Source organism: Pseudomonas sp. LW8 (assembly GCF_041956865.1).
Taxonomy (GTDB): domain Bacteria; phylum Pseudomonadota; class Gammaproteobacteria; order Pseudomonadales; family Pseudomonadaceae; genus Aquipseudomonas; species Aquipseudomonas siliginis.
Genome location: NZ_CP168138.1, coordinates 1366672 through 1422658 on the forward strand (window position 1 = coordinate 1366672; position 55987 = coordinate 1422658).

Sequence of the window (55987 nt, forward strand, 5' to 3'; positions counted from 1 at the left end):
CCGCTCTCTTTTTCCGGCAGGAGCGGTTTCATGATTGCGGGCAGTATGGTGGCACTGGTCACTCCCATGGATGCACAAGGGCGTCTTGACTGGGACAGCCTCAGCAAACTCGTGGACTTCCACCTCAAGAACGGCACCCATGCCATCGTCGCCGTCGGTACTACCGGCGAGTCGGCCACCCTTGATGTAGAAGAGCACATCGCCGTCATCAAAGCCGTGGTCAAACAGGTTGCCGGGCGCATTCCGGTCATCGCCGGCACCGGCGCCAATTCGACCCGCGAAGCCGTCGAGCTGACCCGCAACGCCAAGGCTGCCGGCGCCGATGCCTGCCTGCTGGTGGTTCCTTATTACAACAAGCCGACCCAGGAAGGCCTGTACCAGCACTTCAAGCACATCGCTGAAGCGGTCGACATTCCGCAGATTCTCTACAACGTTCCCGGCCGCACCTCCTGCGACATGCAGGCCGAGACGGTGATTCGCCTGTCCACCGTGCCGAACATCATCGGCATCAAGGAGGCCACCGGCGACCTCAAGCGCGCCAAAGCGATCATCGATGGCGTGAGCAAGGATTTCATCGTGCTGTCCGGCGATGATCCGACTGCTGTCGAGCTGATCCTGCTGGGCGGCAAAGGCAACATCTCGGTCACCGCCAACGTCGCCCCGCGCGAAATGGCTGACCTGTGCGAGGCCGCGCTGAAGGGCGACGCCGATACCGCACGCGCAATCAACGAAAAACTGATGCCGCTGCACAAGGACCTGTTCATCGAAGCCAACCCGATTCCGGTGAAGTGGGCTTTGGTCGAAATGGGCCTGATGCACGAAGGCATCCGCCTGCCACTGACCTGGCTGAGCACCCCTTGTCATGAAACGCTGCGCTCGGCCCTGCGCCAGTGCAACGTCCTGGTTTAATTGAGGAAGTACAACGCATGAAGCGAATGGCCGGACTTTCCGCACTTGCCTTGATTATCTCCAGCACCAGTGGCTGCGGATGGGTCTGGGGGCCGGAAGGTTATTTCCGCGACCGTGGAAGCGATTACCTGCAAGCGCAACAGACTGCACCGATGCAATTGCCACCGGATGTGAGCACTGCCAAACGTCTAGATCCGCTGTTGCCGATCCCGCGCAACGTGGCCGATGACACCGCGACGGGCGAATACGTCGTGCCGCGTCCTCAGCCGCTGTCGGCGGTTGCCGATGCCACTGATTACTCGCTGCAGAAGAGCGGTGATTCGCGTTGGGTCGTAGCCCAGCATCCACCGGCCGAAGTCTGGCCAGTGGCGCTGCAGTTCTTCCAGGACAACGGTTTCCGTCTGGATGAACAGCGTCCGCAGACCGGCGAGTTCACCACTACCTGGCAGCACTCCGACGAGCTGTCCGCTTCGATGGCCAAGCGCCTGAGTGCGGCCGGTATCGCCAGCGACAGCGAAACCCGTGTGCGCGTACGTATCGAGCCGGGCGTGCAGCGCAACACCAGTGAAATCTACGTAGTCAGCGCCGAGCGTCCTGCCAGCAGCACGGCCGACGTGGCCTTCACCAACCGTTCGGTCAACACTGGCCTGGACGCTGCGCTGGTCGACGACATGCTCGCGAGCATGAGTCGCACCTCCGAGAAGGGCGGCTCGGTGTCGATGCTGGCCTCGCGTGATTTCGACGCGCCGAGCCGTGTCAGCCTGAACGAAGACGGCAGCGGCAACCCGGTGTTGAACGTCGGTACCGATCTGGACCGCGCCTGGTCGAGCGTCGGCCGTGCGCTGGAACAGGGCGAATGGCGCGTTGAAGACATCAACCGCAGCCTGGGCCTGTACTACATCAACCTGGCCGAAAAAGCCGAGAAGAAAGACGACAAGCCTGGCTTTTTCAGCAGCCTGTTCGGCAGTGCGCCGAGCAAGGAAGAAGTCGAAGCCCGCGCCGAGCGTTATCAGGTTCGCCTGAGCAAGGTGGGCGAGAACATCCAGGTCACCGTAGAAAAGAACATCAACACCGTCGCGCCGGCCGATGTCGCGCGTAAAGTGTTGAGCGTGATTCAGGACAACCTGGGCTGATCCGATATGCGTTTTGCCGTTCTCGGCAGCGGTAGCCAAGGGAACGGCACGCTGATCGCCAGTGCTGATACGTACGTGCTGGTGGATTGTGGTTTTTCCCTGCGGGAAACCGAAAGACGTCTGTTGCGCCTGGGTGTGCACCCGGCGCAACTGAGCGCGATACTCGTGACCCACGAACATGCCGACCACGTGCATGGCGTGGGTTTGCTGTCTCGGCGCTACAATCTGCCGGTCTACCTCAGTCGCGGCACACTGCGCGGGATGCGCAAACCGCTGGAACCGGCAGGCTTTCTCGCCGGCGGCGAGCAACTGCAGATCGGCGCACTGAACGTCGGGGTCATTGCCGTGGCCCATGACGCGCAGGAGCCGACCCAGTACGTCTTCAGCGATCAGGAACAGCGGCGCTTCGGCCTGCTGACCGACCTGGGATCGTTCTGCGAGCGGGTGCTGGATGGCTATCGGGACCTCGATGCATTGATGATCGAGTCCAACCATTGCCGCGACATGCTGGCCCGTGGTCACTACCCGTACTTTCTCAAGCAGCGGGTGGGCGGCGAACGCGGACATCTGAACAACCATCAGGCGGCATTCCTGGTGGCCGAGTTGGGCTGGCAGGGCTTGCAACACCTGGTCCTGGCCCATCTGAGCAGCAAGAACAACCTGCCGCAGCTGGCCCGGCAATGTTTTGTCGACACTCTCGGGTGCGACCCGGACTGGCTGCAACTGGCCGATCAAGATTCAGGGCTCGACTGGCGCCACATCGCCTAGCCCACCTACTTAGCAAGCGGAGCCCATCATGGAAAAACGTGAAGAACTCTACCGCGGCAAAGCCAAATCGGTTTACAAGACCGACGACGCTGACCGCTTGATCCTGCTGTTTCGCAACGACACTTCGGCGTTCGACGGCAAGCGCATCGAACAGCTCGATCGCAAAGGTATGGTGAACAACAAGTTCAACGCCTTCATCATGCAGAAACTCGAAGCGGCCGGCGTGCCGACCCAGTTCGACAAACTGCTGGGCGACAACGAGTGCCTGGTGAAGAAGCTCGACATGATCCCGGTCGAATGCGTCGTGCGTAACTACGCCGCCGGCAGCCTGGTCAAGCGTCTGGGCGTCGAGGAGGGCATGAAGCTCAACCCGTACACCTTCGAACTGTTCTTGAAGGACGACGCCAAGGGCGACCCGTTCATCAACGAATCCCACGTTGTGGCATTCGGTTGGGGCACCGCCGAGCAACTGGCGCGCATGAAGGAACTGTCGCTCAAGGTCAACGAAGTCCTGAGCAAACTGTTCGACGACGCCGGCCTGCTGCTGGTCGACTTCAAGCTTGAATTCGGCGTGTTCAGCGACGGCTCCATCGTCCTCGGCGACGAGTTCAGCCCGGACGGCTGCCGTCTGTGGGACAAGGACACCAAGAAGAAGATGGACAAGGACCGCTTCCGCCAGGGCCTTGGTGACGTCATCGAAGCCTACGAAGAAGTCGCCGCTCGTCTGGGCGTACCGCTTTAATCGACGCAAGCATCTGATAGCACGGAAAAAATTTCGTTTGGGGGGGTTCGCAACCAACGAAAGTGTTGTTATGATGCGCGCCGTTGGAGAGATGCCAGAGTGGCCGAATGGGACGGATTCGAAATCCGTTGTACCTTCACCGGTACCTAGGGTTCGAATCCCTATCTCTCCGCCATTATTGAACAAGACAAAGCCCCCGTAATCATTGCTGATTGCGGGGGCTTTTTCGTTTCTGGCGTTTTGTTCGCAATGCTTTTCGGGTACAACCTGCCGACTGCATAAAGGAACAGCTCGATGAGTGAAGTTCAGCCGTTGGCGGGTGATGATGACGTTAGGCCGCAGAGCGTGAGTTTGCGCGAGGCGTTCTGGTTCTGGTTGAAGCTGGGCTTTATCAGTTTCGGCGGGCCGGCCGGGCAGATTTCGATCATGCACCAGGAACTGGTCGAGCGCCGACGCTGGATTTCCGAGCGGCGTTTTCTGCATGCCTTGAACTATTGCATGTTGCTGCCCGGGCCGGAGGCGCAGCAGCTGGCGACCTACATTGGCTGGCTGATGCATCGAAGCTGGGGCGGGATTGTGGCCGGGGCGTTGTTCGTGTTGCCTTCGCTGTTCATCCTGATTTTCCTGTCGTGGCTCTATATCGCCTTCGGTGAGGTGCCGGTAGTGGCCGGGCTGTTTTACGGGATCAAGCCTGCGGTGACGGCCATCGTCGTGCAGGCGGCCCATCGGATCGGGTCGCGGGCGCTGAAGAACAATTGGCTGTGGGCAATTGCGGCGGGATCGTTTACGGCGATTTTTGCGTTCAATGTGCCGTTTCCGCTGATCGTGCTGGGCGCGGCGGTGATTGGCTATTTCGGCGGTCGAACGGCGCCGGAGAAATTCAGGGTCGGCGGGCATAGCGCGGCGAAGAAGTCTTTCGGCGCGGCGTTGATCGATGACGACACGCCAACCCCGGCCCATGCCCGTTTCAGCTGGAAGAAACTGACCTTGATCGCCGTGATCGGTGCCGCGCTGTGGGCATTGCCGATGGGTGTATTGACCGCGCTATTCGGCTGGCAGGGCACGTTGACGCAAATGAGCTGGTTCTTCACCAAAGCTGCGCTGCTCACCTTTGGCGGGGCTTATGCGGTGTTGCCATATGTCTATCAAGGTGCGGTCGGTCACTACGGCTGGCTGACCCCGACACAGATGATCGACGGCCTGGCGCTGGGCGAAACCACGCCAGGGCCGCTGATCATGGTGGTGGCGTTCGTCGGTTTTGTCGGCGCTTATGTGACGCAGGTGTTCGGCGCCGATCAGGTGTTCCTCGCCGGAGCGGTCGCCGCCGCGCTGGTGACGTGGTTTACCTTTCTACCCTCATTCCTGTTCATCCTCGCCGGCGGCCCGCTGGTGGAGTCGACGCACGACGAACTCAAATTCACCGCCCCGCTGACCGCCATCACCGCCGCGGTGGTAGGGGTGATTCTCAACCTGGCGTGTTTCTTCGGCTACCACGTGCTCTGGCCGCAGGGTTTCAGCGGCAGCCTGGACTGGACGTCGGCGTTGATTGCGCTTGCGGCGGCCATTGCGCTGTTTCGCTTCAAGCGCGGAGTGATTCAGGTGTTGCTGGGCTGTGCGTTGGTTGGGTTGGTGGTGCATTTGCTGCGTTAGTGGTCGCGGCGCCGGAAATCGAGTCGCGCGCTGGAGGCCTGAAGAACTCAGTCACCTGGAGATCATTGGCTCGATCATCGTCATGCTCAACAAGGGCGCCGACATGCGCTCCAACATCGCAGCTGAAGCACGGGCGAAGATCGTCTATGAGCGCTTGATGGGGCGCGCGCCTGACATCAGGCGGCGCGCCCCGGTTAATCACTGTGAAATCTTGGTGACTTGCAAAGATTTGCGCTCGATCGCTACGGGCTGCAAATGCCCCAAACGGTCGAGGTGATAGCGCTGCAGATCCCGCGCCAGAATCAGTTGGCCGTGATACAGCGCTGCCGCTTCGTTGCGCACATCCTCGATCGACGGGCTCACCGCCGGATTGGCCTGATAGCGCGCGCTGAAATGCGTCAACACCAGATTGCGCACCCCGGCTGATTCGGCAAATCCAGCGACAGCGGCGGCGCTGCTGTGGCCGTAACTGGCACGAGCGCGGTCGATTGCTGCCTGCACGAATGTCGCTTCATGCACGAGCACATCTGCCGATTGCGCCACTTCGGCCAGCAGTGCCGGCCGATCGTTATCGCCGCAGACAATGATGCGTCGATCAGGTCGTGAACTCAGCAGATAGTCGCGAGCGTGCAGCATCCGTCCGTCAACCTCCACGTCCTGACCGTGGGCCAACTGACCCCAGAGCGGGCCGCGTTCGATACCCTCGGCATCCAGGCGCTGCACGTCCAGACGCGGTTCCGGGTCGGACTCGGTGAACACATAACCATGACACGGCACGCGGTGCGACAACTCAACGGTCTGCACCTGAACGTTGACGCTGCGCCACTCTGTAAGCGTTTCCACAGCATGCAGGTTGATCTCGAACGGCAGATACGATTGCGTCACCTCCAGACTCATTTTCAGCCAGGGATGCAGCGCTGTCGGCAGGATAATGTCCAGTGGTCGCGTGCGTCCGGACATGCCGGTGCTCGCCAGCAGACCCGGCAAGCCCAGGCAGTGATCGGCATGCACATGAGTGATGAAAATCGCCCGCAACTCGCTCAGCGACAGCGGCGTGCGCAGCACCTGATGCTGGGTGCCTTCACCGCAATCGATCAGGTACCAGCCCTTGCCGGCAGACGCGATCAGTGCCGTCGCGCTGACGTTGCGCTGGCGGGTCGGCACGCCGGCAGACGTGCCCAGAAACAACAAATCCACGGTGGTTCTCCCTGGCGGATCGGATTTCAGATATTGCGTGCAGTTCTCGGTGAGCTTTCGACAATCAGCGAGGCGATTCGGATCCATCGATGGACTGCGACAATTCATCGGACACCCGCGCTGTCGGCGGCTGGCCTCGGCACTTCGCTCGCTGATGATGGTCACAGCGAAACGGAGTCACTTAGCGGAGGTCAACTTGCCCAGAAAATCCAGGCCGATCGTCGACCGCGCCGATGCGGCGACCCTTTCGCAAGAACGCAAAGATGTGTTTTTCGCGGCGGTGCAGGTCAGCCGCATGGCCATGATTGTCACCGATCCAGCGCAGCCCGACGATCCCATCATTTTTGCCAACAATGCGTTTCTTGAACTCAGCGGCTACGAGCTGGAAGAAGTGCTCGGGCGCAACTGCAGGTTTCTGCAAGGCGAGCAGACTGATCGTGCGGTGTTGCAACGGGTCAAGCAAGCGCTGAAACATCACCACGAAACCTGCGTGGAGGTGCTCAACTATCGCAAGGACGGCTCGTCGTTCTGGAACGAGCTGTTCATCGCGCCGCTATTCAACGAGCGCGGACAACTGGTGTATTTCTTCGCTTCGCAAATGGACGTCAGCCGCCGACGCGACGCCGAGGACGGCCTGCGCTACAGCGAGAACATGGAAGCGCTGGGCCAGTTGACCGGTGGCATTGCCCACGACTTCAACAACCTGCTGCAAGTGATGATCGGCTACATTGAGCTGATCCAGCACACCGCAAAGCGGCCGAGCATTGATCCGCAACGCATCGTGGTAGGCGCCGGTCACGCTCGCGCGGCGGCGGAAAAAGCACGTTTGCTGACCCAGCATCTGCTGGCATTCTCCCGCCGACAACGGCTCGAAGGCCGGGTGATCAATCTCAATGCCTTGCTTGAGCGCTCTACGCTGCCGACGCATGAATCCGCCGATCTGGAACCGCGATTCGAACTGGCCGAGGACTTGTGGAACTGCCGGCTCGACCCGGCGCAGGCCGAGATGGCGCTGAACCATTTGCTCTCCAACGCCTGCGATGCGCTGGTTGACCAGCAGCAACCTGCGATCACCGTGCAGACCCGCAACGTCGATGTACCGGACTCGACGGATCCGCACCAGGGCGGACTGGCGGCGGGGCGTTACGTCTGCATCGCGGTTGCCGATAACGGCGTGGGCATTGCCGCTGACGATCTCGACAAAGTGATGGAGCCGTTTTTCACCACCAAAGAGGAAGGCAATGGTGCCGGCCTCGGTTTGTCGATGGTTTACGGCTTCGTCAAGCAATCCGGCGGTGTGGTCAAAATCGAATCGACGCCGGGACTCGGCACCACGGTGCGCCTGTTCTTCCCGGCGGATGACAGTCAGCTATCGGCATCTGGCTCCGCTGAAGCCGCAGAAAATCTCAAGGGCACGGAGCGCATCCTGATCGTCGAGGATCGCGCCGAAGTCGCTGAACTGGCGCGCTTTGTATTGTCCGAACAGGGTTACCACACCGACCTCGCTGCAGATGCGAGCGAGGCACTGGCCGTGCTGCAGAGTAGCGAATACGACCTGGTATTCACCGATTTGGTCATGCCGGGCGACATGAACGGGCTGGCACTGGCGCGGGAAATCAGCCAACGCTATCCGGCCATGAAGATCCTGCTGACGACCGGGTACTGCGCGGACGAGTCGACGCCCAATGAGCTGGCTGACAATGAGTTCGAATTGATCGCCAAGCCCTACGCGCCGGTGGACCTTTTGCGCAAGCTGCGCTCGATGCTCGGCTGAAAAAACGAACTGACGGCGCACGTTCGGCGTCCATCCTAAAGACTGCATTGAACAACCAGTGAGGGACCCGATCCCTGAGGAGATGTTGGCAGTGAGCGATGACTTGATGATCAATAACGGGCCGATCGACTGAGCGTCAACGAGGACGGTTCATGCAGGAGCAATCTTTGGTGGTGATTAGCGGCGCCAGTGCTGGCGTCGGGCGCGCGGTGGCTCATCGATTTGCCGCTGGGGGCTACCGCATCGGACTGTTGGCGCGTGATCCGGCGGGCCTGGCCGCCACGCAAGAGGAGCTGCAAGCGTATGGCGTTCAGGTTGAAACAGTCAGCGTCGACGTCGCCGATGCGCTCGCCGTGCAGCAGGCCGCCCAGCAACTGGAAACCGCGCTCGGGCCGCTGGCGGTATGGGTTAACGCGGCGATGGTCACGGTGCTTTCGCCGATAGAACAATTGTCTGCCGCCGAGATCGAGCGGGTTACTCAGGTGACCTATCTCGGCACGGTTCATGGCACGTTGGCAGCGCTGTCGTTGATGCGTCCGCGTAACAAAGGATTGATCATTCAGGTCGGCTCGGCGCTGGCCTATCGGGCCATTCCGTTGCAGGCCGCTTACTGCGGGGCAAAATTTGCCGTGCGCGGTTTTACCGACTCGTTGCGCTGTGAGTTGCTGCATGAGCGCAGCCATATTCGCGTGTGCATGGTGCAATTGCCCGCGATCAATACCCCGCAGTTCGACTGGGCGCGCAACAAATTGCCCAAGCGTCCCCAACCTGTGCCACCGATTCACGACCCCGACGTAGCGGCACGGGCGATTTTCAGTGTGGTAAAGCATCCTCCGCGAGAGTTGTGGCTGGGGTGGTCGACGATCAAAGCTATTATTGGGCAGTCGGTCATGCCCGGTCTGCTCGACCGTTTGATGGCGCGAAGTGCATGGTCCGGTCAGCAGACCAATGAGCCTGAAGACAACGAGCACCCGGACAACCTGTTCGAAGCGCAGCCGGATCGGCATCAGATTCGCGGCCGCTTCGTCGGCCGTTCCAGGGATGCAGCGCTGGCCTTGACCTCGACGCAAGTGCTGGCGATATCGGCAGTGATTGCCATATTGGTCGGCGTGGTTCTGTTACAGCTCTGATGCTTTCCTGGTTCGCTCCACTGTCGACGCATCTCTGCGCCCGCTGCTAGAGGCGCTGGGGTGCATGGAAGCAACAAATGCAGCACATGCACCTTTGATGAATGTGGTTTCGCTCAAATCTCCTTGATCGGCGTCTCGCCTTGAACGGCTTTGATCAGATTGATCACGTGCAGGCAATCAGCCTTGTTCACATACGATTCGCCACTGGCCACCGTCTCGTGGTTGCGCGCACGCAGACGCCAGCGCCACTGGCCTTTGCCAGTGCTGGGGGTGCCTCGGGTTTGTCGGTAGATTTCGAAATACATGGGGTTCGCTCCCTGCGATAGAAAGGCGCGCCAACCTGTGTGGCGCATCGACGCAAGCCTAGCGCAGCGGGTTTTTTTGGCTATCGCGGATTTGTTTCCAATCGTTCGCGGATGTTTCTGAAAGACGCTGGCCAGAGCGCGGCGACTGCCCGGCGAATTGGCCGATATGACGCCGTGTCCTGCTTGCACGTGCGTGCCGGCTGCTGCTTAATACGGCACGGCTCATGGCCTCGAAAGACTTTCGATGACCGACAAACTATAAAAAGAGCACTCCTTTGACTGAGCACGGAACGCAACAGGCCGGGCAGGTGACGTTGTCGCTGGTGATCCCCGTTTTCAACGAGGCCGACAGCCTCGACAGCTTTCTTTCGCGCATCGACGACGTCTTTCAGACGCAGGCACTGATCGATCTTGAACTGGTCTTCATCAACGATGGCAGCACCGACACCACCCTTGAGCGCTTGCTTGAACGGCAGCGGCAAGACTCGCGTCTGCGCATCGTCGATCTAAGCCGCAACTTCGGCAAGGAAGCGGCGTTGTCGGCCGGTCTGCAAATGGCCACCGGGAAGATCGTGGTACCGATCGACGCCGATCTGCAGGACCCGCCGGAAGTCATTTTGCAGATGATCGAGCGCTGGCGCGAAGGTTACGAAGTGGTGCTGGGGCATCGTGTCAGCCGCCGCAGCGACACGTGGGCCAAATCGACCTCGGCCCACTGGTTCTATCGCCTGCACAACCGCATCGCCGAACAGCCGTTGCCGGAGAACGTTGGCGACTTCCGCTTGATGGACCGCTGCGTGGTCGATGCCTTGCTGACCCTGCCCGAGTCGCGCCGCTTCATGAAAGGTCTGTTCGCCTGGGTCGGTTTCCGCACCACTCATGTCGACTACGAACGCCCCGAGCGCGTGGCCGGGCAAAGCAAGTTCAATGGCTGGCGGCTGTGGAACTTCGCCCTCGAAGGCATCACCAGTTTCAGCACCGAGCCGCTGCGGGTCTGGACTTACCTGGGGGCAACGGTTTCGCTGGTGTCGTTTGCGTTCGCCATGTTCATTGTCCTGCGCACACTGATCCACGGTGTCGACTTGCCCGGTTATGCCTCGCTGATGGTCGCAGTCACGTTCCTTGGCGGTCTGCAATTGATCGGCATTGGCGTACTCGGCGAATACCTTGGCCGCACCTATATCGAATCCAAACGCCGGCCGGTTTTTCTGGTGCGTCGCGTTTACGACCCCAAGGACTGACAGATGGATCTCAAGGAAACCGACATCCTCGGCGACAGCATCGATGAGCATTGGTATTACTGCTGCAAAGCGGCGGCGACCCGGCGATTGCTGGGTAACATGCCGATCCGACGAATACTCGATGTCGGTGCCGGCTCGGGGTTTTTCTCGCATCATCTGCTGACCCACACCGACGCGCATGAGGCGTGGTGCGTCGACATCAGTTACCCCGCCGATTCAAGCGCCACCACCGCTGGCAAACCGGTGCATTACCGCCGCGGCATCGACAGCATCGATGCCGATCTGGTGTTACTGATGGACGTGCTCGAGCATGTCGACGACGACCTCGGCCTGCTCAAAAACTATGTCGATAAAGTGCCTTCGGGCAGTCGTTTTCTGATGACGGTGCCGGCGTTTCAGTTTCTCTGGAGCGGTCATGATGATTTTCTTGAGCACAAGCGCCGCTACACCCTCGCGCAATTCGAAACCCTGGCGGGCGATGCCGGTTTGACCGTGCAGCGCGGCGCCTACTATTTCGGTGCGGTGTTTCCTATCGCCGCAGCGTTGCGCCTGATACCTCAAGGTTCGCAAACCGCACGGCCGCAGTCGCAACTCAAGCGTCATCACCCGTGGGTCAACAGCGTGCTCAAGACTCTTTGCCGACTGGAGTTGCCGTTGATGGGCAGCAACCGGCTGGCCGGTTTGAGCGTCTTCGTGCTGGCGCAGAAACCGTGATCGACAGTGATCGTTCAGCGTTGGTTCGCCGTGGTCTGCGCTTTGCCCTGACCGGGCTGTTCGTCACTGCGCTGCATGCGCTGGTGGCTGTGCTGTTCATCCGCTTCATCGCGCCCGAACCGCCGCTGGCCAATGGTTTCGCCTTTGCCGTGGCGACCGTTGTGTCTTATGTGATCAATACCACCTGGAGCTTTTCAGCTCGCCTGCACGGGCGCACGTTACTGCGCTTTGTGTCGGTCTCGGCGGGCGGTTTTCTATTGGCGATGCTGGTTGCCTGGGCGGCGCAAGTGGCGGGGTTGCATTATCTGCTCGGGATCGGTGCCGTGGCCATGACGGTGCCGGCGTTCACATTCGTTTTGCATAATTTCTGGACGTATCGATGAAGCTTTGCTCAACCTCTCGGGCGGCTGCGCTGTTGCCTGTGCTGCTAGGCATTCTGGCCTTTTTTATCGTGGTCGGCCCACGGGCGTTGAACCCGATGAACATTGCCTGGCTGGGCGACGGCGACCCGGCCACCCATTACCAGGGTTGGGTGTTTTTCCGGCACTCGCCATGGAGCTTTCCGCTGGGGCTCAATCCGTCTTATGGACTTGAATTGAGCAATGGCTTGATCTTTTCCGATTCCAATCCGCTGTTTGCCTTTCTGTTCAAGCTGTTTTCGGCGCTGTTGCCGGAGCCGTTTCAGTATTTCGGACTGTGGTTGCTGACCTGCTTCATTCTGCAGAGCTGGTTTGCCTGGAAACTGCTCGGCCTGGTGACCCGCGACGCGGTTCTGCGGTTGCTCGGCACCGGGCTGTTTTTATTCGTTCCGGCCATGCTGATCCGCATGAGCGTGCACCTGTCCCTGGGCGGGCATTTCATGTTGCTGGCCGCGCTGTACCTGGCGCTGCGGCCCTTCACGCCCAAGCGCTCTCTGGCCTGGGGAACGTTGCTGGCGGCGGCCGCGCTGATTCACGCCTATTTGCTGGCGATGATTGCGCTGATCTGGCTCGCCGATCTCGCAGCACACACCCTGCGGCGACATCTGGCGCCGCGCAAAGCTGTGGCCGAACTGATCGGTCTGTTTTTGCTGGTGAGTCTGTGTTGCTGGCAGGCGGGCTACTTCAGCGTCGGCGATGACGGTCTGGCACTGATGGGCTACGGTCTGTTCCGCGCCAATGTGCTGAGCTTTTTCGACCCGGGAACCTGGTCGTTTGCCCTGCGCGACATGCCCGGTGTGTTGGGCGATGGTGACGGTTTTGCTTTCCTTGGTTTGGGTGTGGTGTTCCTGTTCATCTGCGCCTTCGCGGCGTGGCTGCAACGCGGCACGGATGTTCACCTCAAGCCACGTCGCTACCCGTTGCTGTTGCTCGCGCTCGCCGGCCTGGCGCTGTTTGCGTTTTCCAACAACATCGGGGTCGGCCCATTCGAGTTGCACATCCCGCTGCCGGATGCGGTGGTTGCGGTGGCGACAATTTTTCGCGGTTCGGGGCGGATGATCTGGCCTGTCATGTACATGGCGATTTTCGCCATTCTGTACGTGGTGATTCGCGGCCATACTTCGCGCACGGCACGGATTCTGCTGAGCATTGCCCTGTTGCTGCAAGTGGCGGATACGCGTTCCGGTTGGGGAGAGTCGCGCAACCTGTTCATGGCCACGCCGGCGCCACAATGGCCGACGCCACTGGTTGATCCGTTCTGGGATCAGGCAGCCCGCCATTATCAGGCGGTGCGCTGGCTGCGCCCGGAGAATTATCCGGAGCAGTGGCGAACGCTGGCCGAGTATGCGGGACGCCATCATCTGCCGACCAATGCGGTCTACCTCGGCCGCATGAGTACCAAGGCCACCGAGGCGGCCCAGGCTGTGGCCGACCAGATGGTCAGCTCTGGTCAATACGCCACCGATACGCTGTATGTACTCGATAGCCGCACTGTGCTGCCGGCCGCGCTGACTCTCAATCGCGAGACTGACGTACTCGCCAGAATCGACGGTTTGAACGTGCTGGCGCCCGGCTGGAAGCGTTGCGCCGATTGCCCGCCTATCGTGGCCTCTGATCCTCTTACGCTGATTTCGCCAATGAAGTCGAACGAGCGCGTGACCTTCAACGTTACCAGCCTGGCGACGTTTTTCCTCGGCAGCGGATGGTCGAAAAGCGAACCGTGGGGCACGTGGTCCGAGGGCAGTGAATCGCAAATCATTCTGCGGCCCGAGGCGCCGGTGAGATCATTTGTGCTGGAAGCCAACGCTTTGATTGCGCCGTCGCATACCGAACAGGGGCTGGAGATTAGCGTCAACGATGTGCCGGTGCTCTCCACCCGCTTGCTCAAGGCCGAAGCGAACGTTGTCGCCGTTGACCTGCCAGCTGAAGTCCAGCAGCGCATTGAGCGTGAAGGCGTGCTGGTGATTCGTTTCCAGCACGCCGATGCCGTCAGCCCGAGAGCGCTGGGCATGGGACTCGATCCGCGCAAACTGGCCATTGGCATTCTGGCGTTGACGCTTCATTGACCCTTCAGTGACTGTTCGGCGCAGCGGCCCATAGACGCGGTTCCTGGGCCTTTCTACACTGCCGCTATTCCGGGGAGCAGGGGCAAAGGATGAACCGCAATGAACTACGCAAGGCCGACATCAACCTGATGGTGGTGTTCGAGACCCTGATGCTCGAACGCAACGTGACCCGCGCGGCGGAGAAGCTGTTTCTTGGCCAGCCGACCATCAGCTCGGCGCTCAACCGTTTGCGCACGATGCTCAACGATCCGCTGTTCATCCGCGTCGGCCATCGCATGGAACCGACGGCTCGTGCCGAAGACATTTACCGCCATCTCAAACCGGCACTGGATTCACTCTCGGCGGCGCTGAGCCTGACCCGCGATTTCGATCCCGCCACCAGCACCATGACCTTTCGCATCGGCCTGTCCGACGACGTCGAATTCGGCCTGCTGCCGCCGCTGTTGCGCGCGTTGCGCCAAGAGGCGCCGAGCGTGGTGTTCGTGGTGCAACATGTCGATTACTGGCGCATTCCCGACCTGCTCGCTGCCGGCGATATCACCGTCGGCATCAGCCAGACCCGTGGCCTGCCGGCCAACGCCAAACGCAAACTGCTGCGGCATATCCAGCCAAGCATCCTGCGCGCCGATGCCTCTGATACGCCGCTGACCCTCGACGAATATTGCGCTCGCCCGCATGTGCTGGTGTCACACACGGCCAATGTTAGCGGTTACGCCGATGAGTGGCTGGCGGAACTGGGCCGCACGCGGCAGGTGGTGTTGTCGGTGCCGCAATACAGCGCACTGCCGGCTTTGCTGGCCGGCACCGACCTGATCGCCAGCCTGCCGGATTACACCGCAGCGGCGATGGCGGCGTCCGGGGCGCTGTTCCAGGAACCGTTCCCGTTCAAGACGCCAACACTGGACCTGTCGATGGTCTGGCTCAGCCACGTCGACAGCGACCCTGCCGAACGCTGGCTGCGCTCGCGGCTGGAAGCATTCATGAGTGAACGGCCGCTTATTCAGATCTAACAGATGCCACGTATCCCTGTGGGAGCGAGCCTGCTCGCGAAGCGGTTCAGCAGGCGCGGGTGTGCAAACTGAAAGGACGCTTTCGCGAGCAGGCTCGCTCCCACAAATGACGCTGTGTGATTGTGGTATATGTACGCCCCGCATCCGCCGACTGGAGATCCGCAATGCCACACCTGCACATGGAATACACCGCCAACCTGACGCAGTTGAACGCTGACATCGCCCTGATCCGGCTCAACAACACGCTGGTCGGTTCCGGTCAGTTCGGCGCGGAGTTCGATATCAAGAGCCGCGCGATCAAGATCGACAACTTCAAGGTCGGCACGGCGCAGGGCGAGCGTGCCTTCGTCCATGTGAAACTGGCCTTGCTCAGCGGGCGCTCGGCGGAGATCAAGAAGCAGCTCTCGCAAAGTCTGCTGGCAGTGTTGCAGGAACTCTGCGAATGGCCGGCCGGGCTCGAAGTGCAACTGTGCGTGGAACTGCTCGACATCGATCGCGAGTCCTACAGCAAAGCCGCCATCGGCATCTGACGTTCAGGCGTTTTCCAGCTCGCTGCACACCTGAATCACCTGCTCGCGCAGCCAGACGTTGGCGCTGTCCTGATCGGCGCTCTGGCTCCACTGCATGTCGAGGGTGAAACCCGGCAGGCCGTTGGGCGCTTCGCAGTGGTTGAACACTGCGTCGTTGGTCAGCAGACGCTGGATACGCCGGGGCAGGGTGAGGATGAAATCGGTGCCGGTGATCATCTTCAACGCGGCGCTGTAGCTGTTCGATCGGGCCACTATCTGGCGCTTTTGCGCTTGCCGCGCCAGCCAGCCGTCGACCATGTTGGTGCTTGAAGTCCACGGCGTTGGAAACACATGCCGACGTTCGGTGAATGCTTGCAGGCTCAGGCGCGGTTCGAGTGGTGTGGCGCGTTTGTCGAAGACGCAGACCAGGTCATCTTCCAGCAACATCCGGGATTTCAGATCCGCATGCTGGCGGTGAAAGTGCGGGCCGAAACTGATCACCAGATCGAGGCTGCCGTCGCGCAACTCTTCGGCCGGCACGTCGGTTTCAAACTTGTGCATGTTGACCATCACTGGCAAGTCGTCGAAATCGAAGCGCTTCAACAGACGCGGCAGAATCAATTGCTCGAAGTATTCCGGGGCGCAGATGTTGAAAGTCACCGCCTGCCGGCTCGGGTCGAAGGCCGGGGCGCCGGCATGACAGAGGTTGATGCTTTCGAGAATCTTCTGCACATGGCCGTACATGCTGCAGGCCTTATAGGTCGGACGCATGCCAGTGCGGGTGTTAACGAATAACTCGTCTTCGAAACTGGTGCGCAGTTTCTTCAGGCAATAACTGACGGTGGACTGGCTGACGAACAGGGTTTCCGAGACATCGGTGACACTGCTCTGCTCGTACACGGCGACGAATACCATCAAGTCCTGCATATCGAGCTTGCGAAGCAAATTACTGTTCAGCATGAGTTCCGTCTCGCTGTGCCCCTTGCGCAGAATTCGCGCAAACGTGTGCGTACGATCCTAACGGAACGATGGTGCCAGGAGAAACCCTCGTAGGACATTTCACGGACACATGTGGGACAGAAACTTTTAGCAACACGACGTTGCCAATCTCGTGCGCAAAAGATGGCCAGAGGCCTCTAGCCCGGGCAGGGCAAGCGACGTGTGTAGTCGCGAGGGTTGAAGCGCACAACCATCAGCAGCATGAGCACCATTACCGCAGTCAGCGCCCACCACGCACCTTCGAAACTGCCCAGCCGATCGCGAATGATCCCTGCCAACAGCGGCGACAGTCCTGCGATCAGATAACCGATCCCCTGTACAAACGCGGTCAGGCCACCGGCGCGCTGCGGCTCGTCGCAGTGATCCAGAGCGACGATCAGGCTCATCGGAAACAGACCGCCAATCCCCAGCCCCAACAGACACGGCCATAACAAGGCCAGAGTTATCGGAGCGAGAATCAGCCCGCAGAAACCGCCGATGATCAGCAACAGCAGAACCGCCAATATCCCACGCCGGTCACGGCTGCGATTGGCGATCGCAGGCACTGCCAGGCCGGAAATGACCTCCATCGCTGTAAGAAAACCCAACAGCAGCCCGGCGTTCTGTTCACTCCAGCCTTTTTCCACGTAATACGGGGCAAGCCAGGCGAGGACACAGGTGTAGGACGCCGTACCGAGGCCAAAGAAAATCGCCAGCAACCAGGCGCGACGGCGCGTGATGAAAGATTCCCGCTGGGTCACCCTTGGTAGGGCTTGCGCGGGCTGCAAGCACCAGACCAGCAACGCGACCAATGCCAACGCCGCCCAGATGGCCAGCCCGATGCGCCAACTGCCGGTCTGCACCATCACCAGCGGCGCGAACGATGCGGCAATCGCGGCGCCGCCCATGATCGAAGTCACGTAGATGCCCATGCACAACGCCACGTTGTCAGCAAAGCGCGTCTTGATCAGCGCCGGCATCAATGCCTGAATCAGGGCTATGCCAATACCGGCCAGTATCGCGCTGACGATCAGCTCGACCGCAGAATCGATAAACAGCCGTGACACGTTCGCCAGCCCGATGACAAGCAGCGACAGCAGCACCGTGCGTTGTTCGCCCAGACGCTGGCTGATGCGCAGGCCGAAGAACATCGCCAGCCCCATGGCCATGACCGGCAGCATCGTCAGCAAAGAGGCAAGCGTGAAGCTCAACGGTATATCGCCACGGATCGCCGACAGCAGCGGCCCGATGGCTGCCATTGAGGGGCGCAGATTAAGTGCGACAAGAATGATCGCGAGTATCAGCCAAGCGGCGGGGCGGGAGTGATTCATCAGCAGGCCTTTGAGTGGGGAGGCTGATGATTAGGCGTCGCGGCGCGCGCATCGGCAAATCAGAAAACCCCGGGCCAGACCTAAAAACTCGATAACACCCCTGTCCCGATGTGGGAGCGAGCCTGCTCGCGAATTCGTTCCTCCAGACAAACATTCATTTGCTGACATTGCGCTTTCGCGAGCAGGCTCGCTCCCACAGAGGACATTGTGAAGTGCCTGAAACTGAATAAACCCTGAACCATTCTCAAATACTCGCAAACTTTCACGTTCGTACTCCGAGGCAACTAATCATTAGCATCTTTTTCACGAAAAATTGATCCATGCCTGCCTAAAGTTTGGCATGCCTCGGTGAATGAATTTTTCACAATCGACGAGGCTCTTCTTTCAGGAACAGTCACTCATCATGTTGAAGTTAAAAGCCGTGCGCCCGGAATGGGTGACGTTGTTTGCCAGCGCCTTTTTGTTGCTCGGTTTCAATCTGGTGCTTTGGCAACACCTGTTCGAGATCACCGCCGCCGATGGCAAGGGCATCGCCATGCGCGTGGCGTTCGGCGTGATGATCCTTGCCGCGTTCAATATCGTGCTGACGATATTCGCGTTCCGGCCACTGCTTAAACCACTTTTGACTCTTTTGTTTTTAGTCAGCGCCGGCGTGGCTTATTTCATGAGCCAATATGGCGTCATGATTGATGCGGGCATGTTGCGCAACTTTGCCGAGACCAACGCGACTGAAGTGCGTGATCTGCTCTCGTTGAAGTTGTTCGCTTATATTCTCTTGCTGGGTGTTTTGCCGTGTTTGTTGTTGTGGAAAGTACCGGTCAATTATCGGCGCTGGCATCGCGAGTTGTTCAGCAAAGTTATCGTCAGTGTTGCCTCGGCGGCGGTAATCGGTGTTGTGGCATTGGCCAACTATCAAGGTTTGTCGTCGCTGTTTCGCAATCACCACGAAATTCGCCTGATGCTGGTGCCGAGCAATTACATCGGCGCATCCATTGGTTATCTGCAAGAGCAAGTTGTCTCGGCGCAGCAGCCGTTCATCAAGATCGGCGAAGATGCCCAGCGCAATCCCGACTTGCGGCTACAGCCACGCAAATCCCTCACCGTGCTGGTGGTGGGGGAAAGTGCGCGGGCGCAGAACTTCGGCATTCTCGGTTACGACCGAGACACCACCCCGCAACTGGACAAAGAGGCTGGCCTGATCGCCTTCACTGACGTGCATTCCTGCGGCACGGAAACCGCAGTCTCGGTACCGTGCATGTTCTCCAACATGGGCCGCAAGGATTACAACGCCAGCAAGGCCAAGAACGAAGAAGGCTTGCTCGATGTGCTCAAGCGCGCCGGCATTGATGTGATCTGGCGCGATAACCAGTCCGGCTGCAAAGGCACTTGCGACCGCGTCACGGTGCAGGATGTCAGCAAGTTGCAAGACCCGGCGTTGTGCGCCAACAGCGAATGTCGCGATGAAATCCTCCTGCAAGGGCTGCAAAGTTTCATCGATCATCTGGACAAGGACACCGTGCTGGTTCTGCACCAGATGGGCAGTCACGGCCCGGACTACTTCAAGCGTTATCCCAAGGAGTACGAACACTTCACTCCGGTCTGTGAAAGTAACGCGCTGAACAATTGCAGCCGCGAAAGTATCGTCAACGGTTACGACAACACCTTGGTCTACACCGACCATGTGCTGGCGAGCCTGATCGATGTGCTGCGCAGCAATCAGGACAAAGTCGACACCGCCATGCTCTATCTGTCGGACCACGGCGAATCGTTGGGCGAGTACAACCTGTTTCTGCACGGCACGCCTTATATGCTGGCGCCCGAGCAACAGAAGCATGTAGCGATGCTGGCGTGGTTCTCTGACAGCTATCAGAAGGCCTATTCGGTCGACACCCATTGCCTGCAACTGAGCCGGGACAAGCCGCTGAGCCAGGACAATCTGTTCCACTCGATGCTCGGCCTGCTGGAAGTGCGCAGCAGCGTCTATCAACCTGCCTTGGACATGTTTGCCGGCTGTCGTGGCGCGGTGATCGACGGCGTGTTGGCCAAGCAGTGAAGCGTTTCCTGCCCGTCGCGCCAATGCGACGGGCCTTTCTGTTTCTGCTGTCAGACTATTCTTGCTGACAGGCAAGACATTTCCTTACAGCTCTTGCCCTTCAAAGGCGCGTAAATCGTCGGTGGCGATATATACTGCGCGCCATTCTTCAAGGGAGAGCCGTGTGGCTATCGATATTCACTGGATTCGCGACAACGAAAGCCTCGCGCAGTTTTGCGCCGAGTGGCAGCAGCTGCCGTTCGTTGCCCTCGACACCGAATTCATGCGGGTCGACACCTTCTATCCGATTGCCGGCCTGTTGCAGATCGGCGACGGCAAACGCGCCTACCTGATCGACCCGCTGACCATCAACGCCTGGCAACCGCTGGCCGAGTTGCTGGAAAACCCGGCGGTGCTGAAAGTCCTGCACGCCTGCAGCGAAGACCTCGAAGTACTGTTGCGCCTGACCGGCAGCCTGCCGGCGCCTCTGTTCGACACGCAACTGGCCGCCGCTTACCTGAACCTCGGCTTTTCGATGGGCTACTCGCGTCTGGTGCAGGAGGTGCTCGGCATCGACCTGCCAAAGGGCGAAACCCGTTCCGACTGGTTGCAGCGCCCGCTGTCCGAAACCCAGATCAGCTATGCCGCCGAAGATGCCGTGCATCTGGCCGAGGTGTTCGTCGAGTTGCGGCCCAAGCTGTCCGACGACAAGTTCGCCTGGGTGCTGGAGGATGGCGCCGAACTGGTCGCCAACCTGCGCCGCGAAACTGATCCTTACGAGGTGTATCGCGAGGCGAAACTGGCGTGGAAGTTGTCCCGTGCACAACTCGCCGTGCTGCGTGAGCTGTGCGCCTGGCGCGAAAAAGAAGCCCGCGCCCGCGACCTGCCGCGCAACCGCATCGTCCGTGAACACTCGCTGTGGCCCTTGGCCCGCACGCAGCCGGATAACCTCGCGGCGCTGGGCAAGATTGAAGACATGCACCCGCGTACCGTACGTCAGGACGGTCAGTTTCTGCTTGATCTGATCAAGCGCTCTGGCAGTGTGGGGCCAGATCAATGGCCGCCGGCAGTGCCGGAGCCGTTGCCGATCGAAGCCGCTGCGTTGATCAAACAACTGCGCGCGCTGGGTCAGGCCGAGGCCGAACGCCTGGGTATTGCCCCGGAACTGATGCTGCGCAAGAAAACCCTCGAAGCCCTGGTCAAAAGCGGCTTCCCCGAGGGACCTTACCAATTGCCCGATTCGCTGCGTGGCTGGCGCCGCGAATTGCTCGGCCAGAAGCTGCTCGACAGCTTGGCCACCGCCGGAGAACAGCCTTGAAACGTATTTGCTCCATCTACCAAAGCTCCAAGCGCAGCGGCATGTATCTCTACGTGCTCAAGAGCGATGCGCTCGAGCGCGTGCCGGAAGCGCTGATGACGGCTTTTGGCAAAGCGAAGCATTCCTTCGATCTGGTGCTGTCGCCCGAGCGCAAGCTGGCCAGCGAAGACATCACCGTGGTTCTGGAAAACCTCGACAAGCAGGGCTATCACCTGCAAATGCCACCGGCCGAGGACGAGTACATCGAGCACTTGCCCGAAGAGTTGCTGCGACGCAACGACCCGGTCTGACCCGCGAGGCCCTGTTCTGGGCCTCGGTTAACCCTGGAACTGTTTTTACCGCGATGGCCGGCCCGAACCCGGCGGCTGTCTGCACGGTTTGCGAAAGGTTTGAAGATGCGCGTTCTGATTGCCGAACACGACTACGCGATATACGCCCGCCTGCTGCGTCAGGCGCTGCCCGAGCTTGAAATCCTGACCAGCGGCGACTCCGCCGAACTGGCGCGTCAGGCCGCCGATTGCCCGGTGTGGCTGGGCCAGCCGGATCTGCTGGCGACCTTGCTGCGCCAGGGCCATCAACCGCAATGGCTGCAATCGACCTGGGCCGGCATCACGCCGCTGCTCGCCGACGGCCTGCGCCGCGACTATCGTCTGACCCGCGCCGTGGGGATTTTCGGTCAGGTCATGGCTGAATACGTGCTGACCTACATCCTCGGCCACGAACGCGAAGTGCTGGCGCGGCTGGTCAGCCAGGTCGAGCGCAAGTGGGACAACCGCAGCGGCCAGAGTCTGGTAGGGCGCAAGGTGCTGATCGTCGGCACCGGTGACATCGGCCAGAGCGTTGCGCAGTTTCTGCGGCCGTTCGGCGTCGAGCTGTACGGTATCGCCAGCAGTGCCCGCGAACAGGCGCCATTTGTCGAGGTCGGCGCGCTGGCCGATCTTCCGCGTCTGGTGGGCGAAGTGGATTACGTGGTCAATCTGCTGCCGAACACCGAACACACCCACGATATCTACGACGCGGCGCTGTTCAAGCAATTCAAGCCGACCGGATTGTTCATCAACGCCGGGCGTGGTGTCGCAGTGGTCGATGCCGATCTGGTAGAAGCCTTGAAGGAAGGGCATCTGGCCGGCGCGGTGATCGACGTTTGCCGTCAGGAGCCATTGCCGCAACGCCATCCATTCTGGACCGCATGGGGCTTGCTCCTGACCGGGCACAGCTCGGCACCGACCTCGCCGGCGCTGATGGTGGATTTGTTTGTGCAGAACCTGAAAGCGTATGAGGCAGGTGAAGCTTTGCGCGGCGAGGTGGATTTCACCCGCGGTTACTGACTCTCCACCGATTTCACTGTGGGAGCGAGCCTGCTCGCGAAGAGGGCGTGTCAGTCGACAACAGCGTGTCTGACACAGCGCTTTCGCGAGCAGGCTCGCTCCCACTTTGGTTTCAAAGTGTAGCCACCAGTTTGCTCAGCGGGCGGCGCTGGTGCGGACAAGCGGATTTACCGGCAGTCGCCAGCGCTTGGCCCCCGCGCCCGCTGGCACTAGACTGGCGGCCTTTTCACCACCTTGATGTTGATGCTTGAGCCATGGCCGCCATAGTCGAACCGTTCTGGAAACGCAAAACCCTCGATCAACTCGATCACGAGGAATGGGAATCGCTGTGCGACGGCTGCGGTCTGTGCTGCCTGCAAAAGCTCGAGGACGAAGAAGACAACAGCGTCTATTACACGCGCATCGCCTGCAAACTGCTGGATCTGAAAACCTGCCAGTGCAGCGATTATCCGAACCGGATCAAGTTTGTCCCTGACTGCATTCAGCTCACGCCGGGTCAGGCGGAGGAATTCAAGTGGCTGCCGCCGACCTGTGGTTATCGTCTGGTCAGCGAGGGCAAGGATCTGCCGTTATGGCATCACCTGGTGTGTGGCGACCGCGACGCGGTGCACCATGAGCGGATTTCCCAGTCCGGGCGCATGCTCGCCGAAGGCAGCGTGCCGGAAGATGACTGGGAAGATCATCTGATTTTTCGCGCGGGCTGATGAGATGGTGAGTTGTTGAACCCGTAAAGATCAAAAGATCGCAGCCTTCGGCAGCTCCTACAATGGAAAACGTGATTTCGTGTAGGAGCTGCCGCAGGCTGCGATCTTTTGCTTTAAAGCCTCAGACGCCAGCCTTCGGCGAGGTCAGCGAATCATTGCCGGTCACAGTGGCTGTTTCAGTAGCCACTTCGGCATTGGTCTTCAACTTGCTCAGTTCTTCCCCGGCGCGTTCGATCTTCGCCCGCACGTTGTTCATGTCCTGACGGCCTTTTTCCAACAGGCTTTTCGCCGAGCAGTGCCCGGTGATGCCACGGGCTACGGCCATGCCGCCGAGTGCCACTTGCAGCAGGCCGAATACGCCGCCACGGCGCAGGCCCTTGCCGACCATCAGCACGCCGCCGGTCAACGAGCCGATGCGCTCCCAGCCATGCACATTCTTGTGCGAAGGCGACTGGAACGGGGTGGATTCGATGCGTTCTACGCGTTTGAGCTCGCTCATGATCTATCTCCAAGCAGGGTGCGATTGATAGATAAGCTGACTGCCAGGGCGGTCAGCTTGTTCCATCGAATGTGCGACGCTTCAGCGGAATTTCGGCCCGGAGCGGGTGTTCAGGCCCTTGGCCATGCGGTCGTAGAGCACGACGTTGACCGTGGCGGCGAGATTCATGCAGCCGGTGGTGGGGATGTACACGACGTCTTCGCACCAGTCGCGAATCTCTTTATCCAGCGAGCCGTCTTCCGGCCCGAAGATATACAGGGCGCGGTCGGGGTGGGTGTATTCCGGCAGCGGCCGTGCGCCTTCGACCAGCTCTACCGCGACGGGAACGCAGTTGAGCGGAAGGATTTTTTTCAGGTCGTCGATGCCGATCAACGGGATGTCGTAGTGCACGCGCTTGGTGTCGGTGACGAAATCGGCCGCGCGTTCATAACGCTTGCCGGTGTAGAACACCGACGCCACGCCGTAACAGCCTGCGGCGCGCATCACCGAGCCGACGTTCTCCGGTGATTTGGGGTTATACAAACCAATGCAGCTGTACCGTTTGTCTGCCACGAGCGGGGTGCCTTCGGGAAAAAGAGGGCGATTATACGGGGATTGGGGGAGGGCGGGCAGATTCGAGATTTGTGGTGCCTGGCCGGCCGCCTTCGCGAGCAGGCTCGCTCCCACAGGGGAACGCATTTCAACTGTGGGAGCGAGCCTGCTCGCGAAAGGGCCAGCTCAGGCGATGAAGATCTTCAATCTTCTTTTTTCATCAGGCCAGCCAGGGCCGCAAACGGGTTATGCGTGGCCTTGGCAATCTTCGGTGTGCTCAGCGAGCCGTCGCCGAAATACTGCTGATCGGTGTAACGCGAGTGCTCGTTGTCGTGGCAATACAGGCACAACAGCTCCCAGTTCGAGCCGTCCTGCGGGTTGTTGTCGTGGTTGTGGTCGCGGTGATGCACAGTCAGTTCGCTCAGGCGCTTGCCGGAAAACTCACGGGCGCAGCGGCCGCAGACGTGCGGGTACATTTTCAGGGCTTTGTCGCGGTAGCCCATTTCCTTGTCGCGCTGGTTGTCGGCGAGGATGCGGTCCAGCTTCGACGTGTTGGTGGGGGTGGACGAACTCATGGGTTCACCTTTGCAGAAAGACTGATGACGGTTATGTGCAGAGTTTAGCTCAGCCCTTGAGCTTCTCGGCAATCCAGATCGTGTGACGGGTGCCCTTGTTGCCGTGGGCGAAGACCTGGACTTCTTCGGCCTTGAAACCGGCCTTCTTCAATTTGTCGGAAAACTGTCGGTCGGCGCTGGCCGACCATACCGCGAGCACACCTTTGGGGCGCAGCGCCTTGGCGCAGGCATTCAGACCTGCGGCGGAATACAGCCAGCTGTTGGCCTTTTGAGTCAGGCCTTCGGGGCCGTTGTCAACGTCAAGCATGATCGCATCGAAACCGTTCGGCTCGCTTTGCAGCACATTGGCCACATCTTCCTGACGGATCACCGTGCGCGGGTCGAGCAATGGCCGACCGGACTTCTCCCCGAGCGGGCCGCGATTCCACTCGACTACGCCGGGCACCAGCTCAGCGACCACCACTTCGGCGGACTTGCCCAGGTGCTTGAGTGCCGAGGCGAGGGTGAAACCCATGCCCAGGCCGCCGATCAACACCCGCGAATTCGGCCGGCCGGCGACCTTGCGGCAGGGGATCTCGGCCAGCGCATCTTCAGAACCGTGCATGCGCGTGTTCATCAACTGTCCGCCGTCGCCGCCCTGGATCTTGATGACGAAATCCTCGCCATACTCGAACAGGCACAGGGCACCGCCGTTTTCAGGGATCGGGGTGGTGTCGAGCAGAACGAAACGTTTCATGGAAATCTCTAAAGGGGGGGAAGGCAAGCAGGCGCGTTGGGAGTAGCCTGAGCACAGACTAAAGGCCAAACGGAGCCCTTGATGAAGCGCACCATTCTAACGGTCATTACCCTGGCCGCGCTCGCGATTACTGCAGTGCAGGCCCAGCAGAGCGTTCCGGTCAGCCCGACGCCGCAGCCCGGCTCGCCCGGCACCGCGACGCCGACGCCGTATCCGCAGATCACCCCGATCACCCTGCCCAAGTCGGGCGCCGGTAGCGGCAGCCCGCCACTGGTGCCGATTGAAATGCCCAGCCCGCCGAGCAAGGATCAACCGGTGCCGGGCATCGAGCCGAACGGCAACAAGGTCAAATCCCCCGGCGGCTAAACCTGTTGCGCGGCGAGTTGGCCGTCGGCCATGCGCAGGCGTTTGGACAGCGAGACGGCGAGGGCGCGGATGATCTTCGCGGCGATTTTCGGCGCGTCGTTGAGCATTTTCTCCAGCGAGTCCTTGCCCAGATTGAGCAACTGACAATTGCTCGCCGCGATACACGTGGCCGAACGACGTTCGCCATCAAGCACGGCCATTTCACCGAAGGCCCGGCCGCTGCGCAGGGTGGCCATGGTGATGACCTGGCCGTCAGCGCCGGTTTTCTGCACGGCGACCTGGCCGGTGTGGATGATGCACATGAAACTGCCGGCATCACCCTCGCGAAAAATCGCCTCGCCTTCAGCCACGGTGCTGATGCTGAAATAGCCGGAAGCGGCCGCGAAGTCGGCCAGCTGCAATTGATCGAACAGGCCACAGTCCATCAGCCAGTCGCGGATTTCGTTGTTCAGAAAGGTCGGTTCGGACATGTCGATGCGGTCTTTTTGTTATCACATTTCAAGGCTATACACGGATCCCGTAGGAACGGGCTTTTGTGGCGAGGGGATTTATCCCCGCTCGGCTGCGCAGCAGTCGCAAGTCCTGCCAACTCGGTGCTTCAGAAATACTGAGTTTGCAGGTTTGGGGCCGCTTCGCAGCCCAACGGGGATAAATCCCTTCGCCACAATGGGTCTGGAATTAAGACCCAAGTGACCGACGGAGTTCCTCAGGCCAGGCCCAAAACCTTGAACACAAATGCATATTCGAGCGCTACGTCACGTAATCCCTGATAGCGCCCGCTCATGCCGCCATGCCCGGCACCCAGTTCGGTCTTGAGCAGCAGCACATTGTCGTCGGTCTTGGTCGCGCGCAATTTCGCCACCCACTTGGCTGCTTCCCAGTACTGCACGCGGCTGTCGTTGTAGCCGGCGATCACCAGCAGTGGCGGATAAGCCTGCGCGGTGACGTTTTCGTACGGTGCGTAAGCCTTGATCCGATCATAGACGTCCGGTTCTTCCGGGTTGCCCCATTCGTCGTATTCGGTGACGGTCAGCGGCAGATCGGGGTCGAGCATGGTATTGAGCACGTCGACGAACGGCACTTCGGCAATCGCCACGCCGAACAGGTCCGGGCGCTGATTGAGTACCGCGCCGATCAGCAGGCCACCGGCGCTGCCGCCGCTGATCGCCAGTTTTTCCGCCGTGGTGATGCCGTTGAGGATCAGAAACTCAGCGCAAGCGATGAAGTCGCTGAAGGTGTTGTGTTTGTGTTCCTGCTTGCCGGCGCGATACCAGGCTTCGCCCAGCTCGCCGCCGCCGCGTACGTGGGCAATGGCGAAGGCCATGCCGCGATCGAGCAGGCTCAGGCGGGCGTGAGAAAACCACGGATCGAGGCTGGAGCCGTAAGCGCCATAACCATACAGATACAGCGGCACCGGTTTACCGACCATTTCGCGCTTCATCACCAGACTGATCGGCACCTGCGTGCCGTCCGGGGCGGTGGCCCATAGGCGTTGGCTGACATAGGCGTCGGCATCAAATTGGCCGAGTACCGGGGTTTCCTTGAGCACCGTTTGCTCGCCGCTGGCAAGAATCAACTGGCGCACCTGGGCCGGGCGATTCAACGCTTCGTAGCGCAGGCGAATGCGGTCGCTCTCGAATTCCAGGCTGTTTTGCACGTGGAGGCTGTAGGCCGCATCGGGCAATTGCACGCGATACGGCGCCGAGCCCTGTGGGTGAACCTCGATGATCGGCAGGCCACCTTCGCGCAGACTCAAAGTCATCGCCTCGGTGTTGAGGCTGACACCGTCGAGCATCACTTCTTCGTTGTGCGGGATCAGGTTCTGCCAGTCGGCCTCGCTCGGCGGCACGCCAGTGTCCGGAGCCTGATACAGGGCGAAGTTGATGCCGTCGCGGTTGGTACGGATAAACCATGTCCAGACGCCATCGAGCAGGCCGTGGTCGACGTCGTATTCGTGATCTTCGACCCGTGGCGCCAGGCAGCTGAACGGCAGGTGCGGTTGGTTGGCGTCCAGCGCCCAGACTTCACTGGTGGTCTTGCTGCCCAGCGACAGCAGCAATTGCTGTTCGGAGCTGGCGCGGTAGCAATGCAGGAAGAACCGACCGTCCGGCTCGTGGAAGACTTCTTCAGCGGCGGTGCCATCGAGACGATAGCGGAACAGTTTATGCGGGCGATGGGTGTCGTCGAGCACACCGAAAAACAGGGTCAGGCTGTCGTTGGCCCAGGTCATGCTGCCGTCGCAGTCCTCGAATTCCAGTTCGCTGACCTTGTCGTTGGACAGCTCCTTGACGAACAGCGTGTAGATCTCATCGCCCGAGGCATCAACGCTGTAGGCCAGGCGCTGGTGATCGGGGCTGATGCTGAAAGCTCCGAGGGAGAAGAAGCCGCCATTGGCCAGCGCATTCGGGTCGAGCAGCAATTGTTCGCGGCTTTCATCGAGGGTCAGGCTGTCGTCCGCCGGGCGCGGGCAGCGGTAGTGCCGGGCATATTCGTCACCGGCGGTGGTGCGCGTGTAATAAAGGTAGGGGCCCCAGGGCGAGGGCAGGGACAGATCAGTCTCGAGAATCCGGCCCTTGATCTCGTTGAACAGGCTTTCACGCAGCTCGGCCTGATCGGCGGTTTGCGCTTCCTGATAAGCGTTTTCAGCCTTGAGGTAGTCGAGCACCGCGTCGGTATCGCGTTCCTGCAGCCAGGCATACGGGTCGGCGCCGGGCGCCCGCTGGGCAATCGGGGCAGTCATGACATTGGCGGATTGGGGCATGGAAGGCTCTCGGACAATATTCGGAATTGGGTTGTTCGCAGGTCTTGAAAGCGCCGCAGCCCGTGTGGGAGCGAGCCTGCTCGCGAAAGCGGTGTGTCAGGCAACGCTGTTGCAACTGACAGTCCGTATTCGCGAGCAGGCTCGCTCCCACAGGGGCGGCTGCTGGCCGTCTGGTATTGGGACAAGCCGCATGGGCGAAAAGTCGTTACTATAAGCGCCTATTTGCCTGCCTTGCCATGGACACCATGACCGAGAACGACTATCTGATCGCCTGGGGCCTTTACGCCTTTGCCGCCGTGGGCTGCCTGCTGGTATGGATGCGCCTGACCACCTGGATGTGGCGTTGGCTGCGCGAGCCGCTGCGTGTGCTGATGGCGGTGTTGCTGTTCAGCCCGACCATCGTCGATCCGGTGAAAGCCAAAGTTGCACCGGCCATCGCCATCACCGCCCTGGACATGCTGTTCAAGGTCGGCAACAACGCCTGGCGCGCGGTTTCCGATCTGTTCATGTACGGCATGATCGCCTTCGGGGTGTATCTGGTTTTCGTCTTGATCCGCCTGCCGATCGAGCGTGCCTCGGTAGCACGGCGTGAACGCGCCGAGGCCGCCAAGGCCGCCGCCCGTGCCGAAGAGCGCGACGATGATCAACCGTTCGGTGGCGCCGGTGACGACCGCTACGGTCGCCCGCCAGTACCGAACAATCCGCAGCGCATGCGGGTCGAGCCGCGTCTGTAACCCGAGAGTCCGCACATGTGTGAATTACTGGGCATGAGTGCCAACGTGCCGACCGACATCGTGTTCAGCTTCACCGGCCTGATGCAACGCGGCGGCCGTACCGGCCCGCACCGCGACGGCTGGGGCATTGCCTTCTACGAAGGGCGGGGCCTGCGGCTGTTTCAGGACCCGGCAGCGAGCAGCGAGTCGGAAGTTGCCAACCTGGTGCAGCGTTATCCGATCAAGAGCGAAGTGGTCATCGGCCATATTCGCCAGGCCAACGTCGGCAAGGTCTGCCTGTCCAACACCCACCCGTTCGTCCGCGAACTGTGGGGGCGCAACTGGTGTTTTGCGCACAACGGCCAGCTCGCCGACTTCACTGCGATCAAGAGTTTCTACCGACCGGTCGGCGATACCGACAGCGAAGCGGCGTTCTGCGATTTGCTCAACCGGGTACGCGCAGCCTTCCCCGAGCCGGTCGATATCGAAGTGCTGCTGCCGGATCTGGTCGCAGCGTGCGCCGAATATCGCAGCAAAGGCGTGTTCAATTGCCTGCTCAGCGACGGTGACTGGCTGTTCTGTTATTGCTCGACCAAACTCGCCCAGATCACCCGCCGCGCCCCGTTCGGCCCGGCGCGGCTCAAGGATGTCGATGTGATCGTCGACTTCCAGGCCGAAACCACGCCCAACGACGTGGTCACGGTGATTGCCACCGAGCCTTTGACCGAAAACGAAACCTGGACCCGTTACGAACCGGGCCAATGGAGCCTGTGGCGACGCGGCGAATGCGTCAGCCAGGGCAAGACCGAATAAGGATTTGCATCCATGTTGCTCAGTTATCTACGGCTGGTGTTGTTTGCGGCGGGCCTGTTGATCGGTGTCCAGGTGCCGGGGTTCATCAACGATTACGCCCAGCGTGTCGAAGCGCACCTGATCGAAGCGCAGACCGGTCTGCGTGGTTTCCAGGGCACGGCGGATCAGTTTTTCAAAGGCGATATGCAGGCGCTGGTCGCACATTACCGTGCCAGCGAAGACCCGATTTTTCGCAGCGATGCCGACAGCCTGAACACCTTGCTCACCCGCCAGGTCGCGCTGGACAAGCAATTCCAGGCGATGCAAGGCCCGTGGTATGTGCGCTTCCTGCAAGTGGTGCTGGCCGCCGATCCGGATATTCGCAAGGAAACCTGGAACGGCTACAGCTACCAGATCCTGCTGACGCCAGAGGCGATGATCTGGGGCATGAGCGGCGCGTTGCTGCTGTCGTTCGGCGTCGAATGCCTGTTCCGCCTGATCGACTGGGTCGTCCTCGGCGGCCGCCGCCTGCGCCAGAGCCGACCGATCGAAGATCGCGATGTGCGCGGTTTGTAAGACTTGCACAATCCCCTCTGGCAAGAGAGGCCTTATGGCATGGGGGATTCTGTGGTGAGTGGGCTCTGTGGTGAATGAGCTCTGGGGTGAATGGGTTCTTTGGTGAATGGGCTCTGGGATGAGTGGTTTCTGTGGCGAATGAGTTCCGTGGCGAGGGGATTTATCCCCGTTGGGCTGCGCAGCAGCCCCAAAACCTGCAAATGCGGTACCTCTGAAAGACCGCGTTGGCCCCAATCACGACTGCTGCGCAGCCGAGCGGGGATAAATCCCCTCGCCACGTAATCATTCAGTAAGGGTGATGTAGTCCTTGCCGACCTTGTGCGCATACCCCGCTAGCACCTGCTGACACAACGTCACGATCTCCTCGACCCACTCAACCCCGACCCGCCACGACACCACCACCGGCAGATTCGCCGGCCGCTGCTCGATGTCGAGCAAGATCAATTCGCCCCGTGCCAGCTCCTCGGTCACCAGCACCGGCGGCAGCGCGCCGATACCGAAGCCATCGCGCAACAACCGGGTGATCGCCGACACCGAGTTCACGCAATTCAAGCGTGGCGCCATGACGCCGCTGGCCTGCATCAGCGCGACGATATCCTGATGCGGTCGTGAGTTTTTCGAGTAGGTGATGATCCGCTCCTGCGCCAGTTCGGCGAGGTCGGCGTAGTCGCGGTTGTAGATCGAATTGCTCGCGACAATCCAGCCCAGCGGATGGCTCGCCAGCTCGAGGCTGCGCACGCTTTCGTGACGGACCAGATCGGTTTGCAGAACCAGATCAAGGAAGCCTTTTTGCAGTTGATCGCAGAGGTTCAGCGCGGTATCCGCGACCAATTCGATTTCCACCCGTGGGTACAGATCGGTCATCTGCGCCACCAGCGGGCTCAGCCAGGTATGGATCACTGTGTCCATCACGCCGATACGCACCCGGCCGACCTTGCTCGAACGGGTCTCGATCGACTGCTTCAGCGCCGCCATGGTGTCGAGCATCTGCTCGGCATAGTCGAGCACTTTCAGGCCTTCCGGGGTCAGGCTGACGCCGCGTGAGTCGCGCAAAAACAGCTTTACGCCCAGCTCGCCTTCGAGCACTGCAATGCGGCTGGAAATCGATGCCTGGGTGGTGAACAGCTTGTCAGCGGTCAGGCGAAAACTCTTCAGGCGCGCGACCCAGACAAAGGTCTCGAGAAACTTCAGATTCATGGACAAGGCTCGAGTGACAAATTTTTCTTATGCCTAAGGCGGGTTTTTATTCGTTGGACGGCGCAGGGCAGGGCGACGAAAAATCGGCGCATCCGGTTCCCACGATAGGCGTCGTCGGAGCTTCGAACAAGACCAATAAAAGCCCTGCGGAGATTTGCCATGAGTGCTCCCGATACCCTCCCTTTATCCAAGCCTGCGGCTCGCCCCGGACCTTTCGACTGGTACCGCAACATCAACCAGCAGGAGCGCCGCACGTTCTGGAGCTGCAAGATCGGCTACGGTCTGGACGGTATGGACACGCAAATGCTCAGCTTCGTCGTGCCGACGCTGATCGCGATGTGGGGCATCACTACGGGCGAAGCGGGGCTGATTCACACCAGCACCTTGATCGCTTCGGCGATCGGCGGTTGGGTCGCCGGGATCCTCTCCGACCGCATCGGCCGCGTGCGCACCCTGCAACTGACGGTGCTGTGGTTCGCCTTCTTCACCTTCCTCTGCGGCTTCGCGCAAAACTACGAACAATTGTTGATCGCCCGCACCCTGATGGGCTTCGGTTTCGGCGGTGAATGGACCGCTGGCGCAGTGTTGATCGGTGAAGTGATCCGCGCCAAGGATCGCGGTAAAGCGGTGGGCATGGTGCAATCCGGCTGGGCGCTGGGTTGGGGCCTGACGGCGATTTTGTATGCGCTGCTGTTCTCGGTATTGCCTGCGGAAGATGCCTGGCGGGCGCTGTTCATCCTCGGCATCGTGCCGGCGATATTCGTGATTTTCGTCCGTCGGCTGGTGAAAGATCCGGAGATCTATCGCGAAGCCAAAGCCGCGCAAACTCCGGAAAACCCGGCGAAGTTCTACGAGATCTTCGCACCGGGAATGCTCTTCACCACGTTTCGCGCTTCCTTGCTGACCACCGGTGCGCTGGGCGGCTACTACGCGATTACCTCCTGGCTGCCGACCTTCCTCAAAAACGAGCGCGGTCTGAGCGTGCTCGGCACCGGTGGTTATCTGGCGATGGTGATCGTCGGTTCCTATGTCGGTTATGTGATCAGCGCGTATCTGACCGACCTGCTGGGGCGGAAAAAGAACTTCATTTTGTTCGCGGTCGGCTCGTTCACCATCGTTCTGCTCTACACGCAGATGCCGGTCAGTAACGGCGTGATGCTCTGGCTGGGCTTTCCGCTGGGCTTCTTCGCTTCGGGGATTTTCAGCGGCATGGGTGCGTTTCTCACCGAATTGTTCCCTACGCGGATTCGCGGCTCGGGCCAGGGTTTCTGCTACAACATCGGCCGCGCGCTGGCGGCGTTGTTCCCGCTGTTGATCGGCCTGCTCAGCCAGAAAGTGCCATTGAGCATGGGCATCGGCGCCTTCGCGGCGGTCTCCTATGGCGTGGTGATTCTGGCGGCGCTGAGCCTGCCGGAAACCCGTGGCAAGCAACTCGACGCGCAGTAACTGATACCCTGCGCAGAAGTCTCCTACAGATAAAAAGACCAGCAGCTACAGGAGTGTTCACCGTGAGCCGCCTGCTATTGAATTGCGACATTGGCGAGAGCTTCGGCAGCTGGACCATGGGTCTGGACGCCGAAGTCATGCCCTTCATCGATTGCGCCAACGTTGCCTGTGGTTTCCATGCCGGCGACCCGAGCATCATGCGCAAAACAGTGGCGCTGGCGCTCGAGCATGGCGTGCAGATTGGCGCGCACCCGGCCTATCAGGATCTGGTCGGATTCGGCCGGCGTTCCATGGCCTATTCCGCGCAAGAGCTGCAAGACATCCTGCATTACCAGATCGGTGCCCTCGACGGCATCTGCAAGGCGCAGGGCGGGCGCGTGAGCTACGTCAAACCCCACGGCGCGATGTACAACGACATGATGGCCAACCCGGCGCAGTTGCGCGCGGTGGTGCAGGCCGTGGCCGCTTATGATCGCAATCTGCCGCTGATGTTGATGGCGACCCGAGACAACGCTGCGGCGCAGCAAATTGGCGATGAATACGGCGTAACGCTGTGGTTTGAAGCGTTCGCCGACCGTGCCTACGACAGCGCCGGCCGGCTGGTCTCCCGGCAACTGCCGGGCGCCGTGCATCACGATCCCGAAAAAATCGTCGAGCAAGCGCTGACCATCGCCAATGGCGGCGCGCTCACCGCCAGCGATGGCAGCGCCTTGATCCTGCGCGCCAATACCTTGTGCGTCCACGGCGACAACGCCAGTTCCGTGGCCGCCGTGCAGCGCATTCGCCAGGCCTTGCAGCAGTCGAGTGCGTCATGAATCCACGGGTTGAAGTGGTGGCGCTGGATTGCCTGATGCTGCGTCTGTTCGATGACATCGCCGAAGCCAACATGCCGTGGATGCTCGCCGCCAGCGAGCGGTTGCGCACGGCGTTTGGTGCACAGTTGATCGATCTGGTGCCGTCCTATACGACGTTGATGGTGCATTACGATCTGACGCTGTTGAGTCCGGCGCGGGCGCGCCAAATGATCGCCGACGCGCTGGTCGATCTGGCGCCGAATGCGCGCCGTGCCGGGCAGTGTCACGTCTTGCCGGTCTGGTACGACTTGAGTGTCGGCCCGGAACTGAGCCTGTTGGCCGAACGCAGCGGGCTGGTGGTGGAGGAGGTGATTCGTCGCCACAGCGCACGGGAATATCAGGTGTTCGCGTTGGGCTTTGCGCCGGGTTTTGCCTTCATGGGCCTGGTCGAAGAAATGCTCGCCGCGCCGCGCTTGAACACACCGCGCAAGAAAGTCGCCGCTGGCAGCGTCGGTATCGCCGAGCGGCAGACCGCTGCCTATCCGGTGGTCTCGCCCGGTGGCTGGAACCTGATCGGGCGCACCCCGGCGCAACTGTTTGATCGCCATCGCGACGGCTACAGCCTGATGCAACCGGGCGACACGGTGCGCTTCGATGCCGTCGATCACGCCGAATTCATACGCTTGGGCGGCGATGACACCCCACTGGAGGCGTTGGCATGAGTCGATTGACGATCGAAGCCAGCACACCGCTGTGCCTGTTGCAGGATGCCGGGCGGTTTGGCGTGCGGCATCTGGGCGTGACCCAGGGCGGCGCGGCGGATTGGTGTTCGATGAGCTGGGCCAATTGGCTGCTCGGCAATGAGCTGGATGCAGCAGTGGTTGAAATCACCCTCGGCGGGTTTGCTGTTGTGGCTGAAGAGGATTGCCTGCTGGCGCTGGCGGGAGCGGATCTCGGCGCGCAGATCGACGGCCAGCCGCTGGCGCCGTGGCGCAGTTTCAAATTGGCGAAAGGCCAGACATTGCGATTTACCCAGCCGTTGCTTGGCGCTAGAGCTTATCTGGCGGCCCCCGGTGGGTTTACTGCGCCTAAGGTGCTGGGCAGCAGTGCCACGGTGGTGCGCGAAGAATTGGGGGGGCTTGATGGCATGGGCCTTCCGCTCGCCAAAGGGGCGGTGCTCGGTTACAGCGGCGAAGCGTTGGCAGTACGGGAAATGCCTTCGGCGCTGCGGCCGGATTTCAAAACGCACGCGCCTTTGGACTTGGTGCTCGGCGCACAGATCGGCCAGTTCAGCGGGCAGAGCCTGTTCGATGTCTTCAACAGCGCCTGGACCATCGACAGTCGCGCCGACCGCATGGGCATCCGCCTGCTCGGCTCGGCGTTGCAATATCAGGGCGCGCCGATGATCTCCGAGGGGATTCCGTTGGGCGCGGTGCAGGTGCCGCCCGATGGCCAACCGATCGTGTTGCTCAATGATCGCCAGACCATTGGCGGATACCCGCGCCTGGGCGCGTTGACGCCGCTGGCGCTGGCGCGATTGGCGCAATGCCTGCCGGGAGCGAAGGTGAAATTGAGGCCGGTAGTGCAGGACGTCGCGCACCGCGAGCATGTCGAGTATTTGCAGCGCTTTAAAGATCGCTAAAAGCTTCGCGAGCAGGCTCGCTCCCACAGGTAAAAGCATTCCAATGTGGGAGCGAGCCTGCTCGCGAAGGCGTTCGTCGAGTTAACGATTATTTGGAAAGAAACCGCATCCCTTCTTCAAGCCCGCGCAGCGTCAGCGGATACATCTGATCCTCGATCAGATCGCGGACGATGTTGGTCGACGAGGTATAGCCCCAGGTATCTTTCGGATACGGGTTGATCCAGATGAGCTTCTTGTATTTCTCCATGAAGCGCTGCATCCACACGTAACCCGGCTCTTCGTTCCAGTGCTCGACGCTGCCACCGGCCTGGGTGATTTCGTAAGGCGCCATGGCGGCGTCACCGATGAAGATCACTTTGTAGTCGGCGCCGTATTTATGCAGCAGATCCTGGGTCGAGGTGCGTTCGGAAGTGCGGCGCATGTTGTTCTTCCACACTGATTCATAAATGAAGTTGTGGAAGTAGAAATACTCAAGATGCTTGAACTCGGTCTTGCAGGCCGAGAACAATTCCTCGCAGATCTTCACGTGCGCATCCATCGAACCGCCGATGTCGAACAACAGCAGCAGCTTCACCGTGTTGCGCCGTTCCGGGCGCATCTGGATATTCAGCAGGCCGGCGTCCTTGGCGGTGTGGTCGATGGTGCCGTCAATGTCGAGTTCTTCCGCCGCACCCTGACGGGCGAACTTGCGCAGACGACGCAGGGCGACCTTGATGTTGCGCGTGCCCAGTTCCACCGAATCGTCGAGGTTCTTGTACTCGCGCTGATCCCAGACCTTGACCGCTTTGCCCTGACGCTTGCCGGCATCGCCAACGCGGATGCCTTCCGGGTTGAAACCGCCGGAACCGAACGGGCTGGTGCCGCCGGTGCCGATCCATTTGTTGCCGCCGGCGTGACGTTCCTTCTGTTCTTCCAGACGCTTCTTGAATTCCTCGATGAGCTTGTCCAGCCCGCCAAGGGACTGGATCTGCGCGCGTTCTTCGTCGCTCAGCGAACGCTCGAATTCCTTGCGCAGCCAGTCTTCGGGAATCAGCGCCTGCAAGTGATCGTCGAGTTTCTCCAGGCCATTGAAGTAGGCACCGAACGCGCGGTCGAACTTGTCGAAATGGCGCTCGTCCTTCACCAGAATCGCCCGCGACAAGTAGTAGAACTCGTCCATGTCGGCGAAGGTCACGCGCTGTTTCAGCGCGTTGATCAGGTCGAGCAGCTCGCGTACCGACACCGGCACCTTGGCTGCACGCATTTCGTTGAACAGGTTGAGCAACATGGCAGCAGCCTCTTAGCGGGTGCCGCGCCGGCTCATGAACGCCAGGCGCTCAAGCAGTTGCACGTCCTGTTCGTTTTTCACCAGTGCGCCTGCCAGCGGCGGAATGGCTTTGGTCGGATCGCGCTCGCGCAGCACCGCTTCGCCGATGTTGTCGGCCATCAGCAGTTTCAGCCAGTCGACCAGCTCGGACGTCGAAGGCTTTTTCTTCAGGCCCGGTACCTTGCGCACGTCGAAGAACACGTCGAGCGCTTCGCTGACCAGGTCCTTTTTGATGTCCGGGTAGTGCACGTCGACGATTTTCTGCAGGGTAGTGCGGTCGGGGAAAGCGATGTAGTGGAAGAAGCAGCGGCGCAGGAAGGCGTCCGGCAGCTCTTTCTCGTTGTTGGAAGTAATGATGATGATCGGGCGCTTCTTGGCCTTGATGGTCTCGTCGATCTCGTAAACGTAGAACTCCATCTTGTCGAGTTCTTGCAACAGGTCGTTGGGGAACTCGATGTCGGCCTTGTCGATTTCGTCGATCAGCAGAATCACCCGCTCCTCGGACTCAAAGGCTTCCCAGAGCTTGCCCTTCTTCAGGTAATTGCGCACGTCATGGACTTTTTCATTGCCCAGCTGCGAGTCGCGCAAACGGCTGACCGCGTCGTACTCGTACAGACCCTGATGGGCCTTGGTGGTGGACTTGATGTGCCAGGTGATCAGCTTGGCCCCGAACGACTCGGCCAGTTGCTCGGCGAGCATGGTCTTGCCGGTGCCCGGCTCACCCTTGACCAGCAGCGGCCGTTCCAGGGTGATGGCGGCGTTGACCGCCAGCTTCAGGTCATCGGTGGCGACGTAGGCCTGGGTGCCTTCGAACTTCATCTGCAAATCCTCGAACGGTAACGCTGACCTTGCGGGCAGGGCGGGGCGAATAATCGGATGCCCGACTATAACGCGCACGCCGGTCGACTGTGAACGCAGACGGCTTATTCAGTCTCTGAATGGAGCGTCACATGTTGACTCAGTCTCGGCGGATGGCCAGTATTCCGGTATCGCCGATTTGGCGATAGCCTTTCTTACTCGGTTAGTAAAAAGGGCAGAAAATCGATGTTACCCATGAAACGGCCGCGTCTGCGATCTGCGCACGTCCTGTCGGATTTCAGGTTGGCGCTGACATTTATCAATGGTCAGGAACTGACAGTTGATTTGGGGATGGATATTCATACTTATCCAGGTCTGCGGCCACTGCTTGATCGCGAAGTCTTTGCGACTGCCGTAGTCGGGGACGAGGGTTGGATCGTTGAATGGGTTGAACCCGACGTACAGATCGGTGCAGACACCTTGTATATGGATGCGCTAGCGCAAAATGCCCAGGATGAGAACACGCGCATTTTTATCGATTGGCGCGCCCGTACCGGACTTTCTCTCAATGATGCGGCCGAAGCGCTCGGTGTGAGCGCTCGCAGCATCAGCCGTTACAGCAATGGGCGTGAAGCAGTGCCACGTTCTTTGGCGTTGGCCTGTCTGGGCTGGGATTCGCTGCAACAGCGTTCATCGATAGCGGCCGAAGACACAGGTCGATATGTCGTCAACCGCAAAAATTAACCCTCATCCGGCTTCGGCCGCTCATATCGCGCATTGAATGCCTGGATGAAGCCATTGCGCAAAATCTGCAAAAACGCTTCGAAGGCGTTGACGTTCTGCTGGTGAACATTGCCGCTGAGTTCGACGCGAGTGGCGAACTGGTTTTTGTTCTGGTTTTTCAGCACGGTCTCGGTGCCGCCGACCAGCGCTTCCCAGATGGAGCGGAACAGGCCTTTGTTCTTGTTCTCGACGTCTTGCTGCCAGTTGAAAACGTCGACGTCGCGCAGCAGGGGTTTGATGTAGCCGGTGAGTCGGGCTTTCTCTGCCTTCGCTTCGATAACCACGTCGCCGTGGCCGGCGTTGAAGTCGAACTTGCCGTAGGCGGCGGCGAAGTCGTTCATGCGTTTGAGCTCGATGTCACGGGCGCGCAGACGGAATTCAAAGTCTTCGAAGTTGCTCAGCGGATCGAAGGTGGCGGTGGTTTCCAATGGCGCGTGGCCCAGCAGCAAGGCCTTGCCTTCAAAGCGGGCGTCGCGTTTGCCTTCCTTGTCGACCACATTGGTCAGGTTGTAGATGCTGGCGTTGACGTTGCTGGCGTTCATGTTCACCGGCGGCTTGGAATTGAAGTTGCGGAAGGTGATACGGCCGTCGTTGATCTGCACTTCATCGAGGGTGATCGGCAGCAGCTTGCCCAATTGTTCACGCCAGTCGGTGCCCTGACCGGTTTGCGAGTTCTGCTTGTTGGGGCCGCCGTCGACGAAGTTGATTTCGGGGTTGAGAAATTGCACCTGCGCGACCACGGCATGGTCGTACCAGAGCGAATGCCAGCTCACCGACAGGTCGATCAACGGCGCATCGACGAACGGCACCGGGACCTTACCATCGACCTTGACGATCTTCAGGCCATTGATTTTGTAGGCGCCGCGCCATAGCGCGAGATCGACATCCGTGATCTGTCCACGGTAATCGCCCATGTCCGCGAGCTTGTCATTGAGGTAGTCGCGTACCAGATAGGGCAGGGCGAAATGCAGGGCGACCAGCAGCACCACGACACCCGCCAGGGTCCAGAGCGGCCAGCTGTAACGACGTTTCATGCCATTGTTCCTTCAAGAGTGTGGCTTGACGATTCAATGCGATTGACTCCGCGCGTTTGCAGACGTTCGACCCGACTGGACTGTGATCGGCAACGGGCTTACCTTGGAAGGCTGAATTCAACGCTGCATAAGGACCCAGCCATGAGCCGTATTTACGCTGACAACGCCCACTCCATCGGTAATACGCCGCTGGTCCAGATCAACCGCATCGCGCCGCGCGGGGTTACGATTCTGGCCAAGATCGAGGGGCGCAATCCCGGTTACTCGGTCAAATGCCGAATCGGCGCCAACATGATCTGGGACGCCGAAGGCAGCGGCAGACTCAAGCCGGGCATGACCATTGTCGAGCCGACTTCCGGTAACACCGGTATCGGTCTGGCCTTCGTTGCCGCTGCGCGTGGCTACAAGTTGATGCTGACCATGCCGGCATCGATGAGCATCGAGCGCCGCAAGGTTCTTAAAGCCTTGGGCGCGGAACTGGTGTTGACCGAGCCGGCCAAGGGCATGAAGGGCGCCATCGAGAAAGCCGCGGAAATCGTCGCCAGCGATACCGATAAATATTTCATGCCGGCGCAATTCGATAACCCGGCCAACCCGGCGATTCATGAAAAGACCACCGGCCCGGAAATCTGGAACGACACCGACGGCGCCGTGGATGTGCTGGTGGCAGGCGTCGGCACCGGCGGAACCATTACCGGTGTCTCGCGGTATATCAAGAACACCGCCGGTAAACCGATTCTGTCCGTGGCTGTCGAGCCCGCTTCTTCGCCGGTGATTACGCAGGCGTTGGCCGGCGCCGAGATCAAGCCGAGCCCGCACAAGATTCAAGGCATCGGTGCCGGTTTTGTGCCGAAGAATCTTGATCTGTCGATGGTCGATCGCGTCGAGCAGGTGACCGATGAAGAATCCAAGGCCATGGCTTTGCGACTGATGCAGGAAGAAGGGATTTTGTGCGGCATTTCCTGCGGTGCTGCCATGGCGGTGGCGGTGCGTCTGGCGGAGAAACCAGAGATGCAGGGCAAAACCATCGTCGTGGTGCTGCCGGATTCGGGCGAGCGTTATCTGTCGAGCATGCTGTTCAGTGACCTGTTCACCGAGCAGGAGAACCAGCAGTAAGCCTGTTGATTCAGGTCAGCCGAGGTTCAGGTGCTGCATGCTAATAAAGGCTTTGTTGCGTAATGCTTAACACTTAATCTTGTGTCAGGCGGGTTTTTCCGCAGGCCGGTAGTGTTTATCATGGCCGGCTGCCATGCCGGGTAAAGGGCATTGCGCAGCGTTGTCTTTATTCAAGGAGTTGTTGATGACCGTTTCGTTTGCCGCCAAGGCGTTTGTGCTGTTGCTGTTTCTGGGCAGCACGCTCTATGTGCATTTGCGCGGCAAGGCGCGTTTGCCGGTATTGCGCCAGTTCGTCAACCACTCCGCGCTGTTCGCGCCCTACAACGCGTTGATGTACCTGTTTTCCGCAGTGCCGTCCAGACCGTATCTGGATCGCAGCAAGTTTCCGGAACTGGATGTTCTGCGCGACAACTGGGAAACCATCCGCGACGAAGCCATGCACCTGTTCGACGAAGGCTACATTCGCGCTGCCGAAAAGAATAACGATGCCGGTTTCGGTTCGTTTTTCAAGAAAGGCTGGAAGCGTTTCTATCTGAAGTGGTACGACAAACCGTTGCCATCGGCCGAAGCCCTGTGCCCGAAAACCGTGGCGCTGGTCAGCGCCATTCCCAACGTCAAGGGCGCGATGTTTGCGCTGCTGCCGGGCGGCAGTCACCTCAACCCGCACCGCGATCCGTTCGCCGGCTCGCTGCGCTATCACCTCGGTTTGTCGACGCCCAACTCCGATGATTGCCGGATCTTCGTCGACGGTCAGGTCTATGCCTGGCGCGACGGCGATGACGTGATGTTCGACGAGACCTACGTGCACTGGGTCAAGAATGAAACCGCTCAGACTCGAGTGATTCTGTTCTGTGACATCGAACGTCCGCTGAGCAACCGCTTGATGACCCGGATCAACCGCTTCATCAGCGGCTGGCTCGGCCGCGCCACCGCGCCGCAGAATCTTGATGACGAACGCGTTGGCGGCATCAACCAGGCTTATGCCTGGAGCAAGAACTTCAGCGACCGTTTCAGCGGCGTGGTCAAGCAGTGGAAGCGCCGCCATCCCAAGGCCTACAGGGTAATGCGCCCGGTGCTGGCGGTGCTGGTGCTGACGATGCTGGGGTACTGGTTGTTTGGCTGAGGCTGGATCAGACAATAGAAAACCGCTCTTTGGGAGCGGTTTTTCATTAGCGGAAGGAAAAGGACGACCCGGCTAATGCGCCGCTTGGCTCTTCAACGGCTGGATTGACCAGTGCATTCCTGATGCGATGCATCTCGGTTTCAGATAATTCAACAGATGGCTGCTTTTTCTCCATCTTTCTGGATTTGAAGTTTGATGCTTTCTTTTCAACGACAGCTTTCATGGGATCTCCCACGTTGATCACTAAATGAGCAGGTGCTCAGATACTAGACTTGGTCAATACGCTTCACAAGACGGCCCTCAGAGTCGAATTCGAAACCCAGTTGACGGTATAGAGGTATAGCTCCCGAAAGAGGCTCCTGAATTTCGATTTGCTGGCTGCCGATGATACGTGCGAAATGAGTGACGGCAGTCAGGGCGAAGGTCGCTATGCGGCCCTTGAGCGGGTGTTCGTTTGGGTGCCCCTCAAGACGCACAATTTTGACTCTCAGTCGGCTTTGGTTCGGATTGGCGAAACAAAGTCCGCACAGTTCACGATCAAACCAGATTGCCAGATCGAAGCTCATTGGTTCTTTGGCTTTCCATCGGACAATTTCCTCCCAGCAGAAATGCGGATCGAGCCATTGCTCATAAGCTTTCATGGCGGACGCATCAATAGCCTCGAAGCGAACCTTGGAATAATCAACGTCAACAATTGCGCGCGCCTCGAGTTCGCTGTGTAGCTTCGCAAATGTAACTGCCGCCCGCTTCCTCGCCTCCCACCGATAAACCTGATACCGCAAATACGTCCGTTTCCTTGGCATATGATCTCTTGCATTCCATGTCTCCTGACAATCCGTTGCCACGCCAATAACCCTAACCACCCGGCGCCAGACTGTCGCTACCGGCCCTTCGCCCAAGTCATTGCAATCTGTGTCCCGGGCTGGTTATAGTCAGCCCGGTTGAGCGCCATGCTCACGCCTTCATTTCCTCAATAAAGATCAGCATCCATGCCTGCATCCCTCATCAACGCGGTAGTCGATTCAGCGGTCAACGCTGGCGTCGTGCCGTGCGGGAATCGGCAGCCTGTGCAGATCAGTCATTACCCTCCACCTGTCAGTAGCACGCCGGTGTGCGCAGTCGTTTCGCCGCCGGGCGTTGGTGTTCGGGGCTGATCGGCAGTTTCTGCTGACCCCCGCGCCCGCCAGAAAAACCTACTGAATTTCAGTTTCGGCTGAGTTGGCTTCTTGCCTGACTACAGGTGGTATTCATGTTTGTCCTTTCGAAACAATCCGCGCTCGCGGCGACGTCCACGAGCCTGTTCGTTCTGCTGTGGAGCAGCGGGGCGATTTTCTCCAAATGGGGCCTGGCCCATGCTTCGCCCTTTGCCTTTCTGCTGATTCGCTTCGCCATCGCCCTGTGCGGGCTGGTGTTGCTGGCGCCGCTGCTCAAACTCAAGTTGCCCAAGGGCGGCAAACCGATGCTGTTTGCGATCGCCACCGGCGTGGTGCTGTTGGGCGCCTATCAGATCTTTTATCTGCTGGCGCTGGACTGCAAAGTCACGCCGGGGGTGATGGCCACTCTGATGGGCGTTCAGCCGATTCTCACCGTGGTGCTGATGGAGCGCCAGCGTTCGGCGAGCCGCCTGTTCGGCCTGACGCTGGGGCTGACAGGGCTGATCATGGTGGTTTATCAGGGCATCGGTCTGGCCGGAATGTCCTGGGCTGGCATGTTGTTCGGTTTGCTGGCGCTGGCGAGCATGACGCTCGGCTCGATCATGCAAAAACGCATCACCGACAATCCGCTCGGTACGCTGCCAGTGCAGTACCTGGCCGGCCTGTTGCTGTGCGCGGTGTTCGTACCGTTCCAGCCGTTTCACTTCGAGCACAGCGCAGGCTTTATTTCCCCGGTGTTATGGATGGGCCTGGTGGTGTCGGTGCTGGCGACGCTGTTGCTGTATCGACTGATCGCGCGGGGCAATCTGGTGAATGTCACCAGCCTGTTCTATCTGGTGCCGGCGGTGACGGCAGTGATGGATTACCTGATTTTCGGTAATCGTCTGGCGGCGTTGAGCGTGTTGGGAATGCTGCTGATTATTGTCGGGCTGGTATTTGTGTTCCGTAAAACCGGATAGCCGATAGGCAGGTGGCGCTTGTTGCGCCGCCTTTCGCGAGCAGGCTCGCTCCCACATTGGAATGTATTTTTCTGTGGGCGCGAGCCTGCTCGCGAATATCTGCGGCAGAAAATCTAACGGACTGACACCTTTGCAGGCCTCACCACCGCCGGCTTCAAAACCAGCCACAACGCCGCCGCAATCAGCACCCCGCCATAAATGTGCGCCATCGACAACGGCTCATCCAGCAACAACGCCCCCCACAACACGCCGAACGGCGGGATCATGAAGGTCACGGTCATCGATTTTACCGGGCCGATCGAGCTGAGCAGGCGGAAATAGATGATGTAGGCAAACGCCGTGCAACCCAGGCCCAGGCCGAGCAGCGACAGCCAGACCTGCCAGCCACCCCAACTGACCGGCGGCGCAGTGATCACGCTGTAGGCGAACAGCGGCAGCAAAAACAACGTCGCCCCGAGCATGCTGCCCAATGCCGACAAACGGCTGTCCAGCCCACCGGCCTGATCCAGCCAGCGCCGCGCGAGGAAACCGGCAAAGCCATAACAAGTGGTCGCCAGCAGGCACGCGACCGCGCCCATCAGCAGTTGCAGGTCGAAGGCCACGGGACCGGCGCGTGTCAGCACGCCGACGCCGAACAGGCCGAGGAACACACCGCCCAGCTTGGCGATCGTCAGTTTCTCGCTGAAGAACAAACCGCCAATCAACACGCCCATCAGCGGCGTCGTGGCGTTGAAGATCGCCGAATAGCCGGCCGGCAATACCTGGGCGGCAACCGAATACAGCGTCGCCGGAATCCCCGAGTTGATCACGCCCAGTAGCATCACGGTCTTCAGCTTGCCCTTGAAGTCCCAGCTGATGCGCATCAGCCCAAGGATCACCAGCAGCCCGGCGGCCGCAATCGACACGCGAAAGAACCCGGTCGGGATCGTGCCGATCACCGGGGCAATGATGCGCATGAACAGAAAACTCGCGCCCCAGATAGCGGCCAGCGACAACATGCGGAAAATATCGACAGGGCTCACGGCGGGCTCCTTGCTTGATCGGGACGAGAGTGTTGCCGAGCGTCCGGATCATGGCAACCGCTATTCGGGCTTTTAATTCTGCCCCGGGATTTACCTGCGCGAGAAACCCCGTCAACGGTCAGCCCCGTATCGGTTTTGGCAGAAATTGCGCTTTTCCTGCGAGCGCTTCCGTGACTAAGCTCAGACCAACCGAATTCCCGCCGAGGTTTCATTTATGTCGCAGCAATGGCCAGCCACCGAGATCGCCCGGATGATCCTCGCCGGCTTCGACGATTACCGCGAGCATTTCCGCCGCATCACCGATGGCGCGCGGGAGCGCTTCGAACAGGCGCGCTGGCAGGAGGCGCAGGCCGCGTCGGCGGCGCGGATCAGTCTGTATGAGGAAAAGGTCGGCGAAACCGTCGCTCGCCTGCGCGAGTATTTCGACGAAGAGACCCTGATGAACGTCAGCTGCTGGCCGCTGGTGAAAAGCGCCTATATCAGTGTCATCGACCTGCGCTTCGACGATGAGCTGTCCGAAACCTGGTACAACTCGATTTTCTGCGGGCTGTTCAGCCACGACCTGATCAGCGACGGCTGCATGTTCATCCACACCACGCGCCCAAGCCTGCGCCGTGCCCGCGCCGCGCAAACCCGTACGTACAAGCCGCAGGGCCAGTTGTCCGGGATGCTCGCCAGCATCTTCGCCGATTACCGCTTCAGCGAGGATTACGCTGATTTGCCCGGCGACTTGCTGCGGCTCGAAGTGCAATTGCGCGAGAACCTGCCGGACTGGGTGTGCAAGGACCCGGAGCTAAGCGTCGAGCTGTTTTCCTCGGTGCTTTACCGCAACAAGGGCGCGTATCTGGTCGGGCGCATCTACACCCGCGACGAGCAATGGCCGCTGGTGATTCCGTTGTTGCACCGCGAAGGTCGGGGCATTCAGATCGATGCGTTGATCACCGACGAAGCCGATGTGTCGATCATCTTCTCTTTCACCCGTTCGTATTTCATGGTCGATGTCCCGGTGCCGGCGGAGTTCATCGGATTTCTGCGGCGCATCCTGCCGGGCAAGCACATCGCCGAGCTGTACACCTCGATCGGCTTCTACAAGCACGGCAAGTCGGAGTTTTACCGCGCGCTGATCAATCACCTGGCCAACACTGACGACCAGTTCATCATGGCCCCGGGCGTGCGCGGCATGGTCATGAGCGTGTTTACCCTGCCGGGTTTCAACACCGTATTCAAAATAATCAAGGACCGTTTCTCACCGTCGAAGAACGTCGATCGCGCCACGGTGATCGAAAAGTATCGGCTGGTGAAAAGCGTCGATCGGGTCGGGCGTATGGCCGATACCCAGGAGTTTGCCGATTTTCGCTTTCCGCTGAGCAAGTTCGATCCGGCGTGTCTGGAGGAATTGCTAGAGGTGGCGCCGTCGACGGTTTCGGTCGAAGGCGAAACCGTGCTGATCCGCCACTGCTGGACCGAACGCCGGATGACGCCGCTCAACCTGTATCTGGAAAATGCCAACGACGCCCAGGTACGTGAAGCGCTTGAGGATTACGGCCTGGCGATCAAGCAGCTGGCGGCGGCGAATATTTTTCCCGGGGATATGCTGCTGAAGAACTTCGGCGTCACTCGACACGGCCGGGTGGTGTTCTACGACTACGACGAAATCTGCTTCCTGACCGAAGCCAACTTCCGCCACATCCCGGCACCGCGCACGCCGGAGGATGAAATGGCCTCTGAGCCGTGGTACTCCATCGGCCCGCTGGACGTGTTCCCCGAAGAGTTTCCACCGTTCCTGTTTGCCGATGCCGGACAGCGCAAGCTGTTCGATCAGTTGCATGGCGAGTTGTACAACGCCGATTACTGGAAGGGCTTGCAGGAGGCGATTCGGGCGGGAAAGGTCATCGACGTCTTCCCATACCGGCGCAAGGGCCTCGACAACGAGTAGCTCTTTTAAAAGCCCCTCACCCCAGCCCTCTCCCAGAGGGAGAGGGAGCTGACCGAGGTGTCTTGGGTCAAACGCCGACCTGAAAGAGCTCGGCGATTATGGATTCGGCAAAGCTCTTTCAGGTCGATGTACCTTTGAAGCATCCCCCAATCGGTCCCCTCTCCCTTTGGGAGAGGGCTAGGGTGAGGGTCGCAATCCCCCTGACACGCCACAACCCCCCCAAATCTGCGACAATCCGCCCCTGCATAAATAGACGACCGAATTGCCTACCCGATGACCGACGAATCGCCCTCCATCGACAAACTGCTGAAAAACCTCGATCACGCCATGCTCGCCGACCGTCACCGGCTGCGGCGGCAGTTGCTTGAGCTGCGCAAGAAACCCGACGAGGCCAAACTGGCCCAGTGGGTGACGCGCATGCAGGCGTCCTGTGATCAGGTACTGGCGCGTCGCGCGAGCCTGCCGGTGATTCGTTACGACGACAGTTTGCCGATCGCGGCCAAGCGCGACGAAATCAAAAAGGCCCTGGAGCAACATCAGGTGCTGATCATCGCCGGCGAAACCGGTTCGGGCAAAACCACCCAGTTGCCGAAAATCTGCCTGGAAATCGGTCGCGGCCAGCACGGTCTGATCGGCCATACCCAGCCGCGTCGGATCGCCGCGCGCAGTGTCGCCAGTCGCGTCGCCGAAGAACTCGGCACGCCGCTTGGAGCGCTGGTCGGCTATCAGGTGCGCTTCGAGGATCAGAGCGATGCCAACACCCTGATCAAGCTGATGACCGACGGTATTCTGCTGGCGGAAACCCAGAACGACCGTTATCTGGAACGCTACGACACGATCATCGTCGACGAAGCCCACGAACGCAGCCTCAACATCGATTTCCTCCTCGGTTACCTTAAAACCCTGCTGCCACGCCGTCCCGACCTGAAGGTCATCATCACGTCGGCGACCATCGATCTGGAGCGCTTCTCCAAGCACTTCGATGACGCGCCGATCGTCGAAGTGTCGGGGCGTACTTTCCCGGTGGAAACCTGGTACCGGCCGCTGACGCTTGAGCAGGACGAGGAGGGCAACCGGGTCGAGGATGACCTGACCGTCGATCAGGCGATTCTCGCCACCCTCGACGAAATCGCCGCCTACGAGCGCAGCGAACGGCGCAGCCCCGGCGATGTGCTGGTGTTCCTGCCCGGCGAGCGCGAGATTCGCGATGCTGCCGACATGCTGCGCAAGGCCCAGCTCAAGCACACTGAAATCCTGCCGCTGTACGCGCGCCTGTCGCCGGCTGAACAGCAGCGGATTTTCCAGTCGCACCCGGGCCGCCGTGTAGTGCTGGCGACCAACGTCGCCGAAACCTCGCTGACCGTGCCGGGCATTCGTTACGTGATCGACAGCGGCACCGCGCGCATCAGTCGCTACAGCTATCGGGCCAAGGTGCAGCGCTTGCCGATCGAAGCGATTTCCCAGGCCAGCGCCAATCAGCGTAAAGGTCGCTGCGGGCGGGTCGAGCCGGGTATCTGCGTGCGTTTGTACAGCGAAGAGGATTTCCTCGGCCGCCCGGAATTTACCGATCCGGAAATTCTGCGCACCAACCTCGCCGCCGTTATTTTGCAGATGCTCCATCTGCGCCTCGGCGAAATCACCGCGTTCCCCTTTATCGAACCGCCGGACGGCAAGGCGATCAGCGACGGTTTCAACCTGCTGCAAGAGCTTTCGGCAGTGGATCGCAACAGTCAGCTGACCCCGCTCGGTCGCCAGTTGGCGCGCTTGCCGGTCGACCCGCGCATGGGCCGCATGCTCCTGGAAGCGGCCAGGCTCGGCAGCTTGCAGGAAGTGCTGATCGTCGCCAGCGCCATGTCGATTCAGGACCCGCGCGAGCGTCCACCGGAGCGTCAGCAAGCGGCGGATCAGGCCCATGCACAATGGAAGGACCCGGATTCGGACTTCGCCGGGCTGGTCAATCTGTGGCGTGGTTTCGAAGAGCAACGTCAGGCGCTGACCGCCAACCCGCTGCGCAACTGGTGCCGGAAGAATTTCCTCAATTACCTGCGCTTGCGCGAGTGGCGTGATTCTCACCGTCAGTTGAGCCTGATCTGCCGCGACATGCAGCTGAGCCTGAACAAAGAGCCGGCGGATTATCCGAAGCTGCACAAAGCGGTACTGGTCGGCTTGCTCAGCCAGATTGGCCAGAAAACCGAAGACGGCGATTACCTCGGGGCGCGGCAGCGGCGCTTCTGGATTCATCCGTCGTCGGGCATCGGCAAGAAGCGTCCGCAGTGGCTGATGACCGCCGAACTGGTGGAAACCACCAAGCTGTACGCGCGCATGGTCGCCAAGATCGACGCCGACTGGATCGAGCCGCTGGCCGGGCACCTGATCAAGAAAAACCATTTCGAGCCGCATTGGGAGAAGAAGCGCGGTCAGGTCGTAGCCTATGAGCAGATCACCCTGTTCGGCCTGATCGTGGTCGGTCGCCGCCCGGTGCATTACGGCCCGGTCGATCCGGTGGTGTCGCGTGAGCTGTTTATCCGCGAAGGCCTGGTGCGCGGCGAGATTCAGTCGCGGGCCAAATGCCTGAGCGCCAATCAGAAACTGCTCGAGCAGCTCGACGAACTGGAAGCCAAGGCTCGCCGTCGCGACATTCTCGCCGACGAAGAAACCTTGTACGCCTTCTACGATGCGCGTCTGCCGGCGGAGATCCACCAGACCGCGACCTTCGACAGTTGGTACAAGGTCAACAGCCAGAAAGACCCGCAGCTGCTGATCATGCGCGAAGAAGACGTGCTGGCCCGCGAGGCCAGTGAAGTCACCGCCCGTGATTACCCGGACACCCTGCACATCGGCGATCTGGAACTGGCGCTTACCTACCATTTCGAACCCAATCACCCGCGCGACGGCGTGACCTTGCGCGTGCCGGCGCCGTTGCTGCCGATGTTGCCGCCGGAGCGTCTGGAATGGCTGGTACCGGGCCTGATCGAGGCCAAGTGCATTGCCCTGGTGCGCAACCTGCCGAAAGCCCTGCGCAAGAACTTCGTGCCGGTGCCGGACTTCATCAAGGCCGCGTTGCAGCGCATGACTTTCGCCGAAGGTTCGCTGCCGCAAGCGCTCGGTCGCGAGCTGCTGCGCATGACCGGCGCGCGGGTCAGCGATGAAGCGTGGGCGGAAGCGGCGCAGCAGGTTGAAAGCCACCTGCGCATGAACCTGGAAATTGTCGACGGCGAGGGCAAGTTCCTTGGCGAAGGCCGCGATCTGGCTGAGCTGACCGCACGCTTCGCCGAAGCCAGCCAGGCCGCGCTGGCGGTGCCGCAGAGTGCGAAAAGTCAGCAGCCGGTGGAGGCGAAAGTCTTTGCGCCGGTAGCAGAAAAGACCCAGCAGAAGATCGCCGGGCTGTCGATGACGGTGTACCCGGCGCTGGTGGAAGAGGGCGGCGCGGTCAAGGAAGGGCGCTTCTCGACCCCGGCCGAAGCCGAGTTCCAGCATCGTCGGGCCTTGCAGCGTTTGTTGATGCAGCAACTGGCCGAGCCGGCGAAATTCCTCCGGGGCAAGTTGCCGGGGCAGACTGAACTGGGCTTGCTGTATCGCGAACTGGGCCGCGTCGATGCGCTGGTCGAAGACATTCTGCTGGCCAGCCTCGACAGCTGCATTCTCGAAGGTGAAGACCCGTTGCCCCGTGATGGCGCCGGATTGGCGGCACTGGCCGAACGCAAACGCGGCAACTGGACCGAGCACGCCGAGCGGGTTGCGCGGCTGACGCTGGAAATCCTCAAGATCTGGCACGGTCTGCAAAAACGCTTCAAGGGCAAGATCGATCTGGCGCAAGCGGTGGCGTTGAACGACATCAAGCAGCAGATCGGCAATCTGGTCTATCCGGGTTTCGTCCGCGAGACGCCGATGCAGTGGCTCAAAGAGTTGCCGCGTTACCTGAAAGCGGTCGAGCAGCGTTTCGAGAAACTCGGCGCACAGGTGCAGAAGGATCGCGTCTGGAGTGGCGAACTCGCTGGCCTGTGGGCGCAATACCAGACCCGCGCGGCCAAGCATGCGCAGGAAGGCAAGCGTGATCCGCAGCTGGAGTTGTACCGCTGGTGGCTGGAGGAATACCGCGTGTCGTTGTTTGCTCAGCAGTTGGGGACGAAAGTGCCGATCTCCGACAAGCGCCTGAGCAAACAGTGGAGTCAGGTCGAGCCCTGACCTGCAGCCATACACAATCCCCCTGTGAAAGCGGGCTTTGTGGCGAGGGGATTTATCCCCGTTGGGTGGCGAAGCCGCCCCAAAAACTGCAACCTCGGTTCATCAGCTATACCGAGCGTGGTGGGTTGGCGACTGCTTCGCAGTCGAACGGGGATAAATCCCCTCGCCACAGAGTTGAGTTCATATGGTGAATGGCAGTTGTGCTTGAGAACGGCGCCAAAACCTCGGGTTTATGGCAAACTTCGCCACCATAACCCGCCGTTTCGCGACCCAGAGCCTTCGGCCGTGTCGCGCTGCGGAATAAAACGATGCCAGGTTTGCGTCCCCCGGATGGGAATAGACCCTTTGCGTGTTGGTACGACGGTTCCAGCACTTTCTGCCTGAACAGATTAGAGAAACGACCATGCATAATGTCGTCATCAGCGGCACCGGCCTGTACACACCGGCCAACAGCATCTCCAACGAAGAGCTGGTGCAGTCTTTCAATACCTATGTCGCCCAGTTCAACGCCGATAACGCCGAGGCCATTGCCAGCGGTGAAGTCCAGGCCCTGACCGAATCCAGCGCTGCGTTCATCGAAAAAGCCTCGGGCATCAAGAGCCGCTTTGTCATGGACAAGGACGGCATCCTCGATCCGCAACGCATGGCCCCGCGCTTGCCCGAGCGCTCCAACGACGAATGGTCGGTGCTCTGCCAGATGGCCGTCGGCGCGGCTGAACAAGCCCTGCAACGAGCCGGCAAAACCGCAGCCGACATCGACGGCGTGATCGTCGCCTGCTCCAACCTGCAACGCGCTTACCCGGCCATCGCCATCGAAGTCCAGGAAGCGTTGGGCATCGAAGGTTTTGGTTTCGACATGAACGTGGCGTGTTCTTCCGCCACCTTCGGCATCCAGGCCGCCGCCAACAGCGTGCAACTGGGCCAGGCGCGGGCGATCCTGATGGTCAACCCGGAGGTCTGCACCGGGCACCTGAACTTCCGTGATCGCGACAGCCATTTCATCTTCGGCGATGCCGCGACTGCGGTGATCATCGAGCGCGCGGATCTGGCGACCTCCCCGTACCAGTTCGACGTGGTCAGCACCAAATTGCTGACCAAGTTCTCCAACAACATCCGCAACAACTTCGGCTTCCTCAACCGCGCGGCAGAAGAGGGCATCGGTTCCCGCGACAAGCTGTTCGTGCAGGAAGGCCGCAAGGTGTTCAAGGATGTCTGCCCGATGGTCGCCGAGCTGATTGGCGAGCACCTGGAAGAGAACCAGCTCAACGTTGGCGACGTGAAGCGTTTCTGGCTGCACCAGGCCAACCTGAGTATGAACCACTTGATCGTGCGTAAGCTGCTCGGCCGCGAAGCTACCGAAGAAGAAGCTCCGGTGATTCTCGACAGCTACGCCAACACCAGCTCGGCCGGTTCGGTCATTGCTTTCCATAAATATCAGGATGATCTGGCCTCGGGTTCGCTGGCGGTGCTCAGTTCGTTCGGTGCCGGTTATTCGATCGGTAGCGTGTTGCTGCGCAAGCGCTGAAACAGGTTAATTTCCCCTTAATCGCGTCGATCTTTCCTACATCCGAAGCGATTGAAACGCTGTAATTTTTCGGACGTCGCGGCAGGTGAACACCTGCCGCGTTCATTTTCGAAGTCCGGACAAGGGGATTGATGGATGGCGGCTGACGACACCCAACTGCTCACGCGCCTGCTGGCGGGGGAGCAAAAGGCTTTCAAGGAACTGGTCACCACGCATCAGAGCGCCATGCGCGCTGTGGCTTACGCGATTGTCGGCCAGCGTCATGTCGAGGAAGTGGTGCAGGATGCCTGGCTGTCGGTGGTCCGCCATCTGGCCAGCTTCGAAGGCCGCTCCAGCCTCAAGACCTGGTTGCTGACCATCACCGCCAATTCGGCCAAGAGTCGCTACAAGCTCAATCGCCGGGAGGTCCTGCTCGACGACCTGCCATCGCCCCACGGCACCATAGGTGATGATCGATTTTCCTCGAGCGACGGTCATTGGCTGGTCGCGCCATTTGCCTGGCATCAGGACACCCCCGAAGCGCTACTCACCGAAAACGAACTGCGCGAATGCCTCGAGCACACCTTGCTGAGTCTGTCCGAGTTGCAGAGCAGTGTCCTGCTGTTGCGCGAACGCCAGGGCCTGGAGCTGGAAGAGATCTGTAATCTTCTGGAGATTTCGCTCTCCAATGTCCGCGTGCTGCTGCACCGGGCACGCTTGAAGGTCTTTGCGACCGTGGAACATTTTGAGGAGACAGGAGAATGTTGACCTGCAAGGAGCAAGTGGCACGATCCAGCGATTATCTCGACGGCCAACTGAGCTTTCGCGAGACGCTGATGGTGCGTCATCACCTGTTGTTCTGCCCGAACTGCCGGCGCTTCATGCGGCAGATGCGCGTGATGCAGGCAACCCTGAAGGCGATGCCGGACAAACCGGAAGAGGGAGTGGATGCTTTGGCTGAGCGTCTGGCCGAGCAACGACGAAAAGACAACCCCCTGTAGGAGCTGTCGAGTGAAACGAGGCTGCGATCTTTTGATCTTGTTTTCAGTATCAAGATCAAAAGATCGCAGCCTTCGGCAGCTCCTAAAGGGGTTTTTGCATCCTGCAGAAATAACCCGGTGCGGGTGAAACGAACGGATGATGGGGATCGTCCCGCCCGCTCCGGAGTGAGGCAGCTTCAAGCTTCAAGCCTCAAGCTGCAAGTAAAGGCATTCACTCGCAGCTCTTGGCTTGTAGCTTGTAGCTTGTAGCTTGTAGCTTGTAGCTTGTAGCTTGTAGCTACCGTTTTAGAACTTCGCTTCAGCATCCAGCTGCAGGGTGTTGGCGTCTGCATCGCGCTGGCTGCGGCTGGCGAAGTCGGCCTTGGTCAGGAAGTACGTAGCGCCGACGGCGAAGTTCTTGTCGATGTCGTAACCGACCTTGAACTTGTGCCCGCGCGAACCGGTGGTGCCGTTGGCGAAGTCGGAGTCGGTGAAGGCGCCGACCACGGCGTTGCGCTGCACGTCGCGATAGTTGTAGTCGAGGTTGAAGCCGAAGACTTTCGACTTGGCGCCGAGCAACCATGCGGTGTCCTGATCGGTCACGGCATCGTTGTTCTTCACGTACTGGCCGTAGAACGACAGTGGCATTGGCAGGCCGCCGATGTCGATCTGGCTGAACCCTTCATACAGACGGAATTCGTTGTTCGCCGAATTGCCGTTGACTGCCAGCGCGCACGGCGTCGAGGTGCCGGTGCAGCGGCTGTCTTCGTCGTTCTGGTAGGCGTAGACACTGCCGCCGACGGTCATTTTCAGGTTGTCGGTGATGTTGAAGCGGCTGCCCAACTGGCCAGCGGTCAGACGCAGGTCGTGGCGGAATTGCACGCCGTCGCCGTCAACGTTGTCCTTGAGGTTGTAGTTACCCAGGCTGCCGAACAGTTCGGCGCTGCCGCCCAATGGATACTTGTAGGTAACGGCCAGACCTTCCGGGTTGATATCGCTGTCCCAGATCACGTCGCCCATGCTCACCCACGGTTGCAGCATCTTGCCGCCGATCACGTGCAGGTTCTTGATCTGATCAGGGTGATAGTCGATGTAGCCGAGGTCGAGCCAGATCTGCTTCTTGTCGAAGTAGTTGTCCTGATCCTGGTTGGTCGAACGAGCATCGTCACCGCCGCCGGTGGCGATGCGGATGCCGGTGTCGACTTGCGGGTTGATCTCGGTGTAGGCGCCCAGACGCGCACGGATGCGCTGGCGATCCTTGTCGCGGCCGCCGTTGTTCGGCTCGCCGTCGATCTTGATGGTTTCCTGGCGGATACGTACGTCGCCCTTGAACTGGGTCTTGGCCGCCCAGGCCAGTTTCTGGTCGAACAGGCTCTGTTCGTTGGTCTTCTTCGCGACCGCCGCCACTTGTTCGTTGGTTTCCTGCTGCGCCTGTTGGGCGATTTGCTGAGCCTTCTGATCCTTGGCCAGTTCTGTTTGCAGCTCGATGTACTGCGCCTGGGAAATCGACCCGTTGGCCTTGAGCATGTCGAGCAGTTTGGCGTCGACTGCAGCACTGGCCGGAACGCTCATGGCCAGCAACAAGCCGCCGCACAGGGCCGCTGCAGTTTTCGTGGAAGCAAGACGCATAGCAATCTCCGAAGATGAAGGGGATGGCTGAACCATCCTGGGCACAACCGGCTGAAGGCCGGAAAACTGTGTCCGGGTTAGAACCCGGCGCTCTAAAAACAGGCGCCAGTATCGCGATGGTTTATGACAGAGCGGTGGCACAGTGATGGCAGGTTGATGACGATGCGTATCAGGCGTGAACTATCGAGTTAGAGCGCTGTCGGCCGATTGAGCGTGTGCAACGGGGTCGCGATCAGCGATACTCGCCGGGCTTTGTCGCCAAGCTGTGGAGTGCCAGTGAATGCCGTTGCAACGCCTGCAAGACCTGTCAGAAATCGCCCCGGCAAGCTGGGATGCGCTGGTGCCGGACAACCAGCCGTTCCTGCGTCATGCCTTCCTCAGCGCGCTGGAAGACAGCGGCAGTGTCGGCCCGCACTCCGGCTGGCAGCCCGAGCATTTGCTACACATCGAAGATGAGCGACTGATCGCCGCGCTGCCCAGTTATCGCAAGTGGCACTCCTACGGCGAGTACGTCTTCGATCACGGTTGGGCTGACGCCTGCGCGCGTGCCGGCATTGATTACTACCCCAAAC

The 55987-nt window shown here is 60.1% G+C and carries 54 protein-coding genes, 1 tRNA gene and 1 pseudogene (1 of these 56 cut by a window edge); 38 read left to right on the forward strand and 18 right to left on the reverse strand.

The annotated features are described in order from the left end of the window. Window positions 1-30 precede the first annotated feature (30 nt). The 7 genes and pseudogenes from dapA to AB9L16_RS06200 all read left to right on the forward strand — a co-directional run. Window positions 31-909 carry a 4-hydroxy-tetrahydrodipicolinate synthase gene (dapA, locus tag AB9L16_RS06170; protein WP_016771265.1) on the forward strand — a complete coding sequence of 293 codons (879 nt, stop codon included), beginning with the start codon at window positions 31-33 and terminating at the stop codon, window positions 907-909. A gap of 17 nt (window positions 910-926) precedes the next feature. Next, window positions 927-2042 (forward strand): outer membrane protein assembly factor BamC, encoded by a 1116-nt coding sequence (bamC, locus tag AB9L16_RS06175; RefSeq protein ID WP_375123246.1) that lies wholly within the window; start codon window positions 927-929, stop codon window positions 2040-2042. 6 nt (window positions 2043-2048) lie between these two features. Beyond that, complete coding sequence (locus tag AB9L16_RS06180; RefSeq protein ID WP_024012002.1) at window positions 2049-2810, forward strand: MBL fold metallo-hydrolase; 762 nt, start codon at window positions 2049-2051, stop codon at window positions 2808-2810. 28 nt (window positions 2811-2838) lie between these two features. After that, window positions 2839-3552, forward strand: a complete 714-nt coding sequence (gene purC, locus AB9L16_RS06185; RefSeq protein WP_016771262.1) for a phosphoribosylaminoimidazolesuccinocarboxamide synthase — start codon at window positions 2839-2841, stop codon at window positions 3550-3552. 85 nt (window positions 3553-3637) lie between these two features. Further along, window positions 3638-3727 (forward strand) — tRNA-Ser (locus tag AB9L16_RS06190). A 119-nt stretch (window positions 3728-3846) separates the two neighbouring features. Further along, window positions 3847-5202: a chromate efflux transporter gene (gene chrA, locus AB9L16_RS06195; RefSeq protein ID WP_375123247.1), complete on the forward strand. Its 1356-nt coding sequence runs from the start codon at window positions 3847-3849 to the stop codon at window positions 5200-5202. Between the two features lie 40 nt (window positions 5203-5242). Next, a pseudogene (locus AB9L16_RS06200) lies at window positions 5243-5377 on the forward strand (manganese catalase family protein); the annotation flags it as partial. A 23-nt stretch (window positions 5378-5400) separates the two neighbouring features. On the opposite strand, the gene AB9L16_RS06205 reads toward AB9L16_RS06200, so the two are convergent. Further along, window positions 5401-6399, reverse strand: a complete 999-nt coding sequence (locus tag AB9L16_RS06205) for a ribonuclease Z (RefSeq protein WP_056783549.1) — start codon at window positions 6397-6399, stop codon at window positions 5401-5403. A 196-nt stretch (window positions 6400-6595) separates the two neighbouring features. On the opposite strand from AB9L16_RS06205, the gene AB9L16_RS06210 reads away from it, so the two are divergent. Both AB9L16_RS06210 and AB9L16_RS06215 read left to right on the forward strand, forming a co-directional pair. Beyond that, window positions 6596-8173 (forward strand): histidine kinase famiy protein, encoded by a 1578-nt coding sequence (locus AB9L16_RS06210; protein WP_375123248.1) that lies wholly within the window; start codon window positions 6596-6598, stop codon window positions 8171-8173. A gap of 152 nt (window positions 8174-8325) precedes the next feature. After that, window positions 8326-9303: an SDR family oxidoreductase gene (locus AB9L16_RS06215; protein WP_041478857.1), complete on the forward strand. Its 978-nt coding sequence runs from the start codon at window positions 8326-8328 to the stop codon at window positions 9301-9303. Window positions 9304-9416: 113 nt separating this feature from the next. Here AB9L16_RS06215 and AB9L16_RS06220 read toward each other — a convergent pair whose 3' ends face one another. Then, window positions 9417-9608: a DUF1508 domain-containing protein gene (locus tag AB9L16_RS06220; protein ID WP_016771242.1), complete on the reverse strand. Its 192-nt coding sequence runs from the start codon at window positions 9606-9608 to the stop codon at window positions 9417-9419. Between the two features lie 275 nt (window positions 9609-9883). On the opposite strand from AB9L16_RS06220, the gene AB9L16_RS06225 reads away from it, so the two are divergent. From AB9L16_RS06225 to AB9L16_RS06250, 6 genes are all read left to right on the forward strand, one after another. After that, window positions 9884-10849, forward strand: a complete 966-nt coding sequence (locus AB9L16_RS06225) for a glycosyltransferase family 2 protein (protein WP_056783552.1) — start codon at window positions 9884-9886, stop codon at window positions 10847-10849. A 3-nt stretch (window positions 10850-10852) separates the two neighbouring features. Continuing rightward, window positions 10853-11563, forward strand: a complete 711-nt coding sequence (locus tag AB9L16_RS06230) for a bifunctional 2-polyprenyl-6-hydroxyphenol methylase/3-demethylubiquinol 3-O-methyltransferase UbiG (protein ID WP_150742402.1) — start codon at window positions 10853-10855, stop codon at window positions 11561-11563. Beyond that, window positions 11560-11946, forward strand: a complete 387-nt coding sequence (locus tag AB9L16_RS06235; RefSeq protein ID WP_375123249.1) for a GtrA family protein — start codon at window positions 11560-11562, stop codon at window positions 11944-11946. Before AB9L16_RS06230 ends, AB9L16_RS06235 begins: the two co-directional genes overlap by 4 nt. Next, on the forward strand, window positions 11943-14048 hold the full coding sequence (locus AB9L16_RS06240) for a DUF6311 domain-containing protein (RefSeq protein ID WP_375123250.1): 2106 nt from the start codon (window positions 11943-11945) through the stop codon (window positions 14046-14048). The genes AB9L16_RS06235 and AB9L16_RS06240 overlap by 4 nt, the downstream gene beginning before the upstream one ends. Window positions 14049-14137: 89 nt before the next feature. Beyond that, window positions 14138-15058 (forward strand): LysR substrate-binding domain-containing protein, encoded by a 921-nt coding sequence (locus AB9L16_RS06245; RefSeq protein ID WP_056783563.1) that lies wholly within the window; start codon window positions 14138-14140, stop codon window positions 15056-15058. Window positions 15059-15222: 164 nt separating this feature from the next. Further along, window positions 15223-15588, forward strand: coding sequence for a 5-carboxymethyl-2-hydroxymuconate Delta-isomerase (locus AB9L16_RS06250; protein WP_041478855.1), 366 nt, complete (start codon window positions 15223-15225; stop codon window positions 15586-15588). A 3-nt stretch (window positions 15589-15591) separates the two neighbouring features. Here AB9L16_RS06250 and AB9L16_RS06255 read toward each other — a convergent pair whose 3' ends face one another. Then, window positions 15592-16527 carry a LysR family transcriptional regulator gene (locus tag AB9L16_RS06255; protein ID WP_236167967.1) on the reverse strand — a complete coding sequence of 312 codons (936 nt, stop codon included), beginning with the start codon at window positions 16525-16527 and terminating at the stop codon, window positions 15592-15594. 176 nt (window positions 16528-16703) lie between these two features. After that, window positions 16704-17876, reverse strand: a complete 1173-nt coding sequence (locus AB9L16_RS06260; RefSeq protein WP_375123251.1) for a cyanate transporter — start codon at window positions 17874-17876, stop codon at window positions 16704-16706. A gap of 403 nt (window positions 17877-18279) precedes the next feature. On the opposite strand from AB9L16_RS06260, the gene AB9L16_RS06265 reads away from it, so the two are divergent. From AB9L16_RS06265 to AB9L16_RS06285, 5 genes are all read left to right on the forward strand, one after another. Then, the gene (locus tag AB9L16_RS06265) at window positions 18280-19929 is read left to right on the forward strand and encodes a phosphoethanolamine transferase (RefSeq protein ID WP_236167965.1); all 1650 of its coding nucleotides are present in this window, start codon (window positions 18280-18282) and stop codon (window positions 19927-19929) included. A 163-nt stretch (window positions 19930-20092) separates the two neighbouring features. After that, the gene (gene rnd, locus AB9L16_RS06270; RefSeq protein ID WP_056783576.1) at window positions 20093-21226 is read left to right on the forward strand and encodes a ribonuclease D; all 1134 of its coding nucleotides are present in this window, start codon (window positions 20093-20095) and stop codon (window positions 21224-21226) included. Beyond that, the gene (locus tag AB9L16_RS06275) at window positions 21223-21516 is read left to right on the forward strand and encodes a YcgL domain-containing protein (protein ID WP_041478850.1); all 294 of its coding nucleotides are present in this window, start codon (window positions 21223-21225) and stop codon (window positions 21514-21516) included. The genes rnd and AB9L16_RS06275 overlap by 4 nt, the downstream gene beginning before the upstream one ends. Before the next feature lie 105 nt (window positions 21517-21621). After that, on the forward strand, window positions 21622-22554 hold the full coding sequence (locus tag AB9L16_RS06280; protein ID WP_041478849.1) for a D-2-hydroxyacid dehydrogenase: 933 nt from the start codon (window positions 21622-21624) through the stop codon (window positions 22552-22554). 254 nt (window positions 22555-22808) lie between these two features. Further along, on the forward strand, window positions 22809-23258 hold the full coding sequence (locus AB9L16_RS06285) for a YcgN family cysteine cluster protein (protein WP_016771232.1): 450 nt from the start codon (window positions 22809-22811) through the stop codon (window positions 23256-23258). A 121-nt stretch (window positions 23259-23379) separates the two neighbouring features. Here AB9L16_RS06285 and AB9L16_RS06290 read toward each other — a convergent pair whose 3' ends face one another. From AB9L16_RS06290 to AB9L16_RS06305, 4 genes are all read right to left on the reverse strand, one after another. Then, window positions 23380-23757: a DUF2892 domain-containing protein gene (locus AB9L16_RS06290; protein ID WP_236167964.1), complete on the reverse strand. Its 378-nt coding sequence runs from the start codon at window positions 23755-23757 to the stop codon at window positions 23380-23382. A gap of 81 nt (window positions 23758-23838) precedes the next feature. Continuing rightward, window positions 23839-24309 (reverse strand): RNA methyltransferase, encoded by a 471-nt coding sequence (locus AB9L16_RS06295; protein ID WP_007911337.1) that lies wholly within the window; start codon window positions 24307-24309, stop codon window positions 23839-23841. Window positions 24310-24491: 182 nt separating this feature from the next. Then, complete coding sequence (locus AB9L16_RS06300; RefSeq protein ID WP_003222612.1) at window positions 24492-24863, reverse strand: YajD family HNH nuclease; 372 nt, start codon at window positions 24861-24863, stop codon at window positions 24492-24494. Window positions 24864-24912: 49 nt separating this feature from the next. Then, the gene (locus tag AB9L16_RS06305) at window positions 24913-25599 is read right to left on the reverse strand and encodes a spermidine synthase (RefSeq protein ID WP_071174691.1); all 687 of its coding nucleotides are present in this window, start codon (window positions 25597-25599) and stop codon (window positions 24913-24915) included. A gap of 81 nt (window positions 25600-25680) precedes the next feature. Here AB9L16_RS06305 and AB9L16_RS06310 point away from each other — a divergent pair, with 81 nt between their 5' ends. Continuing rightward, window positions 25681-25965 (forward strand): hypothetical protein, encoded by a 285-nt coding sequence (locus AB9L16_RS06310; RefSeq protein WP_016771228.1) that lies wholly within the window; start codon window positions 25681-25683, stop codon window positions 25963-25965. Here the strand turns inward: AB9L16_RS06310 and AB9L16_RS06315 are convergent. Both AB9L16_RS06315 and AB9L16_RS06320 read right to left on the reverse strand, forming a co-directional pair. Further along, a complete protein-coding gene (locus AB9L16_RS06315) occupies window positions 25962-26435 on the reverse strand; it encodes a cyclic nucleotide-binding domain-containing protein (protein ID WP_016771227.1) in 474 nt (157 codons plus the stop codon). The genes AB9L16_RS06310 and AB9L16_RS06315 overlap by 4 nt on opposite strands. 236 nt (window positions 26436-26671) lie before the next feature. Then, complete coding sequence (locus AB9L16_RS06320; RefSeq protein ID WP_375123252.1) at window positions 26672-28726, reverse strand: S9 family peptidase; 2055 nt, start codon at window positions 28724-28726, stop codon at window positions 26672-26674. Between the two features lie 236 nt (window positions 28727-28962). Between AB9L16_RS06320 and AB9L16_RS06325 the strand changes: the two genes are divergently transcribed. From AB9L16_RS06325 to AB9L16_RS06335, 3 genes are read left to right on the forward strand one after another with little or no spacing between them, the layout of a single operon-like run. Then, on the forward strand, window positions 28963-29460 hold the full coding sequence (locus AB9L16_RS06325; RefSeq protein WP_056783588.1) for a hypothetical protein: 498 nt from the start codon (window positions 28963-28965) through the stop codon (window positions 29458-29460). Window positions 29461-29475: 15 nt separating this feature from the next. Continuing rightward, window positions 29476-30252 (forward strand): class II glutamine amidotransferase, encoded by a 777-nt coding sequence (locus AB9L16_RS06330; protein ID WP_041478844.1) that lies wholly within the window; start codon window positions 29476-29478, stop codon window positions 30250-30252. A 12-nt stretch (window positions 30253-30264) separates the two neighbouring features. Next, window positions 30265-30807 carry a DUF2937 family protein gene (locus AB9L16_RS06335; protein ID WP_024012023.1) on the forward strand — a complete coding sequence of 181 codons (543 nt, stop codon included), beginning with the start codon at window positions 30265-30267 and terminating at the stop codon, window positions 30805-30807. A 282-nt stretch (window positions 30808-31089) separates the two neighbouring features. On the opposite strand, the gene AB9L16_RS06340 is transcribed toward AB9L16_RS06335, so the two are convergent. Continuing rightward, window positions 31090-32004: a LysR family transcriptional regulator gene (locus AB9L16_RS06340; RefSeq protein ID WP_095180652.1), complete on the reverse strand. Its 915-nt coding sequence runs from the start codon at window positions 32002-32004 to the stop codon at window positions 31090-31092. Between the two features lie 159 nt (window positions 32005-32163). On the opposite strand from AB9L16_RS06340, the gene AB9L16_RS06345 reads away from it, so the two are divergent. The 4 genes from AB9L16_RS06345 (at window position 32164) to AB9L16_RS06360 (ending at window position 35886) form a co-directional block, all read left to right on the forward strand. Next, a complete protein-coding gene (locus tag AB9L16_RS06345; protein WP_016771221.1) occupies window positions 32164-33450 on the forward strand; it encodes an MFS transporter in 1287 nt (428 codons plus the stop codon). A 62-nt stretch (window positions 33451-33512) separates the two neighbouring features. Then, window positions 33513-34265, forward strand: coding sequence for a 5-oxoprolinase subunit PxpA (locus AB9L16_RS06350; RefSeq protein ID WP_056783592.1), 753 nt, complete (start codon window positions 33513-33515; stop codon window positions 34263-34265). Further along, complete coding sequence (locus AB9L16_RS06355) at window positions 34262-34966, forward strand: allophanate hydrolase subunit 1 (protein ID WP_056783594.1); 705 nt, start codon at window positions 34262-34264, stop codon at window positions 34964-34966. The genes AB9L16_RS06350 and AB9L16_RS06355 overlap by 4 nt, the downstream gene beginning before the upstream one ends. Continuing rightward, complete coding sequence (locus AB9L16_RS06360; protein ID WP_375123253.1) at window positions 34963-35886, forward strand: biotin-dependent carboxyltransferase family protein; 924 nt, start codon at window positions 34963-34965, stop codon at window positions 35884-35886. Before AB9L16_RS06355 ends, AB9L16_RS06360 begins: the two co-directional genes overlap by 4 nt. A gap of 88 nt (window positions 35887-35974) precedes the next feature. On the opposite strand, the gene AB9L16_RS06365 is transcribed toward AB9L16_RS06360, so the two are convergent. Together AB9L16_RS06365 and AB9L16_RS06370 are read right to left on the reverse strand one after the other, a co-directional pair. Continuing rightward, complete coding sequence (locus tag AB9L16_RS06365; RefSeq protein ID WP_016771218.1) at window positions 35975-37153, reverse strand: VWA domain-containing protein; 1179 nt, start codon at window positions 37151-37153, stop codon at window positions 35975-35977. A 12-nt stretch (window positions 37154-37165) separates the two neighbouring features. Then, entirely contained in the window at window positions 37166-38011 is an 846-nt protein-coding gene (locus AB9L16_RS06370) for a MoxR family ATPase (protein WP_007911294.1), read from the reverse strand. A gap of 225 nt (window positions 38012-38236) precedes the next feature. On the opposite strand from AB9L16_RS06370, the gene AB9L16_RS06375 reads away from it, so the two are divergent. Then, window positions 38237-38734 carry a helix-turn-helix domain-containing protein gene (locus AB9L16_RS06375; protein WP_056783602.1) on the forward strand — a complete coding sequence of 166 codons (498 nt, stop codon included), beginning with the start codon at window positions 38237-38239 and terminating at the stop codon, window positions 38732-38734. On the opposite strand, the gene AB9L16_RS06380 is transcribed toward AB9L16_RS06375, so the two are convergent. Further along, window positions 38731-39807, reverse strand: a complete 1077-nt coding sequence (locus AB9L16_RS06380) for a DUF748 domain-containing protein (RefSeq protein ID WP_056783605.1) — start codon at window positions 39805-39807, stop codon at window positions 38731-38733. The genes AB9L16_RS06375 and AB9L16_RS06380 overlap by 4 nt on opposite strands. A 141-nt stretch (window positions 39808-39948) precedes the next feature. On the opposite strand from AB9L16_RS06380, the gene cysK reads away from it, so the two are divergent. Together cysK and AB9L16_RS06390 are read left to right on the forward strand one after the other, a co-directional pair. Next, the gene (gene cysK / locus AB9L16_RS06385; protein WP_095180659.1) at window positions 39949-40923 is read left to right on the forward strand and encodes a cysteine synthase A; all 975 of its coding nucleotides are present in this window, start codon (window positions 39949-39951) and stop codon (window positions 40921-40923) included. A gap of 184 nt (window positions 40924-41107) precedes the next feature. Beyond that, a complete protein-coding gene (locus tag AB9L16_RS06390) occupies window positions 41108-42046 on the forward strand; it encodes an aspartyl/asparaginyl beta-hydroxylase domain-containing protein (RefSeq protein ID WP_252868967.1) in 939 nt (312 codons plus the stop codon). A 46-nt stretch (window positions 42047-42092) separates the two neighbouring features. Here the strand turns inward: AB9L16_RS06390 and AB9L16_RS06395 are convergent, their stop codons facing one another. Both AB9L16_RS06395 and AB9L16_RS06400 read right to left on the reverse strand, forming a co-directional pair. Continuing rightward, window positions 42093-42269: a hypothetical protein gene (locus AB9L16_RS06395; RefSeq protein ID WP_191622380.1), complete on the reverse strand. Its 177-nt coding sequence runs from the start codon at window positions 42267-42269 to the stop codon at window positions 42093-42095. Between the two features lie 43 nt (window positions 42270-42312). Further along, window positions 42313-42849: a hypothetical protein gene (locus AB9L16_RS06400; RefSeq protein WP_375123254.1), complete on the reverse strand. Its 537-nt coding sequence runs from the start codon at window positions 42847-42849 to the stop codon at window positions 42313-42315. Between the two features lie 446 nt (window positions 42850-43295). Between AB9L16_RS06400 and AB9L16_RS06405 the strand changes: the two genes are divergently transcribed. Next, a complete protein-coding gene (locus tag AB9L16_RS06405) occupies window positions 43296-44159 on the forward strand; it encodes a DMT family transporter (RefSeq protein WP_375123255.1) in 864 nt (287 codons plus the stop codon). A 113-nt stretch (window positions 44160-44272) separates the two neighbouring features. Here AB9L16_RS06405 and AB9L16_RS06410 read toward each other — a convergent pair whose 3' ends face one another. Then, window positions 44273-45181, reverse strand: a complete 909-nt coding sequence (locus tag AB9L16_RS06410; protein ID WP_236167958.1) for a DMT family transporter — start codon at window positions 45179-45181, stop codon at window positions 44273-44275. 214 nt (window positions 45182-45395) lie between these two features. Between AB9L16_RS06410 and aceK the strand changes: the two genes are divergently transcribed. The 5 genes from aceK (at window position 45396) to AB9L16_RS06435 (ending at window position 53807) form a co-directional block, all read left to right on the forward strand. Next, a complete protein-coding gene (aceK, locus tag AB9L16_RS06415) occupies window positions 45396-47117 on the forward strand; it encodes a bifunctional isocitrate dehydrogenase kinase/phosphatase (RefSeq protein WP_375123256.1) in 1722 nt (573 codons plus the stop codon). A gap of 273 nt (window positions 47118-47390) precedes the next feature. Then, window positions 47391-51302, forward strand: a complete 3912-nt coding sequence (hrpA, locus tag AB9L16_RS06420) for an ATP-dependent RNA helicase HrpA (RefSeq protein WP_150636562.1) — start codon at window positions 47391-47393, stop codon at window positions 51300-51302. A gap of 403 nt (window positions 51303-51705) precedes the next feature. Then, window positions 51706-52827 carry a beta-ketoacyl-ACP synthase III gene (locus AB9L16_RS06425; RefSeq protein WP_150636564.1) on the forward strand — a complete coding sequence of 374 codons (1122 nt, stop codon included), beginning with the start codon at window positions 51706-51708 and terminating at the stop codon, window positions 52825-52827. A gap of 135 nt (window positions 52828-52962) precedes the next feature. Next, window positions 52963-53574, forward strand: coding sequence for an RNA polymerase sigma factor (locus AB9L16_RS06430; RefSeq protein ID WP_375123257.1), 612 nt, complete (start codon window positions 52963-52965; stop codon window positions 53572-53574). Continuing rightward, complete coding sequence (locus AB9L16_RS06435; protein WP_323621140.1) at window positions 53568-53807, forward strand: zf-HC2 domain-containing protein; 240 nt, start codon at window positions 53568-53570, stop codon at window positions 53805-53807. The genes AB9L16_RS06430 and AB9L16_RS06435 overlap by 7 nt, the downstream gene beginning before the upstream one ends. Window positions 53808-54092: 285 nt before the next feature. Here AB9L16_RS06435 and AB9L16_RS06440 read toward each other — a convergent pair whose 3' ends face one another. Next, window positions 54093-55415 (reverse strand): putative porin, encoded by a 1323-nt coding sequence (locus tag AB9L16_RS06440; protein ID WP_041478827.1) that lies wholly within the window; start codon window positions 55413-55415, stop codon window positions 54093-54095. 280 nt (window positions 55416-55695) lie between these two features. Between AB9L16_RS06440 and AB9L16_RS06445 the strand changes: the two genes are divergently transcribed. Beyond that, window positions 55696-55987 carry the 5' portion of a GNAT family N-acetyltransferase gene (locus AB9L16_RS06445; RefSeq protein ID WP_375123258.1) on the forward strand. Its footprint extends 833 nt past the window's final position, so 292 of the gene's 1125 nt are visible here — the first part of the coding sequence; the start codon lies at window positions 55696-55698; its stop codon lies beyond the right edge, outside the window.

Bases quoted from the DNA above. Each gene is read 5' to 3' on its own strand.
- dapA (WP_016771265.1), top strand. From the start codon at position 31: ATGATTGCGGGCAGTATGGTGGCACTGGTCACTCCCATGGATGCACAA.
- bamC (WP_375123246.1), top strand. From the start codon at position 927: ATGAAGCGAATGGCCGGACTTTCCGCACTTGCCTTGATTATCTCCAGC.
- AB9L16_RS06180 (WP_024012002.1), top strand. From the start codon at position 2,049: ATGCGTTTTGCCGTTCTCGGCAGCGGTAGCCAAGGGAACGGCACGCTG.
- purC (WP_016771262.1), top strand. From the start codon at position 2,839: ATGGAAAAACGTGAAGAACTCTACCGCGGCAAAGCCAAATCGGTTTAC.
- chrA (WP_375123247.1), top strand. From the start codon at position 3,847: ATGAGTGAAGTTCAGCCGTTGGCGGGTGATGATGACGTTAGGCCGCAG.
- AB9L16_RS06215 (WP_041478857.1), top strand. From the start codon at position 8,326: ATGCAGGAGCAATCTTTGGTGGTGATTAGCGGCGCCAGTGCTGGCGTC.
- AB9L16_RS06220 (WP_016771242.1), bottom strand. From the start codon at position 9,608: ATGTATTTCGAAATCTACCGACAAACCCGAGGCACCCCCAGCACTGGC.
- AB9L16_RS06230 (WP_150742402.1), top strand. From the start codon at position 10,853: ATGGATCTCAAGGAAACCGACATCCTCGGCGACAGCATCGATGAGCAT.
- AB9L16_RS06240 (WP_375123250.1), top strand. From the start codon at position 11,943: ATGAAGCTTTGCTCAACCTCTCGGGCGGCTGCGCTGTTGCCTGTGCTG.
- AB9L16_RS06245 (WP_056783563.1), top strand. From the start codon at position 14,138: ATGAACCGCAATGAACTACGCAAGGCCGACATCAACCTGATGGTGGTG.
- AB9L16_RS06250 (WP_041478855.1), top strand. From the start codon at position 15,223: ATGCCACACCTGCACATGGAATACACCGCCAACCTGACGCAGTTGAAC.
- AB9L16_RS06255 (WP_236167967.1), bottom strand. From the start codon at position 16,527: ATGCTGAACAGTAATTTGCTTCGCAAGCTCGATATGCAGGACTTGATG.
- AB9L16_RS06260 (WP_375123251.1), bottom strand. From the start codon at position 17,876: ATGAATCACTCCCGCCCCGCCGCTTGGCTGATACTCGCGATCATTCTT.
- AB9L16_RS06265 (WP_236167965.1), top strand. From the start codon at position 18,280: ATGTTGAAGTTAAAAGCCGTGCGCCCGGAATGGGTGACGTTGTTTGCC.
- AB9L16_RS06280 (WP_041478849.1), top strand. From the start codon at position 21,622: ATGCGCGTTCTGATTGCCGAACACGACTACGCGATATACGCCCGCCTG.
- AB9L16_RS06285 (WP_016771232.1), top strand. From the start codon at position 22,809: ATGGCCGCCATAGTCGAACCGTTCTGGAAACGCAAAACCCTCGATCAA.
- AB9L16_RS06290 (WP_236167964.1), bottom strand. From the start codon at position 23,757: ATGAGCGAGCTCAAACGCGTAGAACGCATCGAATCCACCCCGTTCCAG.
- AB9L16_RS06300 (WP_003222612.1), bottom strand. From the start codon at position 24,863: ATGAGTTCGTCCACCCCCACCAACACGTCGAAGCTGGACCGCATCCTC.
- AB9L16_RS06305 (WP_071174691.1), bottom strand. From the start codon at position 25,599: ATGAAACGTTTCGTTCTGCTCGACACCACCCCGATCCCTGAAAACGGC.
- AB9L16_RS06310 (WP_016771228.1), top strand. From the start codon at position 25,681: ATGAAGCGCACCATTCTAACGGTCATTACCCTGGCCGCGCTCGCGATT.
- AB9L16_RS06315 (WP_016771227.1), bottom strand. From the start codon at position 26,435: ATGTCCGAACCGACCTTTCTGAACAACGAAATCCGCGACTGGCTGATG.
- AB9L16_RS06320 (WP_375123252.1), bottom strand. From the start codon at position 28,726: ATGCCCCAATCCGCCAATGTCATGACTGCCCCGATTGCCCAGCGGGCG.
- AB9L16_RS06325 (WP_056783588.1), top strand. From the start codon at position 28,963: ATGGACACCATGACCGAGAACGACTATCTGATCGCCTGGGGCCTTTAC.
- AB9L16_RS06330 (WP_041478844.1), top strand. From the start codon at position 29,476: ATGTGTGAATTACTGGGCATGAGTGCCAACGTGCCGACCGACATCGTG.
- AB9L16_RS06335 (WP_024012023.1), top strand. From the start codon at position 30,265: ATGTTGCTCAGTTATCTACGGCTGGTGTTGTTTGCGGCGGGCCTGTTG.
- AB9L16_RS06340 (WP_095180652.1), bottom strand. From the start codon at position 32,004: ATGAATCTGAAGTTTCTCGAGACCTTTGTCTGGGTCGCGCGCCTGAAG.
- AB9L16_RS06345 (WP_016771221.1), top strand. From the start codon at position 32,164: ATGAGTGCTCCCGATACCCTCCCTTTATCCAAGCCTGCGGCTCGCCCC.
- AB9L16_RS06355 (WP_056783594.1), top strand. From the start codon at position 34,262: ATGAATCCACGGGTTGAAGTGGTGGCGCTGGATTGCCTGATGCTGCGT.
- AB9L16_RS06360 (WP_375123253.1), top strand. From the start codon at position 34,963: ATGAGTCGATTGACGATCGAAGCCAGCACACCGCTGTGCCTGTTGCAG.
- AB9L16_RS06365 (WP_016771218.1), bottom strand. From the start codon at position 37,153: ATGTTGCTCAACCTGTTCAACGAAATGCGTGCAGCCAAGGTGCCGGTG.
- AB9L16_RS06370 (WP_007911294.1), bottom strand. From the start codon at position 38,011: ATGAAGTTCGAAGGCACCCAGGCCTACGTCGCCACCGATGACCTGAAG.
- AB9L16_RS06375 (WP_056783602.1), top strand. From the start codon at position 38,237: ATGTTACCCATGAAACGGCCGCGTCTGCGATCTGCGCACGTCCTGTCG.
- AB9L16_RS06380 (WP_056783605.1), bottom strand. From the start codon at position 39,807: ATGAAACGTCGTTACAGCTGGCCGCTCTGGACCCTGGCGGGTGTCGTG.
- cysK (WP_095180659.1), top strand. From the start codon at position 39,949: ATGAGCCGTATTTACGCTGACAACGCCCACTCCATCGGTAATACGCCG.
- AB9L16_RS06390 (WP_252868967.1), top strand. From the start codon at position 41,108: ATGACCGTTTCGTTTGCCGCCAAGGCGTTTGTGCTGTTGCTGTTTCTG.
- AB9L16_RS06395 (WP_191622380.1), bottom strand. From the start codon at position 42,269: ATGAAAGCTGTCGTTGAAAAGAAAGCATCAAACTTCAAATCCAGAAAG.
- AB9L16_RS06400 (WP_375123254.1), bottom strand. From the start codon at position 42,849: ATGCCAAGGAAACGGACGTATTTGCGGTATCAGGTTTATCGGTGGGAG.
- AB9L16_RS06405 (WP_375123255.1), top strand. From the start codon at position 43,296: ATGTTTGTCCTTTCGAAACAATCCGCGCTCGCGGCGACGTCCACGAGC.
- aceK (WP_375123256.1), top strand. From the start codon at position 45,396: ATGTCGCAGCAATGGCCAGCCACCGAGATCGCCCGGATGATCCTCGCC.
- hrpA (WP_150636562.1), top strand. From the start codon at position 47,391: ATGACCGACGAATCGCCCTCCATCGACAAACTGCTGAAAAACCTCGAT.
- AB9L16_RS06425 (WP_150636564.1), top strand. From the start codon at position 51,706: ATGCATAATGTCGTCATCAGCGGCACCGGCCTGTACACACCGGCCAAC.
- AB9L16_RS06430 (WP_375123257.1), top strand. From the start codon at position 52,963: ATGGCGGCTGACGACACCCAACTGCTCACGCGCCTGCTGGCGGGGGAG.
- AB9L16_RS06435 (WP_323621140.1), top strand. From the start codon at position 53,568: ATGTTGACCTGCAAGGAGCAAGTGGCACGATCCAGCGATTATCTCGAC.
- AB9L16_RS06440 (WP_041478827.1), bottom strand. From the start codon at position 55,415: ATGCGTCTTGCTTCCACGAAAACTGCAGCGGCCCTGTGCGGCGGCTTG.